Source organism: Gottfriedia luciferensis (assembly GCF_002156865.1).
GTDB lineage: Bacteria > Bacillota > Bacilli > Bacillales > Bacillaceae_G > Gottfriedia > Gottfriedia luciferensis.
Genome location: NZ_NCTA01000019.1, coordinates 1 through 55,045 on the forward strand (window position 1 = coordinate 1; position 55,045 = coordinate 55,045).

Genomic DNA, 55,045 nt, shown 5'->3' on the forward strand with positions numbered 1-55,045 from the left:
GACCCCGCAGGCTTGCCGAGGAGGCTCAGGTTTCGCCCCATGGAAAGCGAGAATCCAGTAGTGGAAATGAACATCACTCAACATCCTTTACGTAAATTTAGTTATCATTTGACAAGATTATTTTCACAGATTATTTTTCAACAACTAAAAAAGTAGCACTTATATAGTGCTACTTTTTAATAAATCGATCTCATTATTAAAATGGCATTGAGGTTTTAAACTTAGCAAAAAGTGTAAAGAAGGCATATACTAATCCACTTCCGATTAGTCCCCAAATGATTAATTGGAACATGATTACACCTATAAGACCTAATAACGTGTAATTAGCAGATTGCTTTATCAAAAATAAAATCAAAAATGCAATGACTGTTAATAGAAAAATAATTGCAATATACAATAATGAACTATTTAAAAATACAGCTATTAACCCACCAATTAAAAAGACAAAAGAATATTTCTTAGTTGCTAAATAGTCTACACCTTCTTTATCTTTCGAAAAGAACAGTAGAGCAAATTGCCAAATCATATCAGAAATTAATTTCAATCCACTTAAAACCAAATAAAAAAGAAAGGCAATACCTAAAAATGTTAGGATTCTAATTTCTTTCTCTGGAATCATATCTGTAAGTGGTTGTAAAATACCAGATACTGATAAAAAGTTTATAGCCAATTGAAAGATATTAAGTGTAATAGCGACTGTAAACAAGATGATTGTTAAAAATGCGTAAAAACTCGTGTAATATATATTTTTCATCGAATGTCTCCTTCCCTTTCTATTTAAGGAATTTTATGTATATTCATTTAAACCTTAAACAGAGGATGTTTCGCGTACCATCAAAATTTTATCTACACAACTTAATTATTTTACCATAAGTTTTAAATAAAAATGACGTGTTTCTACTTTTTCTTTTACTAAGTCACTTAAAAACTAGGCTCCGATTAAACTGTATGTAGATTCCCGTTTGATGATGCCTTTTGTAAAATATCAACAGTGTCATTAATAGATTCTAGAACAAAAAAAGGAGCTGCCAAAATACATTAAGTATTTTAACAGTTCCTTTTACTTAATTCCTTTTGTCTTTAATAGCAACTGTACATCTTGAGATACAAATTAGTTGTTCGTCCTCAGAATAGATTTTAATATCCCAAACCATCGTTGTTTTACCTGTATGTACTGCTGTTCCGATTGCAGTTACAACACCATCTCGTACCGAACGTAAATGGTTTGCATTTATTTCAAGTCCAAAAGCTAATTGATTCTCTTGATCAATCATTGAAAATGTCCCAACACTTGCTACTGTTTCAGCTAAAGCAACTGAAGCACCACCGTGTAAATACCCAAATGGTTGATGAACTTTTTCAGTAACTTCCATTTTCATCACTACTTTACCTTCTTCAACAGATTCTATTGACATGCCTAACGCATGCATCAATGTCATTTTTTCTTCCATTTCTCCTCCGCCTCTCACTTAAAGCTAGTTTACAAAGTCCATTATATAAAATTTTCTACTTAATTTTAATTTCGAGATTTTTAATAGAAATTCCTCTAATCATAACATTTTCCACTTATTACAGTATGAATCCCCTTGCTTATTCATTGCAAGGGGATTCATTTTAAAGTACACCGTCAAATCGATCTTCTGCATATTTTTTTAGACTACTCATTTGTTTTATTAACTCTCGTTTTGTAAACCAGTTGATAAATATACTCGTCATTTTAGTAACTAATGAATGCATTTCTAATTTACACTCATAATCTAAACGTGTTTGATTTGTACCTTCTAAAAAAAAGCGATAATAAACGTCTACTGTAAAAGAAGAATGTTTTAAACGAATGCCTATTTCTTTTGGCCGCTTATATGAAATAATTTCTCCTTCAAATTCTTGAATCTCATCGCCTTCTTTTAATTTTTGCTTAAATTTATGTCCTACTGGATTTTCTGGATCAAAGTTTTCTTCATATTTATTTTCGATAAATCCATCTAACCACTTTTTAATATGCTTATCAGAATCTACTACTTCAAATACGGCTTCGATTGGTGCATTAATAATCAAGCTATAATCACTATAATCAGTTTTTGACATAATTACACTCCATCTTAATTTCTTGATTGTTGTCTAAAAACTTGTAATGAATTTTGTTCGTTTAAGTCCCTTAGATCTGTTTCAGTAAATTTCCCTGTTCCCTGTTTAATGATATAAACAGCTAATTTCTTTTTTCCCCAATGCTCAAATACATCTCCAACAGTTTGAAAATATAAATCCAAATGATTTCCTTTTACTGCTGCTCCTTTATCTGCTACGACACCATAACCGTAACCAGGAATAAACAATATTGTACCAATAGGAAAAACATTTAAATCAGCCGCAATGGTTGAAAATAAATCTCTTTTTACCTCTACACCAGAATAAGTAATACCATATGAATGATCTTTAGGGCTTTTACCCGTTGATTCTTTGCCAGCTGTATAGCCAGTTGCTGTAACAGTAACTTTTTCGTAGTTACTCCAATTTGTATTGTTTTCGATATTTTTTGCAATTGTAACCATTATTCTTTCATTCGTTATTCCTGTTTTATTCTCTTCAGCGTAGACTTGATTTATTAACAGGGCATCGCTAAACCATTCCTTAATAGTTGCCAATTGAACATTCGCTATTATCTTAAAAGATGAAAATAAAGCAAGAATGAATAAAATTGAAAAAACAACTCGACTAAATATTTTTTTATTTATACCCAATGAATCATTTCACTCCTTTTCATCTTTTCATCATTCCCTAAAACAAAAAAATTATAAAAAAAAACTTTCTCATGCAAGAGAAAGTTAGAACATTTGATATCCATTTTTTCTTAAAGAAAGTATAACAACACCTGACATAATTGCTCCAACTAGACCAGCTGTTAATATAATTACATCACCCGTACCTACTGCCAATAAATTTGTTTTTAATGTATGTAAAGCTGCAGCAGTATGAGTAAAATAATTAACTGTACTAATCTTGTCCACAATCATAACGATTAATAGTGGATAAATTACGACCATAAACCAAGTTGTTCGAAAAAGCATATTTGCAAGAAAACCAATTCCAAATGCTAAAACAAAAAATAACAATATTGAAATTAGTAAAACCGGTATACTCATTGCCATATAAAACACACCACACCCCATATTTTTTCTATATACAGTGTAAAACCTTCTTGACTTAACGTCAATTTTTAAAAATTTCTGAATCATCTAAAAACTAATGTATAGTTACATTTCGATTTCTAAATTACGGACTGACTAGATACGCTTAACTCTAGAACCCTTAAAGCCTGGATCAGAGCTACCATACAATAATCAGTTACTTAATAAAATGATAAGTTGTATATTGAAACTGGTCTCCCGGGTTTAAACCTTTCACTACAGACATCGGTTCATTTGGCGGATTTTGAATTAAATATTTAATTAGTAACGAAGATGTAGGATCCTTCAATAACTCTTCTTCAGAGATAAAGCGTGCATCTGATAATTCTTCTTCTTGGATGGAAATCGTTGTATCTTCCGCTTGTAATAAGAAAATTATCATATTATCGCTTATTTCTTCACGAATAACACCTGTTCTTACTCCAATTAATCCAATTAAGTTAGCTTGCACCCCTGTTTCTTCATTGATTTCTCTTAACACTGCTTGATCAACAGTTTCGTCTTGTTTTACAAAACCTGCTGGTAGAGACCATAAGCCTTTTAAACCACTATACTTTTTCTTTACAACTAACCATCTACCAGTTGAGTCTTTTACTAAACCTGCTACTCCAAGCCATACATTGCTTCTTTTACTCATTTATTTCGACCACCTTTTTTGGCAAAGAAAAAGCCCGACATCAGTCGAGCTTTTTATGCTTATAGAAAGTTTAATTTACCTTTTTTAAGAACTAACATTGGTCCACCAAGTACGAATAGGTAACGGTTATCGATTACTTTTTTCATAAATGAAGCTTTCCAACCAGTTAATTTTTTACCAAATACTACACCAATTGCATCATCATGGCCTAAAGAACATACAGTACCTTTAATATCTGGTACGAATTCTTCTAATTCACCTTTACCACGAACTAATACTGCTAAGTTGTGTGAAACATTAAATCCTTGTTGAATTGCAATTTGTGCTGTTGGTGGATATGGACGGTTATTTACTTCATCGATTAATAAAGCAGAGTCACCAACGATGAATACATCATCATATCCTGGAACACGCATATCTTTTGTAACTTTTACACGTCCACGCATTGCTTCGAAACCAGCTTGCTCTACTAATGCATTTCCACGTACACCTGCAGCCCAAACAACTGTTGCAGAGTTAATTTTTTCTTCTACGTCACCTTTAGCAACAATGATTCCATCTTCAGTACATTCTTTAATAGCTGTACCAATTTTAAATTCTACGCCTTTTTTCTCTAATTGAGAAACTGCATAGTCAACTAATTCAGGATCAAAGCCAGGTAATACCATTGGAGCAGCTTCTACACAAATAATACGAACTAAATCGCGATCGATATCATATTCTTTGCATAATTCTGGCACACGGTTTGCAAGTTCACCAACAAATTCGATACCAGTGAATCCTGCACCACCAACGATAATTGTTAATAACTCGTCGCGTTTTTCAGCTGGAGTGTTGTGGTATTTAGAAAAGCTGTAATCAATATGCTCACGAATTTGACGAGCAGCATTAATGCTAGCAATTGAGAAAGCATGTTCTTTTAATCCTTTAATTCCAAATGTTTCAGACTCAAATCCAAGTCCAATTACTAAATAATCATAGTTTAATTCACCATTATTAAGAATAACTTTCTTTTCTTCTGGTTTGATTTGAGTAACAGTATCTTGTATAAAATTAATTTTACTTGGGTTAATCACGTCTTTAATATCAAGGCGTGTACGGTCATGATGTAATGTACCTGCTGCATTTTCATGTAACCAAGTCGTTTGGTAGTGGTAGCTATTTTTATTTACTAGAGTAATTTCTGCTTCATTTGCAGATAATGTTTTTTGAAGTCGAGTTGCAGTAATAATACCACCGTACCCAGCTCCAAGGATTACAATCTTAGGCTTATTCATGATACTTACCATCCTTTTAAATTATATTAAGTACTTTCCTTACCTGTTATAATTACTATCTCCAAATTATAACTTTGTAAATGTACAATAGTGAGCAATCTAAATTATTATAACTTAGTATAATAGTGAGCAAACTATTATACGGGAATATTGTCTAAATATTTCGTAATAATTGTCACAAAATGTTAACAATTTGCCTATAACAATATTAAAGTTTTTTGGTCAAGATTTCAAGCATTATCTAAACGGTAGAATACTCTAAAAATTAAGTACCTTCAAAAATTTTAACCTTTAAAATTTTCTAATGTAATTAATTCGCTTTTTTTATTTTAACTGTGCAAAATATGATATTATTCTATTATAGATGACAAGCATTTATACAAGGGGGATATTCCGTTTATGAAAGACGAAAAAGTATATGACATTACAATTATTGGTGGAGGACCAATTGGTTTATTCACTGCTTTTTATGGTGGAATGAGACAAGCTAGTGTAAAAATTATTGAAAGCTTACCACAACTTGGTGGTCAATTATCTGCACTTTACCCTGAGAAATACATTTACGATGTTGCTGGCTTTCCAAAAGTTCGCGCACAAGAATTAGTTGATAACTTAAAAGAACAAATGAAAAAATTTGAGCCTACTGTTTGTTTAGAGCAATCTGTTCAAACAATTACGAAAGGTGAAGATGGTGTATTCCATTTAGGTTGTAATGATGGACATGAGCATTTTACAAAAGCTATTATCATCACTGCAGGAAATGGTGCATTCCAACCTCGTAAACTTGAAATCGAAGGTTCAGAACGATTTGAAAAAGCAAACTTACACTACTTTGTAGATGATATGAATAAATTTGCTGGTAAACGCGTTGTTGTATTCGGTGGCGGAGACTCTGCTGTAGACTGGTCATTAATGCTTGAACCAATCGCTGAAAAAGTAACGTTAGTTCACCGTCGTGATAAATTTAGAGCTCATGAGCATAGTGTAGAAAACTTAATGAACTCTAAGGTTGAAGTAAAAACTCCTTGGGTACCTGTTGCAATTGTTGGTGACGAGCGTATTGAGAAAGTTGTTCTTCAAAATGCGAAAACAGAAGAACGTGAAGAAATCGAAGTAGATGATGTAATCATTAACTATGGTTTCGTTTCTTCTTTAGGACCAATTAAAAATTGGGGCTTAGCAATTGAAAAGAATAACATTGTTGTAAACTCTCGCATGGAAACGAATGTTCCTGGTATTTATGCTGCAGGTGATATTTGTACTTATGATGGAAAAGTTAAACTGATTGCTTCAGGTTTTGGTGAAGCACCAACAGCGATTAACCATGCTAAAGCTTATATTGATCCAACAGCGAAAGTACAACCAGGTCATAGCTCTTCAATGTTCTAATCGAAATTTCTCAACACAAGACTGTCTGATACAGACAGTCTTTTTTTCGTTGAAAATTGTGATACTTTGAACAAAATAAATTACACTTCGTGAATCATTTCACAACTAACCACTGAATAAACCAATTCATTTTCTTATCTACACTATATAATAATACGCTACCTCAAAAAAGATTCTATAATTTATCCTAAATTTGTAAAAATATTAACAAATAATAAATCAGCCTAGTCTGTCTAATAGAAAATCTTGTCAAAATAATAACAAAACATATCATTTACATTCAAAAAAATAGGATACCTTTTTGGTATCCTACTTTTCATTTTTAGCACTCTTCCGGCGTACCAGCATTCGTAGCTGTTCTAAAGCTTGAACCACAACCACATGATGCAATTGCATTTGGATTTTCGATTGTAAAACCGCCACCTAATAATGACTCTTTAAAATCAATCACAACTCCTTTTAAAATCGGAGCACTCTCATTATCAATTAAAAACTTGATTCCATGATACTCTAATTCAGTATCATCCTCATTTTTTTGAGGGTCAAAACCTAGACCATATGAAAGACCAGAACATCCTCCACCTTTTACACCTAAACGAACAAATGTATTTTGATCCTCTTCATTCTCAATCATTTCTTTGATTTTTAAACCTGCTTGTTCAGTAACTGTAATCATTTATTTCACTCCTCTTTGAGTATAGAATATGCCTTCTGTTATTGTAACTGCTGGGCCTTTCATCCATACATCTCCATCAGTAGACCAAGTAATTTGTAAATCTCCACCTTGAAGGTGTACAGTTATTGGTTCGTCCCGTTTATATTTTCCTTCTTGTATCATTGCAACTGCTGCAGCGCAAGCTCCTGTTCCACAAGCTTGAGTAACTCCAGAACCTCGCTCCCAAACAACGAAATTTATCTCATTATGAGGTAAGCATTCAATAAATTCAACATTTACGCTTTCTGGAAATAATTCGTGTTTCTCAACGAATGGCCCTAAAGTTGTTAACGGAGCTTCCTTAATATCTTCTACTTTAAAAACTGCGTGTGGATTCCCCATTGAAACGCCGATAAATTCATGGTTTTCATCTTCAAATAAAATTTTGTCCTTTGCAAACTCTTGCTCATTACCTGTCATTGGAATTAATGAACGCTTAAATATAGGTTTCCCCATATTAACGGTTACTTGATTTACAATATCATTTTCAACATGTACTGTTGCATTAACTTTTGTGCTAATCGTTTCAATCGCAAATGATTCATTATTCACAATTCCATGTTCAAACGCATATTTTGCAACACATCTTAAACCATTCCCGCAATTTTTCGCTTCAGAACCATCACTATTAAACACTCGCATTTTTACATCTGCTATTTCTGATGGGCAGATTAAGATCATTCCATCGCTACCTATACCTGTATTGATATTTGAAACTTCGATTGCAAGATTAGAAAGTTCTTCTTCTCTTAATTTTTCTTCAAACATATTTACATATATATAATTATTCCCTAATCCATGCATTTTTGTATAACGAAAAGAATCCATTTACATGACTCCTTACTTTTTTTATTAATACAAGTATAAATAGTAATTGATTTGAGCACAATAAGAACATCCCCCGTTTCTCGATATAGAAACATTTTGGAGCATTCACTTTATGTGAATGCTCATTTTTTTGTCTTTAAGAACAGGATCAAGTAAAAGATATAAAAAGACCAGTACTTTATCAAATCCTAATTTCCCTTGCTCTTCCTACTCTTAGTTCTTTTGACCTATTTTAATAAATTTTTATCAAATTTTAGACATTCTAACTACTCATTGCCGATATATAATATAGAACATTTAAATCAGATAATAATGGAGCTAGAGGAATTTATGACTATATCCCCAACTTTTAACCGTACATTCAAGTGCCCTTGTTGTTCAAACTCATTTACAACAGTCAACGTAAGAATTTCATATCCAAAAACTGCTGAGATAAGCTCTGATTATTGTGTAACTTATAAAGATGAAGCAAACTCACCTTATTTATATTATGTTAATGTATGCGATTCTTGTGGTTATGCTTATACAAAAAATAGTGTTCCATTAACTAGTTTAACAAAAGAAACGATTATAAAAGAAATATCTGTTAAGTGGAAACCTCGTTCTTATGGAAATATTCGTTCAATCGAAGAAGCAATTATTTGTTATAAATTAGCTATTTATTGCTCAACTCTAAAAAAAGAGAAATACTATCTACTTGCTGGCCTTTTATTAAGAGTTGGATGGCTATATCGGAAGATGAATGATTTAAAAGAAGAGGAACGATTTTTATTACAAGCTTTGGAATACTATAAAAAGAGCTACGATATTGCTGACTATGCGGGTACTGATATGTCTGAGATCAGAATCTTATATTTAATAGGTGAACTTTCAAGAAGATGTAATTTTTATGAACAGGCAGTGACTTATTTTTCTAAAATAGTCTCGCATCCAAATGCCCATTTTGAAAAAGGGGTTGTCGACAAGGCCCGTGAACAATGGCGTCTTACTAGGGAGAATAATAAAACACTGGAAAAAGCAATATAAAAAGCACCGTTTCTAAGGTACGGTGCTTTTTATATTAACATATTCTCTTCTAGGAAAATATATATATTATCGACTAGCTCAGTAGCTGTTTCTCCAGTAATGACTTCCCCTTCAACTAGTGCAAAAAGTGATAGACTACATTTTCCACAATATCCAAGGCAGCCATATTCTAGTACATCTATATTTGGATCACGTTCAAGCTGTTCTAAAGCTTTTTGTGCACCGTCTGCTAGGTTTTTTATACAAAATTCGATTAATGGTCTCACTATTTTTCACTCCTTGCTCCTCATAAAGTTACTCTTTTTTTTTTAAAACGTCAATCTTTTTGAGAATTAATGGAATGAGCTTTTTTTACCAAGTAAAGCGTTGTTATTTTAACATAAAATATATATAATATAATTGTCGAAAAATAGAAAAATTTTTTTATTTAACTCTAATAAAACAAAAGGGGAACAGCAACTATGAAAAACCTCGTATTACTAGGTGCCGGATATGGAAATATTCGTGTTTTATTGCGTCTATTAACACCCGAACTGCCTGAGGATGTTCATATCACTTTGATTGATCGAAATTCTTATCACTGCTTTAAAACGGAGTATTATGCATTAGTTGCAGGTACGGTTCCAGAACAGCACATTAGAATTCCATTACCAACTCATGAAAAATTAAGTGTTGTATATGGGGATATTACAACAATTGATATGGCAAACAAGAAAGTAGAATTAAGCAATGGAAAATCAGTTTCTTATGATGATTTAATTATCGGCTTAGGCTGTGAAGATAAATATCATAATGTACCTGGTGCAAAAGAACATACTTACAGTATTCAAACAATTGAAAAAACTAGAAATGCATACGAAAATGTTAACAGTCTTCCACCTAATTCGGTAGTCGGTGTTGTAGGTGCTGGTTTAAGTGGTGTAGAAGTTGCCAGCGAACTACGTGAAAGTAGAAGTGATTTGCAAATTCTACTTTTCGACCGTGGAAATCGAATCTTATCAATGTTTCCAGAAAAACTTAGTTATTATGTACAAAACTGGTTTATTGAGCATGATGTTAAAATTATTAGTAATTCTAATATTACAAAGGTTGAAGAAAATACTTTGTTTAATCATGACGATGAAATACACTGTGATGCTGTTATTTGGACAGCAGGTATTCAACCAGTTGAAGTTGTCCGAAATTTAGATGTAGAAAAAGATAATACTGGAAGAGTCGTAGTTACTAAATATCATCATATTCCAGAAGATGAGCACGTTTATGTTGTTGGTGACTGTGCTTCATTACCATATGCACCTTCAGCACAATTAGCTGAAGCTCAAGCAGAACAAATTGTAATGGTTTTACAAAAGAAATGGTCTAATGAAGAACTTCCAGAGGTAATGCCTCAAATTAAATTAAAAGGAATCATGGGTTCTTTAGGTAAAAAACATGGTTTTGGACTTTTTAATGAACGCCCATTGATCGGTAGAGTACCTAGACTTATTAAGTCTGGAATCTTATGGTTATACAAATATCATAATGGTTGATAAAAAAGCCCCTAAGCAAATAGCTTAGGGGCTACTTTTTTATTCTGTTTTATCTGGTCTAATAACTTCTTTTACACTTTCAACCATACCTAAAAGCTTTGTAGCATCTGTTGGAATTACTAGTTTTGACGCGTTGCCGTTTGCTACTTTTTCTAAAGCTTCCATAGAGCGTAATTGAACCATTTCTTTTGTTGGCTGAGCAGTTCTCCACACGTCCAACACAAGTTGTTCTCCTCGCGCTTTTGCTTCTGCAAGTTTAATGATTGCTTCTGCTTCCCCTTCAGCACGTAAAACTTGTGATTCTTTATCTCCGCGTGCTTTTTCAACCTGACTTAAACGTTCTCCTTCCGCCTCAAGGATTTTTGATTGCTTTTCACCTTCAGATTTTAGGATTTTTGATTCTTTTTCACCCTGTGCATTTAAAACTTTTTCACGACGTGTACGCTCAGCTTGCATTTGTCGTTCCATCGCATTTTGAATATCAACAGGAGGAATAATATTACGAATCTCTACACGATTGACCTTCATACCCCATTTATCAGTGGCTTGGTCAAGAATTGCACGAAGTTTATTATTAACTGTATCACGACTTGTCAAAGTTTCATCTAAATCTAATTCACCAATTAAATTACGTAAAGTTGTAGCAGTTAAATTTGAAATAGCCGACAACGGATTTGCGATTTCATATTCATGACGAACAACATCAGTTACTTGATAAAAGACAACTGAATCCACTTGAATACTTACATTATCTTTTGTAATCATTGATTGTGGAGGGAAATCTACCACTGTCTCACGCAATGTTTTTTTACTAGCTACTCGCTCAATAAAAGGAATAACGATATGAATACCACTTTCTAATTTACGGTGGAACTTTCCTAATCGCTCCACTAAATATACTTCAGATTGTCTAACAATACGAATACTTGATAACAAAAGTAGTACGATGAATAAAACAACAATACCAATAATGATTGGACCAACTAAAGAATTTACATCAGACATAGCACTTCTCCTTAATTAATTATTTCTCACATATAATGTTGCGCCTTCTATTTTTTCAACGATTACCTTTTCGTGTAAAGTTAATGGTTCTTTAGAACGGATCGTCCATTCATCACCATACACTTTAGTCGTACCTACTGTTTTCTCTTCTACTTCAACAGAGGCGACGACAACTTCTTTTCCTATCAATGAATAAACACCATTTTTAATTGTTTTTTGTTGATGAACTCGTTTCGCAAAATTCTTAGTACTAAGCCATAAAATTAATGCGCTAATAACAAAGACAATAAAAGTTAAGGTGTTTGATTCTGTAAAATAACTTACAATTGCCGCTAATATGCTTGCTAAGCCAATCCATAAGAAAACAAATGTTAATGAAAACATTTCGATAATGATTAATATAACGCCAATTACAAATAAACTTATAGCAACCATTGCACCCCTCCTCCCAGTACTATGTATATGCCATATATTGTAAAATATTTTACACTTCTATCTTATCATGTAAATTAGCACCTTTTACATATAAATAATGAAAATTATTAAAACTCTTTAATTTTTAGACAATTTATTCCAATAAAAAACCCTTACATTTTTTTGTAAGGGTTTAAATCACTATTGTTCAATTGCCTGATAAACGTCTTTTAGCTTAGGGTTACCTTCACCAACTACAATTCCATTAACTAAAACGACTGGATAGAAAAATTCATCGTTTCTTACTCGTTCAGCAAAATCTTCTTTTTCTTTATTCTCTACATTAAAAATATCAATGTACTGAAAATCAAACGCTAAGTCAGGATACTTTCTTTGTAATGCAGCTTGAAGCCATTCATATGTTTCAATCGATGATGGCATCCCTACACAACTAGCACAAATTACTTCAGCCCCAAAAACTTCCACTAAAATTTTATTACTCATTTTCTCCTCCTAGCATACACTAACTATGTGTCCAAAATAATCAAACACACTGAGACTATGTAATAGATTTTTTCCTCTTAACTGATTATAATAAAATTAGTGAAAGGAGTCGATATGAATGGACATGAAAGAACAAGTACAAGAAGTATTAGATAAATTAAGACCGTTTTTACTACGTGATGGTGGAGACGTTGATTTAGTTGACATTGAGGATGGCATTGTTAAACTTCGCCTTTTAGGTGCATGTGGTAGCTGCCCAAGTTCAACGATTACTTTAAAAGCAGGTATTGAACGCGCATTATTAGAAGAAGTACCTGGTGTAATTGAAGTAGAGCAAGTTTTCTAATTTAAAAAAGATAAAAAGAGAAGGGTATCTCCCTTCTCTTTTTATTTTAACCAATTAATTTCACGAATCCCTAACTTGGCAGTTGGCAGTCCAATTAAATCGTAAAATCCGCCTAAAAACGATTCGAATTCATTCGTATTTTCAAGATAATAAACTAGTTTTCGTTCATACCTCTTTCTTTCAGCTTCACTTTTTGATAAGTAATAGCCTTCAATCGTTTCAAAATAATGAACTGGAAACAGCAGTCTTGCAAATAATAAACGCCAAGCAAATGTCGATAATGGACTTTTCTTTTCATAGCCGTAAAAAAATGAAAGTATTTTCTTTTGATAATTTTCACTATTCTCTAGATACTCTTCCCTAACCCACTCAGCAAGATCTCGACTTGGATGATCATAAATCCATTCAATAGGAATTTTCGCAAAATGAATTTCTTTTAGTCTGCGTTCCGTCATTTTTTGATGACAAATTGTTGCCGAATCTACGATCTGAGGTGTATCATCAAGCTCAGTATCTACAACGTATTGAATTGCATTTTCAGTCATACCAAGATAGTAAGGAAACGATTCGATAAATATTTGTTCAAAGAAATTTTCAGGATGATTATTCACTTTACTTTGCCAAAATCTTTCTAATTGCTCCAAGCGTTTCTCCCATAAACTCTTCCATTGTCCTATCCTATTTAATCTCTTCAGTTCATCTGAAAACTTTTTTCCTCTTAAATGAAAAACAGCCAATTCTTCACCATAATTATTACTACGTTCATTTTGTCTATTGCTTTTAAATAAAGAATAATTACTGCCATCAATTTTACTCACATAATACCCTTGAACATTTTGAACGAAAGTTGCAATTGACTGATCACCAGTTGAACTCATAAAATCACTTAAACTTTTCATTTCCTGCAAATCGTCTTCCTTTAAATTTCCAATAGGTGCAAGAAAATACACCCTATTCCGCTGCCAAAACATGTAATATGACTGGACTTGTATTAGTTCAGCTGGTTGAATTTGATAATGATGAAACATGTCTTGAATGATGTTTTGGTTGCGAATAAACATCACCACTCACATCCTTCTATACCTACTTATTATTTATATATATGTCACAACTCCAAAAACCTGTACCGACTTTTTACTTTCAGCACATAAACCGAATGGCCATACACAAAATAGGAAAAAATGACGTAGTATATTAAGAAAAGTGGAGGAGAGTTGATCAGACCCGACAAGCATAAGACGAAGGCCAAGGTAGGTTGCTTTTTAACCTTCATTGGACTTTGGCTTATGACCTCGAGGGGCTACTCGCCGGAACTAGACATCCAGAAAAGTGGAGGCGAGTTGATCAGACCCGACAAGCATAAGACGAAGGCCAAGGAAGCTCGCTTTTTAACCTTCATTGGACTTTGGCTTATGACCTCGAGGGGCTAACAAGGCAAACTTAAGCCTCATTTTTTCTATAAACTTTTTTTATTTTTTGATTAGAATTCATTCTTTTTAAATAAAGGGGAATTATGTTTGATATCGAATCATATATAATTAATCCTCTTATTTCCATAAAAAATTAATTGAAGAAATGGTGCTTACTTATTTTTGAATTTCTCCATTTAATATTTTTACAGTAAATAAAACAATCGATAAGGAAAAGGTGATGTAATGGATTATTTAAATCACGATTTAGAAAAGACTGCATTGTCATTATTAGAAAAAAGAGGTGTAACACTTGATGATATTGCCGATCTAGTTTATTTTTTACAGAATAAATATCACGAAAATTTATCGAAAGAAGAGTGTAAACACAATGTTCAGAGGGTCTTGACGAAACGTGAGATACAAAATGCCATCATTACTGGTATTGAACTAGATATCTTAGCAGAGCAGGATAAACTACAAGAGCCATTATTAGCTATTATAAAAAAAGATGAAGGCCTTTACGGAATTGATGAAATAATTGCCTTGTCCATCGTAAATGTTTACGGCTCAATTGGATTTACAAATTATGGGTATATCGATAAATTAAAACCAGGCATATTAGAAAGATTAAATGATAAATCAACTGGCTTAGTAAACACATTTTTAGACGATATTGTTGGAGCAATCGCAGCTGCAGCATCTAGCCGTCTCGCACACCGTGCAGCGCATAAAAAAGCAGATCAAATTAAAGCAGAAGATGAGTAATAAAAAAAAGCACTCTGTTTACCGAGTGCTTCAAACTGTCCGCCAAACGCTCGCTTTCTTCGTTGCTTCGCCTGACTGTGGTGCTCATTACCGTCTAATGGTAACTCCGCTTCTCGCCAGGCTTCGCACCTCGAAAAACAAGCGTTTTCAATCAGTCTGAAAATCAGATAAATAGACTCAGTCTACACACTGAAGTACCGGTTTAACGATTGCTTTTTACGTCTGCTTCCCCCTGCCTTTCAATCCGTAGTGGAAATCAGCTGTTCATATCTTGTATATATGAAAAAGCACTCAATTTACTGAGTGCTTTTCTTATTAAATATATTTAATCCATTCTTCTAATGAATCAATTGAATAGGTTGGTTGCTTATCATAATTTGATAACATTTCTTTTGTTGTAACGCCAGTATGTACAAGTAAAGTATCTATACCAGTGTTAATCCCTGCCATGATATCTGTATCATAATAATCACCGATCATTAAAGTTTCTTCTTTAGGAACACCTAGAACTTTTAATGCTTGCTCCATAATGATTGATTCTGGCTTTCCAATAAAAATTGGCTTTACTGTAGTTGATACTGCAATAACAGAAGTTAAAGAGCCATTCCCTGGCAATAATCCTCTTTCGGTAGGAATTGCTATATCGCCATTCGTTGAAATAAATATAGCACCATTTCTTACTGCGATACATGCTTTAGCCAATTTTTCGTAGTTAATGCTACGATCTAAACCGCTTATAACAAAATCTGGATTATCATCTGTAATTTTTAAACCAACTTCTTCTAATGCAAATTCTAATCCTTCTTCGCCAATCATATAAACAGTAGCATTTTCTTTTTTCTCTTTTATGTAATTTGCTGTTGCATTACTTGTCGTAAAAACTTGTTCTTTAGTAGTTGGTATATTAAATGAATTTAGTTTTTCAGCTACTTGTTCAGGTCTACGAGTTGAATTATTCGTTACAAAAAGATAAGGTATATTTTTTTCTTTGAGAGCCTTTATAAAAAGGCTAGCTTCTTCTATTTGTTCCTCACCACGATACATTGTTCCATCTAAATCAATTAAGTATCCTTTATATTGTTTCAATCTTGCCACTCCTTACATTCAGACTTCTCCAACGTGCTTTTTCTCAAATCATCTAATGATTACTTTTCTTTATCGCTAAAAGCATTGATTACTCCAAGTTCCTTATCTAAATAAGATTGAACTGCAACTGGAAATTCTTTATATGCTTTTATATTTTCGCTCAATGTTATGACTAATTTTTCCGTAATCGATGATGTATAGTCTTGAAATAAATGTTTGCGAATTGGAATTAATTTTTTAATTGATTCTCCAACTGAAGCTGTGATTACTTTTTCATCCATTAAGATGTCGACTATATCATCATAACTTCCTGGATCTCTCATAATAAATCCATCAATCATTGTATTTCCAATATCTAACATACTATCAATTAACAGATGCGTCATTCTTTCTAAAGCTAACTCTTCTGTTAGGTTCTTTGGATGGTTGTTTGACTCATAAAATTCTAGCATTGAATTAATTACTTCAATTCGATCTAATATGTTTTGACGGTTTACAAAGTACATAAGTACACTTCCTTCTCAATTCTATCTTCTACATTTTATGGACTTATATTTATTTTATAGCTAAATTCGAAAAAAATCGACAAATGAAAGCGTTTCTTACCGATTTTTGTTATATTATATAGGTGAATATTTTTTGGAGGTTGGACGATGGAGCGCGAATTGGCACTTGAGATTGTACGGGTTACTGAAGCTGCAGCTCTTGCATCTGCACATTGGATGGGACGCGGTAAAAAAAATGAAGCTGATGATGCAGCTACTTCCGCAATGCGCTCAATGTTTGATTCAGTTAACATGGCTGGAACAGTTGTGATAGGTGAAGGCGAACTTGATGAAGCACCAATGCTTTATATTGGAGAAAAATTAGGAACTGGTAATGGACCAGAAGTAGACATTGCAGTCGATCCTCTTGAAGGAACAAATATACTAGCTAAAGGGCATGCAAATGCAATGGCAGTTATTGCGATTGCGGATAAAGGAAATTTACTACATGCACCTGATATGTATATGGAAAAGATAGCTGTGGGACCACTTGCTGCGGGTAAAATTTCTCTCGACGATCCAATTGAGAAAACGATAGATATCATTGCAGAAGCAAACAATAAACGTGTTCGCGATTTAACGGTAATTGTCCAAGAACGTCCTCGTCATGACGATATTATTGAACGTATTCGAGAAAAAGGTGCTCGTGTTAAATTATTTGGGGATGGAGATGTTGGCGCTGTTATCGCCACTGCCTTACCTCAAACGGGTATAGATCTTTTTATAGGTACTGGAGGTGCTCCAGAAGGTGTTATTGCCGCGGCAGCTATAAAAGCGCTTGGTGGTGACATGCAGGCCCGTTTAGTACCAATGACTATTGAAGAAGAACAACGCTGTATCGATATGGGCCTTAAAAACCCTAGACAATTATTAACTTTAAATGATTTAGTAAAAGGTGACGATGCAATATTTGCTGCTACTGGAGTTACTTCAGGTGAACTGCTAGAAGGAGTTACTTTTCTTGGTGGAGACTTAGTTGAAACCCATTCAATTGTAATGAGAAGTAAAACAAAAACAGTACGTCATATTAAAGCTCATCACCATTTAGGTTTTAAACCAAATCTTATTTTAGACTAATGGAGGAATAAAAAATGTCAGATCGTTTTTTCTTATATGATGACACTATTCAAGCAAAAACTCGTTTTGTAAGCTTTATGGGAGAAGAACAAAGACATGACCTTGCTTTAATTTATTCTGACCGTCATTACGGAAAAGTAATCATATTAGATATCCAAACAAATCGATTTGCGATAATCGGATCAGATGATTTAAAAGAAGAAGGTTATTTAGAATTTGCTTTTGGCATTTCTGAAGAAAAAGCTGCTGAATTATTAGATTTCTTAAGTGAAATTATTTTCTAATTTATCGATCATTTTAGCTGTGGATAAATAATTTTACATCAAAAACAATTAGTAAAGAGTGGATAACCTTAAAGTTGTCCACTCTTTTTTGTGATTAACTCTTTACTTATGCACATTTTTGTTTAAAAATTCTAACTTATCCACAAGGTTCTTATTGTTTCAAAAAATCAAAAAATAGATTATCCACAAATTTCAAGTTCAATATTAGGAAAACAAAAGAAAAAATGATGGGTGATCCCATCATTTATTTTTTACTTTTTTAACGACAAAATATTTACATCCAAAATTACAGTATTCATAAATATATTCGCGCAATGTACTAATTTTTGAATCGTAAGGTACATTTTTTTGAGTATCATCAAAAAATCCTCTTAGTCTTAATTGTTCATAACCCCAATCCCCTACAATATAATCGTACTTTGAAAGGATTTCGGCATATCTCGCTTTGAAGGCTTCTTCATTAAACCCTTCACGGTAATCTTCAACTACTTCATAACAAATATTCTGTATGCAAACCAAATTGTATTCTCCTTCCTTTTACTCCCATAAATATGTAATCAATATTTTTGGCATACTAAGTTTACATTGATTATTAAAAGGTGGTATTTAATATGCGTAAATATTTAGTTTGTTTATTAGCTATATTTTTATTAACTGGATGTTCATTCGGTCCGAGCCATTCAAGACAGTTAGATTATAAAAATGTAACTTATCAAAATAATCATCGCACAAATCCTACACCAAAACAATTAAATACAAAACCAATGGATTTAGGCGATGTAAATGCAAAAATGACAAATAACTCTTACAAAGATTATGGCTTTTCTAGGCTACAAAAGCAAGATGTTTTAGGGAAAGATGGCAATTATACTTTAGCAATTGACAAAGCTGAAGTCGCAAATTTTATTTCTTACTTAGTTGTAAAGCTTCCAGATGTAGATGATGCGGCAACATTAGTAACCGATCAAGAAGTTTTAATCGGTTATCGATCAGACGGTAATAAAAAACTAGTTAGAAAACAAGTTGAAATAACAGCTCGAGCTGCTCTTCCTAGTTACTATCATATCTATACCTCAAATTCACTAAAAAATATCAATAGTATTGAAAATCTTAATAAATACGGACAGCTAAATGATGGGCAATTAGAGCAACAAATACAAGAATTAGCTAAAGGCTTTGATGTAGATAAAGTAAGTATGCATTATGATAAAATGATAAAAAAATAATCAATCGTAAAGAAAGTTCTCATTTGGTTTGAGAACTTTCTTTTTTAATTGTACAATTTGTTTACTGTATTGATTAAGTTGTGAATTTTGTTGATAAACGCTCTATTTATATTTATAAACTTTAGCATTTTGTTGATATCTTGATAAAATTAGTGGATATCCCATCTAAAGAGTAATAAAAAAGCACAAGAAAATTAATTTCCTTGTGCTTCTTCTTATTTAAGCTTGTTTAGCTGCAGCTACTTGCTCGTCTGCATGATATGATGAACGAACTAGAGGACCAGCCTCACAGTGTGAGAAGCCTTTTCCTAAAGCTATTTCTTTTAAAGCCGCAAACTCATCAGGCGTATAATATTTTTTTACAGGTAAATGTGTTTTAGTTGGTTGTAAATATTGACCCAATGTAATAATGTTTACACCTGCTGCACGTAAATCATCCATTGCTTCATAAATTTGCTCATTTGTTTCTCCTAAACCAAGCATAATGCTAGATTTAGTAGGAATATCTGGATTAATTTCTTTTGCTCTACGTAAAAATTCAAGTGATCTTTCATAAGTAGCTCTGGCACGAACACGTGGTGTTAACTCTCGAACTGTTTCAATATTGTGATTCATAATATCTGGCTTTGCATCCATTAACATTTTAAGATTTTCAAATTTCCCACCCATATCTGATGGTAAAACTTCAATCGTTGTAAATGGATTTGCTTTTCTTACTTCTCTTACTGTTTCTGCAAATACAGCAGCCCCACCATCTCTTAAATCATCACGAGCAACCGCTGTAATTACTACGTGCTTTAAGTTCATTTGAGTTACTGATTCTGCCACACGTACTGGCTCTTGTAAATCAAGCTCCGTCGGTAAACCAGTTTTTACTGCACAGAATCGACAAGCACGGGTACAAACCGCACCTAAAATCATAAAAGTAGCTGTCTTTCTTACTGCCCAGCATTCATGGATGTTTGGACAACGAGCTTCTTCACAAACAGTGTGAAGATTTTTTGATCGCATCATCTTTTTTAAATCAGTGTAAGATTCATTCGTGTTTAACTTTATTTTTAGCCATTCAGGCTTTCTCAAATATTCTTCTTTTTTCGATGCCATTTGAAATTCCTCCAACGCTTATTCGTTTACGACTTATTTCATTTTTTATTTTTTTCTTCCAATAGTTTATATATTACTACATTTTTCACCGATATGAAAAACTTTCGTTTCATTATCCCTATAATTTCCATTTATGAAAGTTGCTCCTTTAACCAAACTAAAGAAGAAAATCGAATTTAAGGGTGATGGTTATGAAAAAAATAATTGTACTTCTTTGTATGGTGGTCATGTTCATTACACCATCATTTGCAAATGGAGAAGAGATTAATCAAGAACAATTAAATAAAGATCGAATGGCTTTATATAAAAAAGGAGAAACTCTAACCTTCATACCATGGTACTATTTTGCTGCTATCGATACATATGAAAGAAATGTAAGAAGTGTAAGAAGAGACATCCCAAAACGCGAAAACGGTGTCCTTTCAATTTATATTAAGCCAGAAGATTGGAGTGGTATGTCAAATCCTGTTAAGGAAGATACGTATTCACCAACAATCCATTTATTTGGTGGAATTGGTATGGATGGGAATAATGATGGCAAAGCATCAATCCAGGATGATGAGGACCTATTATACACTTTTATTCACCGTTTAAATTTTTATGGACAGTCTAGAAAATATATTCGCATGATGCTATGGGACTATTATCAAAGAGCAATTACAGTTGATATCATTGATGAATATGCTCGTTTGTATCAATACTTTGGAAAATTAAATATTGAAGGTAATGCCTTCCCATTACCGATTCACAGTACACATAGCTATCGAAGTACTTGGGGTGCACCAAGAAGTTTTGGCGGACGAAGAGTTCATGAAGGGACAGATATCTTTGCAAATTATGGAACACCAGTAAGATCTACGTGCTATGGCATTATTGAGACGAAAGGGTGGAATCGAATTGGTGGATGGAGAATCGGGATTAGAGATTTAAATAATAACTATCATTACTATGCTCATCTAGGTGGTTTTAATAAAGATATACAACAAGGACAAGTTGTAGAGCCTGGTACACTCATTGGATACGTTGGAAGTACTGGATACGGGCCTCCAGGTACATCTGGAAAATTCCCTCCACATCTTCATTACGGTATTTATAAAGATAATGGCTATGCCGAATGGTCATACGATCCATATCCAAGACTACGCCTATGGGAACGCCAGGATCGAATCGCTTTAAATAAAAAATAATAGGTGATACTTCGGCTTAGTACCACTAATAATTAATACTAAGACGATTCTTCTTCTTCGTTAATTTATACTTTCTTAAAGGATAAAAAGGAAAGCAGACTAATTCGTGATAAATAAATTAGTCTGCTTTCTTTTTAGAACCTATTTTGAAGTCGAAGGAATTTGTTGGTTGTTCGGAGTAAATGGAATATAACTTGGGACTTCTCCATCTATAATTTCAGTAGCAATTGGGACTTCCACTTTCACTTTTGTTGATTTTGTACTAAAAGGGATTATGACATTCATATTTACTTCAACATGCATAATGATTTCAACTACTGAGTTATCAAATCCAAATGGTTTTACTTCTTGCGAAACATTTGCGACAGCATCACCTACTACAGAAAATCGAACAGGTATAGTAGGTCCTAATTTACCTAATAGTACTGTATTTGTAACAACACCTATTGGTACTTTCAAATAAAGCCCTTCTTTATCAGCATGCATTTTCTTCATTTCAGATTTCGATAGAGATAAAAAGGTTATATCACCATTTTCAACTCTCCGTATATCTTCTTCGACATGTTGAGTAGTAGAAGCAATTATCTTATTTATTAAATATGTATTCGTACTAATTACAGCTTTTCCATTTTCATCAACGTCTCGAAGGATAATATTTTGCCCTTTCAGCTCCTTTGAAGCTGATTCATATGCTTCATTAATGACTAAAGAAGCAATTCTTCTAGTTTGCTTCTCTGAATATTTTAAGATCGTCGGAGAGAAGATTTTATCAACCTGCCAAAATGCATAAACTGAAAAAACCAGAATACAAATCGCAATTAGAATGAATTTATTAGGGAGCTTTTTTCGAATTGATTGGAAAACTTGATTTGAACCAGTCTTAAAAACTCCAAATGTTTTTTTCTTAGAAACAAATTTACTTTTTGGAACACGTCTGTGTTTGAATCTTTTCATTGGATCCATGCCCCCTTACTAATGGGTATGCATGTCTTCGCTTGTTCATTCTAACAGTGTGTTTTAAAAACTTTGAACAATTTTTATGCTGATATATAAAAAAGATGCTCCAATTCTGGAACATCAAATTTATTGAAAAACCCTTTGTTTTAATGCAGTATCACATTCCGTTATGACTAAATTTAACTCATTATAAAGATTTACTTCATATGGAGTACTTAACTCAATACCCTGTTCTTCTATAATACGTATAATCGGACGATCAGTAGAAGCTGCATTTTGTCTTGCAACGATTCCACGTCTACCATCGTTTAATTGTACTGTTAATCCAGTAGGATAAATGGATAAAGAATCCCTGAATATTTGGACTAGCCTAGCGTCAAATAGTTTATCACTTCCGCAATATAATAATTCTAGCCCTTCATGTGGAAGCATCGCCTGTCTATAAACTCGATTAGAAGTTACCGCATCAAATACATCAGAAATGGCAATTATCTTTGAAAACAAATGCATATCCTTACCAAAAATACCTTTCGGATAACCACTTCCATTAATCCTTTCATGATGCTGTAATGCACAAACTGCAACAACAGAATGAATATTAGGAACTTCCCGTAATATTTCGTAACCAGCAGTTGTATGCTGTTTAATTACTTCATACTCATATTCAGTCAAACGATCTTTTTTATCTAATATTTGATTAGGTACGGCCATCTTACCAACGTCATGTAAAAGAGCACCTAGACCTAGTAAATCTAGCTGACTTTTATTTAAACCCAAATTCGTTCCAATTGCTAAAGAATACATTGTCACATTCAAAGAATGGGTAAAAATATACTCGTCATACGAGAATACGTCAGTAAGTAATGATAATACGTCATTATTTCCTCTTAGCTCTTTTAGTAGTGATTCAATAATTCCTTTAAGCTTTGGGGCAGACTTTTCTAATGATAACCATCTTAAGTGCAGTTCTTCGTTTTTAAATTTAACAAAGGCATCTTCAATTTTTTGGGTACTCTCAATTCGGAGTTCGTCTGAAATGGTCGCCTCTAATTCCAAACCTTCAGATAGAGGATCGTGTATAAATACATATGATATACCTAATTTATGTAGACGACTAATCATCATCTCTGTTAGTGGAACATTGGCATTTACTAATATTTTTCCCTTTTCATTTAAAATCGGTTTTCCTAAAATGGTACCCGGAACAAGAGCTGATGTCACGACAATTCTCATAGTTTTCTCCCTGATATACTTTTTAATTAAATATATGGTCCTTCAGATGAGCAAATTCGTGATGTCCTCTTATAATTGTCGTGTTGTTTTAGCACCTGAATACAAATTTAGATTATTTTTTACATTATACTATTTATAACGGTTAAATCGTGAAAAAATAAAGCCACTAAATAAAATTTAGCGGCTCTGGTTAAATCATTTTTAATAATGCGTCTCTTCCAATCATGCCTTTATGAATCCCTAATTTCTCAGCTTCAACCGTAATTGATTCCAAGGGCGCATTTAATAATTCTTCGATTGTTTTCACACCAACTGCACGGCCAGCAATGATTTGTCGATCACGCAATCTTTCGTTCAATAATCCTACATCCAATGCTCCACACATAATATACCCGTTATCGTTCATTACAACTAATAATGTAGTTTTTGGGAGTAAAACAGTAACCGCATTAAATGTATGATTATCTATTTTAATTGGGCTTAAATTGATCAAGTTCAACGCTCCTTTCTCATTCTAAAATATGAGAAAAAAACCAAATGTGAACCAGTTTCAGCTTGATTATTTTACACTGTTTTTAACGCCAAATATAACACATCTCGAATAAATTCAGGCATAAAAAACCTTTTATGTTGAGAATCACGGATTGTAGGAAATAAATGTCCAAACGTAAATAAATCTAACGTTCCAACTTCATAAATGCGATTTAGATCTAGCATTTGACCATTAACAAATAGATCCTCTTGATAAAAATGTCTCCTTTTCTCTCTATCAAGAATCGTTAAACCATCATAGACCATTTTTCCAATAACTTTTCCTCTAAAGCCAAAACCTTTCATTTTTAAATGCGTTAATTCTTTATCCTCGCCACGATTAATGACATCTAATAATTCCGAACCAGACAAATAAACAATACAAGGGTTGATAGGATGTGGACAAATTCGATGAATATGTCCTTTGTTAACAAGTCCCCTATTGAGGCCTTCAAGTAAAATACCTGAATTGATCATACTTATCTCTGATTTCGTCCATTGTCGTAATGCATTTGCTAATAATTTCGGTAAAGGAGACTCTTTAAACCAATTTACAGCTAGATTATTTGAAAGTAGTGTCACTGGCTCACTTAAAATTTCTTCGCTTAGTCGCATTAAATTAGACAAATTCATTTTTGTCATTTCATCTTGATAATATCTAGGCAATTTATGTACTTCTGTAACTGAGGCTTCAGCGTTAATTAAACGTTTTGTTTGCTTGTTCACTGACATTAAAACCTCTCCTAGATAGTTCCCATGCTTTCCAGTACCACACAATAAAGTTCCACCAGCATACTCTCCATTTGGAAACAAATGATGCGTATGCGCTCCTAGAATTATATCAATCCCAGAAAACTGCTCAGCAATTCTCTGATCGTCTTTCATCCCTAAATGCGAAAGAATAATAACAATATCCGACTGTGCTTTTACAATTGGAAGAATTTCTTTTAACATTTCAAATGGATCCTTAATACTCCATCCTAATGTTTCATAAAATACAGGATACGCAACTGTCAGTCCTATAACTCCAAGTTTTACACCTTGTCTCTCGTATATCTCAAATGGCTTACTTAAGCACTTTGTTCCTTCTGAAATCGTTAAATTTCCAATTAACACATCGAATTTCGCATCTTCATATAGATTTAATAACTCATCTTTAGATAAAGTAATCCCCTCATTATTCCCAATTGTTACCGCATCAAAAAACGCATCATTTAATAGTTTAACATTGCCTTTTCCTAATGTTGCCTCTGAAATAGGATGAAATCGATCAACAAAATCTCCAACATCAAAAGTAAGTGTTTCTTCCCCTTTCATCCTAGCTAGCTCTCTTTTAGACTTCAATAAACCTACAATTGATGGCCACGTTTCAAAGTGACTGTGAATGTCATTTGTATGGAACAACCGAATATTTAAAGTTTGATTTGTCTCCATTGTTCCACCACTCCTTCGTTAAATTTTCTCTATAATTATTTTTATGCTATATAATAGAACGACTAACCTTAAAATTAATGCAATTGTTTCAGTTTTTAATTTTTGATTAATATATGCCCCAATCTTCCCACCAAACCACGCGCCCGGGATTAGCAAGAGGATGTAATAGAAATTTACTTCTCCTAATGCAATATATGAAATTGAACTTCCAAGAGTAGTAAACATAACGACAAACATTGAAGTCGCTACAGCCAATTGAGGCGGAAAACCAAATAAAAATGCCATCATTGGTACTAACAAAATCCCTCCACCAATTCCAAACAAACCAGAGATAAAACCGACACAAATAGATAATAAAATTGCCAATGGAAGACTATAGCTATATGTACATGCTTCACCTTCATCATTTGTAAATGTTCGTATAATACCTTTATGTACTGCCTTTGGCTTTTTATTTAACTTAGAAGAAACAAATAAAAAAATTGAGATACAGAATAAAAATATACCAAAAATTAACGTAAAGCGCTCTGTATCTAAAAGTGTGTTTATATATGTACCTAATAAGCTTCCAGGAACACTACCTATTAAAAATAAAATTCCACTCCTATAATCAATCCGTTTTTGCTTATGATAAGTAAGTGTAGATGAAAGCGAAGAAAATACAATTGTTATCAATGACGTCCCAACTGCAACATGTATTGGTACAGTAGAAAAAGCATCTAAAAATCGATCAATATTAAGTAGCATTGGAACGATAATAATTCCTCCACCTAATCCAACTAATGAACCAAATGTTCCTGCAGCTAGCCCTATACTAACCAGTATAAGAATTTGTAGTATGATATCCAACCTAAATTTCTCTCCTTTATAAATACACTAATCCCATTTTTCTGTATGTTTTTAAATAATAGTTTAGCATAAAAAAGGACGTTACCTTAACGGTTAAACAAACTTTCTTCCTAACAATTTTCTTTACTTCACCTATCCCTTATCATTACTAGAACAACAATGGATGGCACAAAGGAGCTAAATAAATCAAAGAATCATTACAAAGAAAACAAGCCAATAGGAATTTTAACAATCCTACGGGCTTGTCTTTTTTACAATTAATCATGCTTATAATTTATTAAATGCCATTATTTTTTTAAAATACTTAAATTTACTTTCCAAGGTCCTACATCCGTTCTATATCTCTCAGCCATTACTCGTACAATTTGACTTATGTGAGTTAGATCATGCACGACATAAGTAGACAGTAATTCTCTTAACTTAACAGTTCCTAAATCGGGGTGGATCCCCTCAAAATCAAGATGCACTTCAGGGTCTATTAATGTTTGTAGTTTACGTATATTTTCCGTTCTTAAACTCTTGAATTCAAGTAATCTCTCTTCTATTGATCTCTCACTTTTTTCTTTTAAATGTGAAAAACGATCAAATGGAGGAAATTGCTTGCTCTCACCTTCGTTTAGTATGCAATTCAACCTTGGGATCCAATTCTTTTTTTCGCACTCAATGAGGTGATCAATCACTTCAGAAGCATTCCATGTTCCTTCACCTTCATTGCATTGTAACCAAGATTCAGACAAACCTGATAAAAATTGTTCTAATGTTCTAGGTGTTCTCTCTAAAACTTCAATTGCTTCCTTTAGGTTAAAATTCATAAAAATTCCTCCCACACTTAGATAAAAATTCTAAGACAACTTCCCATGAACTTACAAGTTAAATTTTACCATACTAATGGATTTTAACTAATATAAATACAAAATTTATATTACCTTTAAACGTTTACGGTCGATCTCATGACGATTAACAACATTAAAGATAAAATCAAAAAAAATAAGCCTGTTACCAAATGGAAACAGGGCTTATTTATATTTGATGGATTAACCAATTGAACCTTCCATCTCGAATTTAATCAGACGGTTCATTTCAACTGCATATTCCATTGGTAATTCTTTTGTAAATGGCTCAATGAAGCCCATTACGATCATTTCTGTAGCTTCTTGCTCAGAAATACCACGGCTCATTAAGTAGAATAATTGCTCTTCAGATACTTTTGAAACTTTCGCTTCGTGCTCAAGTGAGATATTATCGTTTAAGATTTCGTTATATGGAATTGTATCAGATGTTGATGCATTATCCATAATTAACGTATCACACTCAATGTTAGAACGTGAGCCAGCTGCTTTACGTCCGAAGTGTACAATACCACGGTACGTTACTTTACCACCATGCTTCGAAATTGATTTCGAAACGATTGTAGAAGAAGTATTTGGAGCTAAATGAATCATTTTAGCACCAGCATCTTGGTGTTGACCTTTACCAGCAATTGCAATAGAAAGTGTAAGACCACGAGCGCCTTCACCTTTTAAGATAACTGCAGGGTATTTCATCGTTAATTTTGAACCAATGTTTCCATCGATCCATTCCATTGTTGCGTTCGCTTCACATACAGCACGTTTCGTAACTAAGTTGAATACGTTATTCGCCCAGTTTTGAATTGTTGTATAACGGCAGTAAGCATCTTTCTTAATGATGATTTCTACTACTGCTGAGTGAAGAGAGTTTGTTGTATAAACAGGAGCTGTACATCCTTCAACGTAATGAACGTGTGCACCTTCGTCAGCGATAATTAATGTACGCTCAAATTGTCCCATATTTTCAGAGTTAATACGGAAATAAGCTTGTAATGGCGTATCTACTTTAACACCTTTTGGTACGTAGATGAATGATCCACCAGACCAAACAGCTGAGTTTAATGCAGCGAATTTGTTATCTGTTGGCGGAATTACTTTTCCAAAGTGCTCTTTGAAAATTTCTTCATGCTCACGTAAAGCTGTATCTGTATCAGTGAATAAGATTCCAAGATCAGTTAAATCTTGTTTCATACTGTGGTAAACTACCTCAGATTCATACTGTGCAGATACACCCGCTAAATACTTTTGCTCTGCTTCAGGAATACCTAATTTATCAAAAGTATTTTTAATTTCTTCAGGAACTTCATCCCAAGATTTTTCTGTTTTCTCTGACGGTTTTACATAGTAAGTAATTTCGTCAAAGCGTAGATCTGCTAAATCTCCACCCCATTGAGGCATTGGCATATCATAGAATAGTTGTAAAGATTTTAAACGAAAATCTAACATCCATTGCGGTTCGTTTTTCATGCGAGAAATTTCTTCTACGATTTCCTGTGTTAATCCACGTTCTGAACGGAAAATCGATACGTCACGGTCATGAAAACCATATTTATAATCACTAATATCTGGCAAATTAGTAGACATTATTCATACTCCCTTCTAATAGAAGAGGAGGATTAAATCTCAGAGGATTACTCCTCTGATTTTAAGCCCTTCTCCATCGCTTTCCATGCAAGTGTTGCACATTTAATTCGTGCTGGAAATTTAGAAACACCTTGTAGTGCTTCAATATCGTCTAAATCAATTGATTCATCATATTCTTTTCCAAGCATCATATCTGAAAATATTTGAGCAAGACTTAATGCTTCCTCTATTTTTTTACCTTTAATAGCGTGTGTCATCATTGAAGCCGATGCCATTGAAATAGAACAGCCTTCTCCGTCAAAACGAGCATCAGAGACAATTCCATCATCAACTTTCAAACGAAGCTCAATTCGATCACCACAAGTTGGGTTATTCATATTCACTGTTAAATCGTTTTCTGATATTGCACCTACACCTTTATTACGAGGGTTTTTATAATGGTCCATTATCACTCGACGATATAATGCATCTAAATCTATATTTCGATTAATAGACATCGCTAAAATACTCCTTCGTTTTTACTAGTCCTCTTACAAAAGCATCTACATCTTCTTTTGTATTATACAGATAAAAACTTGCACGAGCTGTAGCAGATACCTTTAACCATCTCATTAAAGGTTGAGCACAATGATGGCCTGCTCGAACAGCAATTCCCTCTACATCAAGTACAGTAGCAACATCATGTGGATGTACATCTTCCACATTAAAAGTAACTAAGCCTGCACGATGTTTTGGACCATAGATTGTAACGCCTTCAACAGTAGATAACTGCTCAAGAGCATAGTTAGCAATCTCATGTTCATGCTTTTCAATGTTATCCATACCGATTTCAGATAGGAAATCAATAGCAGCACCTAAACCGACTGCGCCTGCAATAATCGGTGTTCCACCTTCAAATTTCCAAGGTAGCTCTTTCCAAGTAGAATCTTGTAAGTCAACGAAATCAATCATTTCCCCACCAAATTCAATTGGTTCCATATTTTCAAGAAGATGTTTTTTACCGTAAAGTACACCGATTCCAGTTGGTGCGCACATTTTATGACCTGAGAATGCGTAAAAATCGCAATCTAAGTCTTGAACGTCAACCTTCATATGTGGAGTACTTTGTGCTCCATCAACTAGCATGATTGCACCATTTTGATGCGCAATCGCAGCAATTTCTTTTACAGGATTAATTGAGCCAAGTACATTTGAAACGTACATGATTGCAACTATTTTTGTATTTGAATTAATTGTAGCTCTTGCTTGCTCAACGCTAATTGAACCATCTTCTTCTAATGGTAAATATTTTAATGTTGCTCCAGTAGCTTTTGCAACCTGTTGCCAAGGAATGATATTGCTGTGATGTTCCATATAAGAAATCACAATTTCATCTCCAGCTTTTAGGTTAGTTCTTCCGTAACTTGCAGCAACTGTATTGATTGCAGTAGTTGTACCTCTAGTAAAAATAATCTCTTCAATTGATGATGCATTGATAAATTTACGAACTTTATCACGAGCTCCCTCGTATGCATCAGTAGCTTTAGTTCCTAGAGTGTGTACACCTCTATGAACATTTGAATTATATTCTCGATAATAGTTTGCAACAGCTTCAATAACTTGAACAGGTTTTTGTGAAGTTGCAGCGCTATCCAGATATACTAAAGGATGTCCATTTACTTCTTGATTTAATATCGGAAAGGCTTCACGGATTGATTTAACATCCATTACTTAACCTTCCTCTCAATAACATCAACAAGCATTTGTTTAACTTCTTCAATTGGTAATTCCGAAACTACAGGTGCTAAGAATCCGTGAATAACTAAGCGCTCTGCTTCTTTCTTCGGAATACCGCGACTCATTAAGTAGTAAAGTTGAGTTGGATCTACTTTACCTACTGATGCAGCGTGACCTGCCATTACATCATTCTCGTCAATTAATAGAATTGGATTTGCATCACCACGAGCTTTTTCACTAAGCATTAATACACGTGAAGTTTGTTGTGCATTAGACTTAGAAGCACCGTGTTCGATTTTACCAATACCATTAAAGATTGATGTAGCCGCATCTTTAGAAACACCATGTTTTAAGATCCAACCTTCAGATCCTTTACCAAAGTGAATGATGCTTGTAGTAAAGTTTTGAGTTTGCTCACCACGGCCAACAGTAACCATTTTCATGTCACCGAAAGAACCGTCTCCAATTAAGTTTGTTACATTTTCGAAAATTGAGTTTCCGTCGTTCATAAGTCCAAGCGCCCACTCAATTTTGCTATCGCGACCAGCGTGACCACGACGAACAACGTAAGCAGTAACACCTTTTGCTAAAGTATCTACTGCACCGTAACGAACTTTTGCATTGTCTAAAGTAATTACTTCTGTAACAACGTTTACAACTGCTTCATTTAAATCAGCAGATGTAGAAACATAGTTTTCTACATAAGTAACTTCACTGTTTGCATCTGCAACAACAAGAACGTGGTTATATGCAGGTACTTCTTCACCATCTACAACGAAAATTGATTGGATTGGTTTTTCTAATACAACATTTTTAGGAATGTATAAGAAAGCTCCCCCGTTAACTAGCGCTGCGTGTAAAGCAACTAATTTATTTTCATCGACTTTAACAGCCTCTGTCATAAAATATTTTTTCACAAGATCTTCATGATCTTTAATAGCAGTGTGTAAATCTACAAATAGTACGCCTTTTTCTTTCGCTTCAGAAGAAAGAGAGTGATATACAGCAGAACCATTGTATTGTACGTATACTGATTGATCAGCGTCTTCATTCATTAATGATGTTACTGACTCTGGTAATTGATCTTTTGTAGGAACATTTCCAGTTGTAACATTGAATTCTTTTCCAAAGAAATCCCATTTAGAGATATTCGTTTTATCTGGCTTTGGAAGAGAAAGTGATTCAGCTTTTGCAAGTGCATTTAAACGGAACTCTGTAAAATATGCAGGTTCATTTAGCAGTGCAGAAAGCTGCTTAACTGTTTCTTGACTAAATGGAATTGTAGTACCAGTTGTCATGAGAATCCCTCCTATCCGATTAAGCTTCTTGCCCAACAGTCTCGTCTTCGATACCTAATTCTTGTTTAATCCAGTCATATCCTTCAGCTTCTAAACGAGCAGCTAATTCAGGACCACCTGATTTAACAATACGACCTTGCATCATTACGTGAACGAAGTCAGGAGTAATGTAGTTTAATAAACGTTGGTAGTGAGTGATGATTAAGCAACCAAACTCTTCTCCACGCATTTCGTTAACACCTTTAGAAACAACTTTTAAAGCATCGATATCTAAACCTGAGTCAATTTCGTCAAGGATAGCAATTTTAGGTTGGATCATCATCATTTGAAGAATCTCATTACGTTTTTTCTCTCCACCAGAGAATCCTTCATTTAAATAACGTTGAGCCATTTCTGGATCCATTTCTAAGAATTCCATGTTTTTATCTAAAGTACGGATAAATTTCATTAAAGAAATTTCATCGCCTTCTTCACGTCGTGCATTCATAGCAGAACGTAAGAAATCTGCGTTTGTAACTCCACTAATTTCACTTGGATATTGCATTGCAAGGAAAAGACCCGCTTGAGCGCGCTCGTCAACTTCCATCTCTAAAACATCGTTGCCATCAAGTTCGATGCTACCACCGATTACTTCATATTTAGGATGACCCATAATAGCAGAAGATAAAGTTGATTTACCTGTACCATTTGGTCCCATGATTGCGTGAATTTCTCCACCTTTTACTTCAAGGTTTACACCTTTTAAAATTTGCTTTCCTTCAATCGCTACTTGAAGGTCTTTTATTTTTAATGTAGAAGCTCCCATTTTACACCCTCCATAATCTTACAAATAAAATTCTATAAAATAGAAAATGGCTATTTTAGTTCATTCTCATTTTATTCTCATTCTAATCTTAAAGCAATTAAAAAGTATTTTCAAGCTGTGCACTATTTTACCAAAAAAGTTTTTAATCAAGTAACTATTTTTGCAAAATAAGAATGAACAACGATACTATATAAATAGGAAATAATATAATCTTATATCACAAATGAAAAGAGGAGAATTTATGTCTAAATCAACTAAACTTTCATCCGAACAGCAAAAATTTGCTATTCACCAACTTCAAAAATATTTCATGCAAGAAAAAGATGAAGAATTAAGTGAATTAAGTTCAATGCTGCTATTGGACTTTATTACAGAAAAACTTGGTCCAATGTTCTACAATAAGGGGATAGAAGACTCGCAAAGATTTATGTCCGAACGCGTCGAAGATCTTTACGCATTATTGTTGAAAGAGCAGATTGAAGATTAAATTCAAACTATTTTTTCTTGTACATACTCAATTTAGATTATTCAATATTTAATTAGTTGTTCAACTTATTCTTCTATTGTTAAAACAAAACAATATTCTAATATAGACTCTACCATTATTTGCGAAAATGTCTCATTTCATTAATCAAATTATTAATTATCTTAACGCTCAAATAACAAGCGATCTTCAATACGTGTTGAAAGCAATTTAAAAAACGCATCAGCTGTTGCTAATGCGTTTTTAAGTCACTCTTCTATTATTGATAGACCTGAAGTGGGATAAATGCTTCAGGCATACCCGCTGCATATGCAGCTACTTCATATTCTTTAAATAATAGTTTGATTCCCGCGTGGTCAAATTGCCATAATCGATTTTTATCATCTAAGTTAATCTCATTTGGTGATTTAATTAAAACATATCCTTTATATTTCTTTTGTAATTGTTGATAAGCATACTCTTGAACTGCTTTTGTATTTCCATTTATTAAATCAGAAAGCTGAACAATATTCCCTGTTTTAACATCAAAGTTAGTTGTCGTTCCTACTGTCATTCCGTGGGCCCCACCAGTATATAAATACTCTTTATAAATGACACTTAATTTATCAAGATTATTATATGGCACTTTATAAGTAAATACATATTCATACGGTCTCCATGGTCCTTGACTAGCATTCCATTTATTTTTAGCTTCCTTTTCATCTTCAATCAGCTTAAGTCGATTATTATTGGCTAATTCAGCACCTTGTTTTAAGGTAAGATTAATTTTCTGCTCTGCGTTTGAATTAGAAGCACCACTTATTTTGGGGTACCTAATAGGTGAATTTTCTATTTTTTGTTCACTGATTTTAATGTGTCTAATTAAAGAATCCTGCTTGTTAAGGTCTCTTGTTTCCGCCTCAACATATTTCGTAGAACTTAAATGTATACTATTAATCAACATACCTAATAAAAAATAATATATTAATTTTTTCATTAAACTCCTCCTACTATCTTTATCAAAAATAGTATGAGTATCTTTAACCGTAATTATGATTGTTATTACCATTCAAACTAGGTTTAAAAAGAACTAATATACTTTGAATACCGAACTTAAACGGAATCAATTTTAATTATTTACTGTTTTTAATAGCTTCATTGCAATATCAAATGTAGTTGGTTGCATTTTTTGACTATTAGTAAAAACAACAACGTACGTTTTTGAAACTGGATCGAAGACGTTCATACAATCGATTCCTGGTACTACTCCATGATTATATAAATACTTCCCTTCGTTATAAAATCCATATGCATAATGGTGCTGATATGGCTTCGCGAATTGTGAAAAACTTGTTTTAGAAAATAGCTTATTAGAAATGATTGCCTCGTCCATTTTTTGAATCCCGGTAACAGTACTATAAATATCACCACATCCTAGTAAGTAACTAAAATTTGGGATGCGTAACGGATTTGTTGCGATTGTATATTGAATAAGGTGATATCCTTTTGCTATGTTTTCATTTTTATAAAAATTATTACCTTGTCCAATTTCATTAATATTTCCATGTTCAAAAATATGTTTATTAACATATTCTCCGTAAGACATTCCAGATACTTTTTCAACAACATAAGCAAGTATCATGTAGTTTGTGTCATTGTAATCCCATTTAAAAACTGGTTTATAATGACGATTCGTCTTCACTATTTTATTCATTAAATCTGTAGATGAAACTGTTTTATTTAACTCTTTTTGAGCTTTAATTCCCGAAGTATGTGAAATTAAATGAAATAATGTTAGCTTTGATCCATTAGGAAAATTCGGTATATATTTCGAAATTGGATCGTTAAAAGAAATTAATCCTCGTTCATGTAATTGCATTAATGAAGTTGATACAAAAAATTTAGAAATCGAGCCTATTGGATAATATGTACCTGTTGTATTAGGTAAATTATTTTCTAAGTCTCGATAACCATAACCTTTCATTAGAATAGTAGTCCCTCTTTTCTTTACGAGAACCACACCATTAAAATGAATTTGTTGGAGATATTGATCAACTTCGTCAGAATTTTTATTTCCTATTTTATTATTGATACTAACGGAATCCGATTTATTAGCATTCGTTTGCTCTGAAGAATAATTATTCCTTTCATTACTAAACGCACGATGAATCGAACTCAAACTACTAAGAGGAAAATAAATAATCGCTGTTATGATACTAAGAACTAATAATAAATAAATTTTTTTCATCAATTCACCTGATCCCCTTATATGTAATCTTATTGTATTAAAATTTATTATTCATTCAACCCTTTAATATTGTCTTTTCTGTAAAATATTTTCAGATAATATCTGTCTGCTTTTTAATAAAAAACATAAATTTGCCTATTTACTTTATTTGTATTTATATTAGAACGTTTAAATACTTAAATTTTGATTAAAAAAATTTTATCCTTTTTTAAACAATTTATTATCTAAACATAATTTAAAAACGGCTTCAGTTAATCTTTCATCTATTTTTCGGTGTTATAATACCTCTAACTAAAAATTAAGAAAGGTGAAAACAAATGGATAAGTTCCATATTTTTCATTCAAAAACCTTAAGATTTATTTTTTATACAGCCTTTTATTTCTCAATCTTACTAGCGTTACTTTATTTATACGGATTCAAAGATTCCTATACAGGCACTTTTATCTATAATGATTTTTAGGAAGTGAAAAAAGATGAAATCAATTATTGAACAAATAGATCAATGGGCAATTCATACCCCTGAAACGATTGCATTTCAAAACAGTGAAAGTTCATTAACTTATAAAAACTTAAAACAACAATCAGATGCACTTGCAAACTGGATAGTAAACAACAACTACTCGAATAATCCGATTATCGTTTATGGCCACATGCAGATTGAAATGATTTCAATTTTCTTAGGAAGCGTCAAGGCAGGTTGTGCATATATTCCAGTTGATGAGTCGATTCCATTTGAGAGGCTCAAAAAAATGATTGCTAATTCAGGTGCTACCTTACTAATCACTCCTAGTGAGAAGTTGGAAATAGAGATAGATTCTATCACAGTCATAAAGCCTGATGAGCTAAAAAGTATTCTTAGCTCGACTACATTAAACAGTCCTTTAACTGAGACTTTCGTTAAAGATGATGAATCATTTTACATTATCTATACTTCAGGTAGTACAGGAGATCCAAAAGGAGTACAAATTACGGAAAGAAACTTACGTAGTTTTTCTGATTGGATTTTGAAGGATTTTCATTTACAAGAAGGTCAACGATTTTTAAATCAGGCTCCATTCTCATTTGACTTATCAGTAATGGATATATATCCATCATTATTATCAGGTGGGACACTTATTGCTGTAGAGAAATCGTTCATTGAGCGTCCAAAAGTATTATTTGAATTTTTAATGGAAAATGAAATTGAAGTGTGGACATCTACACCTTCCTTTGTTGAAATGTGTATGATGAATCCTAACTATAACGAAGAATTATTACCTAATATAAAGACATTTCTTTTCTGTGGGGAAGTACTTTCAAATAATAGTGCAAAGCAGCTTTTAAATCGTTTTCCAAACGCATCAATTTACAATACTTATGGACCGACAGAAGCAACAGTTGCAGTAACATTTGTCAAAATTACTGAAGAAATTATCAACCAGTATTCTCCATTACCAATTGGTGTCCCAAAAGAAGATACTAAGATTTATATTATGGACGAAGATGGAAATGTACTTCCTGATGGAACAGCAGGAGAAATCGTTATAGTAGGCCCAAGCGTTAGTAAGGGATATTTAAATAACCTAGCAAAAACTGATGCTGCATATATGCAAATTAATGGAATGCGTGCATACAAAACTGGTGATTCAGGCTACTTTGAGAATGGGCAATTATTCTATAAAGGGAGAATCGATTTTCAAGTTAAGCTGCACGGTTATCGAATTGAGATTGAAGATATAGAAAATAATATTCGAAAATTACCGATCGTTCATTCTGCAGTAGTATTACCGGAAATGAAGGACGGGAAATGTATCGATTTACATTGCTTAGTAGTTGTTAAAGAGCATGATTTTGAAAAGGAATTTCATTTAACGCGTTATTTAAAACAACAATTAAGTAACTTTATGCCGTCATACATGATTCCAAGAAAATTTAGTTACTTAACAAGTTTACCGATGACAACAAATGGAAAAGTTGACCGTAAAAATTTAATGGAGCAGATCTATTAATGATTCCGTATAGTACTTTTACATTTTTTGGTATTTTGATTATTCTACTTATCCCTACTGTCATAATGGGCTTTTTAGGAAAAAAACTAGCAAACTATACAACTTTTTTATCGTTTGTATTTTTGTTAATTGTCTTTTCCTCAAGTAAACAACAAGCACTTTATTTAGTAGCCTATATACTCTGGGTATCAATTTTAATAAAATGCTATAGTGCATATCGAAAGAAAGCAAATCATTCATTTGTTTATTTTTTGTGTGTCTTTTTATCAATCTTGCCGTTAATAATTGTTAAGCTATCACCTTTTTTTGAAAGCACAACACTTGTTGGATTTTTAGGAATTTCTTATTTAACTTTTAAAACAACTCAAGTGATTGTCGAAATTCGAGACAAAAGTTTAAAAGAAATAAGAATGATAGATTTCTTAAGATTTTTATTGTTTTTTCCTACAATATCTTCGGGTCCGATCGATCGCTTTAGAAGATTTCAACAAGATTATACAAAAGGCTTAACAAGAACAGAGTATCAAGAGTATTTTCAAATTGGAGTTCATAAAATTTTCATTGGGTTTCTTTATAAATATATAATCGGATATTTGATAAACAAATATTTTTTAGAAACACCTTTCGTTTTGGAGCATACATTTGTATCGAATCTAGCTTATATGTATGCATATAGTTTGTACCTGTTTTTTGATTTTGCTGGTTACAGTGCATTTGCCATAGGAGTTAGTTATTTAGTAGGTATTAAAACGCCAGAGAACTTTAATATGCCGTTTATTAGTAAAAATATAAAAGATTTCTGGAATCGCTGGCACATGAGTTTATCATTTTGGTTCCGAGATTATGTGTATATGAGGATTGTATTCTTTCTGACTAAGAAAAAAACAATAAAAAGTAGAAGAACAATTTCATATATTGGATACTTTTCATTATTTCTTTTAATGGGCGCATGGCATGGCATCCAATTAAATTATCTACTTTACGGCTTATATCAGGCTATATTAATGTGTAGTTTTGATTGGTTTGAACAGTACAACAAGAAACGAAAAATTTGGAAGAATAATAAACTAACACACGTTTTATCCATTATTATTACGTTCCATTTTATTTGTTTCGGATTTTTAATATTTTCAGGACATTTAGTTAATTAAAGGAGTTTTATTATGAATATTACAATGGAAAATTTAAGAGAAGAAGTTTTAAAAATTTTAGCTGAATTATGTGATACTGAAGAGGTAATCGAAAATCCAGATATTCATATTTTTGAAGAAGGATTATTAGATTCTTTTGGAACAGTAAATTTATTAGTAGAAATCGAAGAGCAACTAGGTATCGATATTACAATTTCTGATTTTGATCGTGAAGAATGGGCTACACCAAATATGATTATCTCTATTTTAGAGGCTAGAAAATGAAAAAAGCGCAATTTTTTGGGATGATAACAGCTATTTTTATTTTCTGTCTAGCTTTGTATCTTCCAAATTCTTTTTACGAACTATTTATTTCAAAAGATCGATTAAATAATACGGCTGCATCATTAAACCCTAAAACATTTCAAGGTGTGTTACTTCAAGATAAAATGCTAAAAGACCCTAAATTTTTACCAATTTTCGGGTCTTCCGAGCTTGCCAGAAGAGATCCCTTTCATCCATCTAGATTTTTTATGGGAGAAAAGGATGAATTTACTCCTTATCTAATTGGAAGAGGAGGCTCACAAAGTCTCGTTCATTTTCTTGATTTAGCTTCTTTAGGAGATAGCATAAAAAATAGAAAAATTGTATTTGTATTATCTCCACAATGGTTTATCCCACGTGGAATTGATGATACTCATTTTTCACCTAACTATTCAGCGCTTCAAACTTATTCTTTCGTTCTTAATAACACAATAAATAGTTCTATAAAGAAAGAAATTGCAAATAGACTTTTACAACGTTCTATTGTTAAAAAAGATCCTTTACTTGTTACACAACTGCAGGCTCTAACATTAAATAACAAAAAAATTAAACTAGAGGCAATGGCTGAAAAGCCCCTTGTTTACACATACTTTAAAATACTCGAAAAGAAGGATCTTTTTGAGACCGTCATACTCGATCCAGATAAAAATTTCCGTTTAAAAAAATCTAAATATGAAGATTTATCTTGGGACCAGGTTACGAAAGCCGCCGATAAGATCGGACAACGTGAATCAACATCAAATCAATTCGGTATTATTAACAAATACTATAAAAAACATATTCAAAGTCGCCTTTTGGCACTAAAAGATTACAAGCGAAATAGTAACTATGGGGTATCACCTGAATACGATGACCTTCAAATGGTATTAGACCTATTAAAGAAGGAACATACAAAAGCTTTATTTATCTCTGTTCCTGTAAACGGTCAATGGTATGACTACGCTGGATTCCCTAGAGAAGGTAGAGAAGTTTATTACACTAAGGTCAAAAAGCAAATTGAAGACGCTGGTTTTCAAGTAGCTGACTTTTCTTCACATGAGTATGATGAGTTTTTCTTAAAAGACACAATTCATTTAGGTTGGAAAGGCTGGGTATATGTTGATCAATCTTTGAATAAATTTTATTCGGTAGATCAACGCCCTCACCCACCGGCAAGTTTAAATCATAGATATCAATAACATTGGAAAATAGGAAGGGCAGGATTGAGGGTAGAATGAAAAGATTATTTTTTCTATTCCTTTATTCCTGCTCTTAATCTTTTCCTATCTGCTGCTTTTCCTCTCTTTTCCTTAAACCTGTATTTAAAATCTCAAACTTACCTCCTCCCCATCAAAACAAATATAAATATATTCTCTAAACTGCCAAATACTAAATAAACAAATACTTCCACATAATTTATAATGAAAAAGTAAACACACTACTATTTAAATTGTTGAAAGAAGGTATTAATCTTGGCTCGAATTTTAGTTACTGGAAAAATTCCAGAAATAGCTGAACAATTATTAAAAAATCATGATGTTACCGTTTATGATAATGAGAAATTAATTACTGAAGATGAATTATGTGAACTGGTCGGCGAAGTAGATGCGATTTTAAGTTTACTATCAACACCGATTAGTAAAAAGGTCATTGATGCAGCTAAAAATGTGAAAATTATTGCGAATTATGGTGCTGGATTTAATAATATCGATGTAAGCTATGCAACAAGTAAAGGGATACATGTAACAAACACTCCTTTTGTTTCTACCGATGCAACAGCTGAATTAACATTCGCAATTCTTCTAGCGGTTTCTAGACGAATCGTTGAAGGAGATGAGCTGTGCCGAAAGAGAGGATTTGATGGATGGGCTCCATTGTTCTTCAGGGGAACGGAAGTATCAGGAAAGACGCTTGGTATTTTTGGTTTTGGTAACATCGGTCAAGCTGTTGCTAAGCGTGCTAGAGCGTTTAACATGAAGATTATTTACCATCAGCCAAGACAGTTAAGCAAAGAATTTGAGCAAGAATTGAATGCAAACTATGTTTCTTTTGAAGAACTAATAAAAGCTTCGGATTATATTACACTTCATTGCCCATACAAACCTGAGCTTCATCATTTATTTGGAAAAGATGAGTTTTCAAAAATGAAGGATACCGCTTATTTTATCAATGCTGCTAGAGGTCCTTTAGTTAACGAACAGGAATTGGTCAATGCATTGAAAAATGGGGCAATATCGGGTGCAGCCTTAGATGTATTTGAATTTGAACCAGAAATAACAGAAGAATTAAAGTCACTTTCGAATGTAGTCTTAACGCCTCATATTGGAAACGCTACATACGAAACGCGAGATGCTATGTCAGAAGTAGCTGCTAAAAATATTATTGAAATTGTAGCTGGACGACCACCGATTTCACCTGTAAATCAAGTATATGTAAAGAATTAAAAAGAAAAACTCTTAGTTAGACACTAAGAGTTTTTTTACCATATTATTCACTTACAGGTACGACAGCACCTTTATACTTTTTAATGATGAAATCTTGGATTTGTTTTGAGTGTAATACTTTAACAAGTTCTTTGATTTCTTTTTTATCTTTGTCACCTTTACGAACTGCAACGATGTTTACATATGGAGATTGTTTACCTTCTAATGCAATAGCATCTTTCATTGGATTTAAACCAGCATCAATTGCATAGTTTGTGTTGATTAATACTGCGTCACCTTGATTGTTTTGGTAAACTTTTGGAAGCATTCCAGCATCAACATTCGCTTCAAATTTTAAGTTCTTTGGATTTTCAACAATGTCTTTAATTTGAGCAGAAGTAGGATCTACCCCAGCTTTAAGCTTAATTAAACCTTCTTGTTGTAATAGACTTAACATACGACCGTGATCTGCTACAGAGCTACTCATGATAATTTTAGCTCCTTTTGGTAGATCCTCTAGGCTCTTATATTTTTTAGAGTATACACCGATTGGCTCAATGTGGATTTTACCTGCAATTTCAAATTTATATCCATTTTCTTTCATTTGTCCTTCTAAATAAGGAATGTGCTGGAAGTAGTTTGCATCTAATTCTTTAGATGCTAATGCTTTATTTGGTAACACATAGTCTTGGAATTTAACGATTTTTAAATTAATTCCTTCTTTTTTAAGAATAGGTTTAGCCTGTTCTAAAATAACTGCATGAGGTACATTTGATGCACCAACAACTAATTCTTTACTAGATGAGTCTCCACCTTTGCAAGCAGCTAAAGATAATGCTAAAACGCCTGCTCCTACTATTCCTGCAATTCTTTTGAAATTCATTTTCTTTTCCTCCCTAATATAAGTTAAGCTCTTTTATCTATTTTTGATGTTGCTATGTCACCAATAAATTGAAGAATAAATACGATTAGTAGAATGATAACCGTAGCAACAAAAGTTACTTGGTTATTCGATCTTTGGTAACCTTCCATAAATGCTAAGTTACCAAGTCCGCCTCCACCAACTACACCAGCCATTGCCGTATAACCAACAATTGCAATTGTAGTAACTGTTAATCCTGAAATAATTGCTGGTAATGCTTCTGGGATTAAAACTTTTACGATAATTGTAAATGTACTTGCACCCATTGCTCTTGCTGCTTCAATTACCCCTTTATCAATTTCACGTAATCCGATTTCTACCATTCTTGCATAGAATGGTGCAGCACCAATTATTAATGCTGGCAATGCAGCTTTTGCTCCAAGCATTGAGTTAAGCAAAAATAAAGTAAATGGAATTAATAAAATAATTAATATGATAAACGGTATTGAACGAAAAATATTTACGAACGCAGATAGGATTGTATTAAAAAATTTATTTTCTAGAAGTTGATCTTTACTAGTTAAAAATAAGAATAATCCAATGATTAATCCAAACACGAACGTAGCAAGTGCAGCTATTATTGTCATAAATAATGTTTCTTGAGTTGCTAAAAGCATTGTATCCCAATCAACATTCGGAAAAAGTTGTGTCATGTTATGCTACCTCCACTTCAACTTGTTTTGATTCTAAATAAGTAATTGCTTCTTTGATTTTATTTAATTCTCCTACAAGTTGAATCTTCATTGTTCCATAAGAACCTTCAGCAGTTTGAACAATTTTCCCTTGCAAAATGTTAATTTCAATATCAAAGTGCTTTACTACATCTGATATATGTGGCTGATCTGCCTGGCCATTTTTAAATGTAAGCTTGTAAGTATTATCATTTTCCACCTTTTTGTAAAATACTTCAGCTTCTAACTCCTCATCGGTACCTTTAATTTGTGTTACAAATTTCTTTGTAATCGATTGTTGCGGATGAGTAAATACATCAACTACATTTCCTTCTTCTACTACTTTTCCATTTTCCATTACCGCAACACGTTGACATATTTTTTGGATAACATGCATTTCGTGGGTAATTAAAATGATTGTAATGCCAAGTTCCTTATTAATATTCGTTAATAACGAAAGTATTGAATCAGTTGTTTCTGGGTCTAATGCAGATGTTGCCTCGTCACATAAAAGGACATCAGGGTTATTTGCAAGTGCTCTGGCGATACCTACACGTTGTTTTTGTCCTCCACTAAGTTCTGATGGATAAGCATTTTCTCTGCCCTCAAGACCTACTAGTTTAATTAATTCTTTAGCACGATTAATGCTTTCATTCTTTGGTATTTTTGCAATTTCAAGAGGGAAAAGTATATTCTCTAAAACAGTTCTAGACCACAATAAGTTAAAGTGTTGAAAGATCATCCCTATTTTCTGTCTAGCTTTTCTTAATTGGCTAGATGAACATTTCGAAATTGATTGACCATTAATAATAACTTCACCTGATGTAGGCGTTTCAAGTCCATTCAGCATTCGTAATAGCGTACTTTTCCCTGCACCGCTATATCCGATCATGCCAAAAATTTCTCCAGCTGCAATCGATAACGAAACATCTTGTACCGCGGTAACTGTGCCTTTTTTACCTTTGTATGTTTTACTTACATTATTTATTTGAATCATACACTTGTTCTCCTTTCAAAACATTCTAACAACTCACTTTTCAATTTTTTGTAAGAAAGTACTTTTTTAGTCACATAAAACAAAAAAACCTTTCAACTCGCATGAGCAGAAAGGTTTAACATACAAAAAGTATTCCTTTCTCTCATCTCTCAAAGCAATTGCTTTGCAGGAATTAGCACCATTTCAATGACGAACATTGACGGTTGCTGGGTTTCATAGGGCACAGTCCCTCCACCTCTCTCGATAAGAGTTAACATATCGTTTATATTAAGTTGTAATTATTGTTTTTAATCATTATTTAGTTAACGTAATTTCGCCTTAACGTAATCGCCTTAACGTAATTCTCATTCTACAAAGATAGACATAAGTTGTCAACAATTTTCTAAAAGTTTTTTTTCATTTTCAACGCTCGTATATTGAAAAATCGTTTCGATTAGTAGTAATAATCGATAATTGCCTTCAAAGGACGCGTCATTTAATTTTAATAATAGCCCTAATCTTTGTGTACCTAAATATAATGATTGCCATCCATCTTTTGTAAAATTAATCCGAAGCTGTGGAATCGATCGCTCTAATGTTTCGATATATGGTGCCTTTTTGCTAAATTTAATAAAAACTTTTTCATTTTTGCAATTGAATTCAACAATCCGATCCTCTATTGGTAAAATTATTTGTAAATATTCCTTTTTGATAAATAAGTTTCTTGCTTGTCCAACCCACTCCTTAATTTCCATATCGTACACCTCTTCTGATTTTATTAAACCTATTTTCTCATAGTTACTCGGAGTGTTCTTTAAAATTCGCTCGACATTTACTTTAATGAAATTGTATTTTCTACACGTTTCAACTTATTTCCTGAGAAATATGTCAAATGTTAGGAGTTGGTGTGATGATAAAAATGCTCAAAAAAATTTAATGTTAATTGTTGATTTTTTTACAGAACACACATTCTTTTTTAACAGAGTCAAAAATAAAAAAAGAGTGCAACATTTGCACTCATCTTTTAATATATAAATTATATTTTTTTAATAACTCATGTAAATATGGAACCGACTGAAAAGCATACACTTTTTGCTTAATTTCCCCATTCTCAAATATGAGTAAACAAGGTACACTTTCGACCTTCCAATTTTGAGCTTCATCCACGATTTCATTAATATTTGTTTTGCATAGAGGTAAATTAGGTAGAATCTCGTTTACTACTTCTAGCATTTTAGATGCTACTTGGCATGTACCACACATTGCAGTAAAAATATAAATAATAGTGGTCTCTCTTGATTGAATTCGTTGCATTAGTTCATTCTTTGTCCATTGCTGCATTCTATTTAATCCTTTTTAATTTGTTCGTAAATAATCGGTAAAGACTAATATATCCGCCCCTAATAATACGCTCGCTAAATGTTGACTTGGAGCTGTCGCTACTTCTCGGTAACTTCTATCAATGTACAGATGTTCTGCTTGTGGAAATTCTCTTTTTAACAATCTTCTAAGTTTTTCACCAGCTTCATCTGCATCTACCAACACATAAATTTCTCTAAAATCTAACATTTCAGCAAGCTCATCTAGCTTTGAAGTACCAACTGTACCATTCGTACAAATAATATCGACAGGCTCTTTAATAATAGTCTGTATTTTTTTCTTATCAGTAGTACCTTCGACAATGATAACTTTTCTTTGATCTTCAATATTCACTGGGCATCACCTAATGTATAGGACTCAAAAACTTTTGACTAAAAAATCTTTGTATTTAGTATATTCTATTTTCCTTTGTTGTTTCCTTTTTTTCACAAAAGTAAATTATCGCTTTGATTAATCTATTATGTAAATAAGTTAAGCTTTATTACTTTTATTATACACAAAAAATATAAAAAACAGGTATTAATCAGTCTGATACTTTAATTTTTAAAATTTAGGCTCTGTAAAAAAGAATGTTGGTGATTTCCGTTAAAGGATGCCATTAAGAGCAGGAACAAGGAAGGGCAGGATCTAGGGGAGAGCAAAGATATTAAAAGACTTTTAAAAATTTTAATGATTATCACTACTAAATTTACGTCCTATATTCTTTTCCTGCCTTCCCTGCTTCTCCTGCTCTTTTCTGTCTCCCACCTTCCACTCAAAAATCTTTTTCAAATATTTTTTTTGTAAAAAATCAACAATTAACATTAACAGAGCCAAAATTTAAAAAGCGCCCAAAATGGGCGCTTAAGATCTGATAATTAATCTTGGTTAATCATTTCTTCGTATTGACTTGCTGTCATTAACTCATCAAGTTCTGAAGCATTTGTAGCTTCAACAACTACCATCCATGCTTTTTCGTAAGGAGATTCATTTACGAATTCAGGATTGTCATCTAAATCAGAGTTTACTTCAATTACTTTACCACTGATTGGAGCATATAGTTCAGATACAGTTTTTACTGATTCTACGCTACCGAATGGCTCGTTAATTGTTAGTTCATCTCCTACTTCTGGTAACTCAACAAATACGATATCTCCAAGCTCTGATTGAGCAAAATGAGTAATACCGATATAGTATTTATTACCTTCAACTTTTACCCACTCATGTTCTTCTGAATAACGTAGTTCATTTGGAATTGACATTGTGAAATCCTCCTCTGATTAATTACCTTAATTTATATTGATATTTTATAACCAAACCTTTTCAAATACTTCCTCATTAAAACCAACTGTCGCTTTGTCTCCATTAAAAAGTAGAGGCCTTTTAATTAACTTCCCATCAGAACTTAAAAGTTCTAATAGCTCGTCCTCAGTTTTTGTTGGGATAACATCCTTCAAACCAAGCTCGCGATACTTAACGCCACTAGTGTTAAATAATTTATTGATTGAAAGTCCACTTGCTTTAAATACTTCGGCAAGAATTTCTTTTGAAGGTGGATTTAAAGTAATATCAATTGCTTCTACTGGAACGTTATGTTCTTTAAGCCATGAAGCCGCTTTTCGACAAGTTCCACATTTTGGATATGTATAAAAAATGATACTCATTTAGCAACTCCTCCCATTTTCTATTTTATCACAGGGATTAAGTGAGTTAAAATAGTTGAGTTCGAAAATTCTGTAATAAATTGTCATTTAACATCATTATAGCAATATTAATCATACTAAACTAGCATAACGTTCGTGTTTTCTATTCATTTCGAGCAGAATTTTATAATTTTAAATTTAATCAAAGTAATTTCCTGAAAATTAGATTACAACTGTTTAAATTCAACTCAACTTCTACTATTATTTCACAACTCGTGGGAAATTTATCCTTTTATTCCATAAAAAGATTTCAGCATTTACAATACCTGATTATTTTAATACCAGATTCACTTTATGAACAAAAAACATACTTTTATGAACAGATTTCACTTCTTTATCAACAAAGTAGACAGCTATATCAACAAAGTTCATAACTTTATCAACAAAATACACGGCTATATCAACAAAGTTCACAACTTTATCAACAATATACACAGTATGTTCGTGTTTCCCTCCATAGCCTATACCATCCAACGAAAAAAACTGCCAATCAACAAATTGGCAGTTTTTCTGAAATTAAACAGTATAACGTTCTTCAGCTAATACGTTAGCTGCGATTTCACGTTTCTTCGCAATTACATTAATTGGTGTATGACGCGTAAACTTACGAAGTGCTGACGTCATCATTCTTAATGTATCACCTGATTCAACTGCTACAAGTGTTTCTTTCGCATGTGCTTCGATTTCGTTAAATGCTTCTTGGCAGAATACTTGAGTATAAAGTAATTTTTGGTTTGATTTTTCTAAACCAACTTTGTTGATCGCTTTTTCAGTACGTAGAACTGTTGATTCCATTGCATAAATATTGCTTACGATATCAGCAATATTTACTAGAATTTCTTGTTCATTACTTAATGCTTTACCGAATTTTTGAACTGCTAATCCAGCAATCATGATCGCAATCTTTTTCGCATTACGTACTAAATGTTTTTCTTGCTCTAATGGAGCATCTCCAACTTCAGAAGGCATTAACATCATTAATTCTTCTTGAATTTGTTGTGCTTGTTGAAGTAATGGAAGCTCTCCGCTCATTGCTTTACGAAGGTAAGTGCTAGGCACGATTAAGCGGTTGATTTCGTTCGTTCCCTCAAAGATTCGATTAATACGAGAATCACGGTAGATACGCTCAATTTCATATTCAGCCATGAAACCATATCCACCATGGATTTGTACGCCTTCATCTGCAACATAATCTAATACTTCAGAACAGAAGAATTTATTTAATGAACATTCAATCGCATATTCTGCTACCGCAGCTGCTACAGCTTTTGGATCTTTTGCTTGCTCTTCAGTTAATTGACTGAAGCGATCTTCAAAAAGACCTACAGTACGATAAGCTGAACTTTCACTAGCATAAATTTTTGTAGCCATGCTTGCTAATTTTTCTTGAATCAAACTAAATTTAGCAATTGGCGTTTTGAATTGTTGACGTTGGTTAGCATAAGTTGCTGATAATTCTAAAGCTCGTTTCGAACCACCAACTGTACCAACAGCTAATTTATAACGACCAATATTTAAGATGTTAAATGCAATAACATGCCCTTTCCCTTTTTCTCCTAAAAGGTTCTCAACTGGTACTTTTACATCCTCTAAAATTAATGTACGAGTAGAAGAAGATTTAATCCCCATTTTCTTTTCTTCTGGGCCTGTAGATACACCTTCGTAACCTCTTTCAACGATAAATGTTGAGAAGTGTTCGCCATCAATTTTTGCATAAACGATGAATACGTCAGCAAATGCAGAGTTTGTGATCCATTGTTTTTCACCATTTAAGATATAGTGAGTCCCTTCAGCATTTAGCTTAGCAGTAGTTTTAGCTCCTAATGCATCTGATCCAGAACCTGGTTCCGTTAATGCATAAGCGGCAAATTTTCCACCCGTTGCTAAAGCTGGTAAATAACGTTGTTTTTGATCATGATTTCCGAATAAAACGATTGGAAGTGAGCCAATTCCTACGTGAGCACCTTGAGAAAGTGAAAAACCACCTGCTCTAGAAATTTTCTCTGTAATTAAAGCAGAGCTAATTTTGTCTAATGCAATTCCACCATACTCCTCAGGAACATCAGCTGCTAATAATCCTAATTCGCCAGCTTGTTTTAATAATCTTACTGTACGGTCAAATTCATGCTTCTCTAGATACTCTAATTCTGGTAATACTTCATTAACAACAAATTCTTCAGTTGTTTTCGCAATTAATTTATGCTCATCTGAGAAATCCTCAGGTGTAAATACTTTATCAAAAGTTACTTCTTCCGTTAAAAAGCTTCCGCCTTTAAGTAAATTACCAATTGTTTTTTCCATCGAAAGTTCCTCCTATTTAAATTTCATTTTTTTTGATAGAATCTTGTTTTCTAGCAAAGAATCTATCAATCTATTCATACGACTTATTAAACTAATTCAAATACTCCAGCAGCACCCATACCGCCACCTACACACATTGTTACGATACCAAATTGCTCACCGCGACGCTTCATCTCATGTAATAAAGATAAAGTTAATTTAGTACCTGTACAGCCAAGTGGATGACCTAATGCAATAGCTCCACCGTTTACATTTACACGATCTTCATCCAGTCCTAAGTGACGGATAATTTGAATTGATTGAGAAGCAAAAGCTTCATTTAATTCAAATAATCCAATATCAGATAAGCTTAATCCAGCTAATTTAAGAGCTTTTGGAATTGCTTCAACTGGTCCAATTCCCATTACTTCTGGAGCTACTCCTGCTACTGCAAAAGAACGGAATTTTAATAATGGGCTTAATCCTTCAGCTTCCGCTTTCTCACGGTCCATAACTAAAACTGCTGCTGCTCCATCACTTGTTTGTGATGAGTTACCTGCAGTTACAGAACCTTTTACATTGAATGCCGGTCTTAATTTTGCTAATACTTCAGAAGATGTACCTTCACGAACTCCCTCATCTTGAGCGAAAGTGAATTTCTTTTCTTCTAATTTGTTATTTGAGTTAACTGAACGTAACGTTACATCAACAGGAACGATTTCATCTACAAAACGCCCTTCTTTAATAGCTGCTGCTGCACGCTGATGACTGCGTACTGCAAATGCATCTTGATCTTCTCTAGAAATACCATAGCGATTAGCAACCTGCTCTGCAGTATGTCCCATACCCATATAGTATTCTGGAGCCGTTTCTACTAATCTACTATTTAAACGAGCAACATGCCCTCCCATTGGAAGTAGACTCATTGACTCTGCTCCACCTGCAATAATTGCTTCAGAGTGACCTAACATAATTCTTTCACTTGCATAAGCGATACTTTGTAGACCTGAAGAACAATAACGGTTAACCGTTATTCCTGGAACTGAATGAGGTAATCCTGCAAGTGCTCCAATATTACGGGCCATATTATAACCTTGTTCGGCTTCAGGTGATGAACAACCAAAAATGACATCATCAATTGGACCATCATAATTACCTGCGCGTTTTAATGTTTCCTTTACAACTAATGCTCCTAAATCATCTGGTCGAACTGTTGCAAGTGATCCTTTTTTCGATTTACCTACAGGTGTTCTAGCACCCGCTACAATGACAGCTTCTCTCATGTTCTTCCCTCCATCTCCCATTAATTACGTAACGGTTTTCCTTTAACAAGCATATGTTGCATACGTGCTTGAGATTTCATTTCTGTAATTAAACTTAAAAACGCTTCACGTTCGATATTTAATAAATACTCTTCATCTACATATGTGCCGTATGGTACTTTTCCACCAGCAATTACATAGGCTAATTTTTTAGCAATCGTTAAATCATGCTCACTAATGTACCCTGAATAGAACATTGAGTTTGCTCCAGCCAATAATGTTGCATAACCAGATTCACCCACAACAGGTACTTTTTCACGAATTGGCGCACTATATCCAGCCTCATATAACTCAAGTACACGTTGTTTTGCTTCATAAATTAAGTGATCCGCATTAAATACTTTACGATCTCCTTGATTTAAGAATCCATTTTCAAATGCCTCTTGTGCTGAAGTTGATACTTTTGCCATAGCAACCGTTTCGAACACACGATTTGCAAGACCTTGAAGATCGAATGCAACTCCTTCAGGGAATTGTTTTAATTGTTTAATGTAAAGCTCTTTACTACCGCCTCCGCCAGGAATTAAGCCAACCCCAACTTCTACTAAGCCCATATAAGTTTCAGAAGAAGCAACTACACTAGCAGCTGGTAAACAAATTTCAGCACCACCACCAAGTGTCATTCCATAAGGAGCTACTACTACCGGTTTATCAGAGTATTTAATTTTCATCATTGCTTGTTGGAAGCCCTTAACAACCATTTCAATTTCAAAATAGTTATCGTCTTGTGCTTCCATTAAAATCATTGCTAAGTTCGCACCTACGCAGAAGTTTTTAGCTTGGTTTCCAATAACTAAACCTTTATAATTTTTCGAAACTTCATCGACTGCGAAATTAATCATTTGTGTAATATCCATTCCAATTGCATTGCTCTTTGTATGGAATTCTAAACATGCTACGCCGTCACCAAGGTCAATCAAAGTAGCACCAGAGTTTTTCTTAATAATACGACCTTGTTCTTTTAATACACTTAATTTAACTTCTTTTTCATTTCTAACAAGCTCTTCGTATTGGCCGTTATGATAGAAGCTAGTAACTCCATTATCTTGTTTATAGAAAGTTTCATTACCGTTATCGATCATATCTTTAACCCAATTAGGAACTACTAAGCCTTCGCTTTCCATACGGGCAACTGATTTAGACACTCCAATTGCATCCCAAATTTCAAAAGGACCTAAATCCCAGCCAAATCCCCATTTCATCGCCTGATCAATTCCAACGATGTTATCAGAAATTTCACCGTTTAATTCAGCAGAGTATACTAATACCGGGCTAATAATACTCCATAAGAAATTACCAGCACGATCATCAGCATATACAAGCGCTTTCAACTTATTCGCTAAACCTTTAACTTGTTTAACGTTTTCAGTTGAAGCTGTACGCAAGCTTTTTCTTTCTCCATATTCAAATGTGCTTGGATCTAATTCTAGAATTTCTTTCCCTTGTTTTAAGAAAAATCCTTGACCAGATTTACTTCCTAACCAATTACGATTAGCCATTTCTTTCATAAACTCTGGAACCTTAAATACTTCTTTTTCTTCTCCTTCAACTAACTCATAAACATTGTTAGCAACATGAATGAATGTATCTAATCCAACGACATCCAATGTACGGAATGTAGCGCTAGAAGGACGTCCGATCATTGGACCAGTAATTGAATCAACTTCTCCAACACTGTATCCGCCTTTAAGCATTTCTTGTACAGTTACAAGTAATCCGTAAGTTCCGATTCGATTTCCGATAAAGTTAGGCGTATCCTTTGCTAAAACAACCCCTTTACCTAAAACGTCTTCGCCAAATTTTTTCATAAATGTAAGTACTTCTTCAGATGTATGTTTAGTAGGAATAACTTCTAATAATTTTAAATAACGTGGTGGGTTAAAAAAGTGAGTGCCTAAGAAATGTTTTTTGAAGTCATCTGAACAATCTTCAGACATTGCTTCAATTGAGATACCAGATGTATTTGAGCTTACAATTGAGCCAGGTTTGCGAACCGCATCGACCTTTGCCAATACTTGTTTTTTAATTGCTAAATTTTCAACGACTACTTCAATAATCCAGTCAACTTCACTTAAACGACCCATGTCATCATCAAAGTTTCCAGGTTGAATCAAAGCTAAGTTTTTCTTAGATGCAAGAGGAGCTGGCTTTTGTTTCAATAATTTCTGAATAGCCGTTTGACTAAAACGATTACGAAATTCTTTAGAGTCAGTAGTAAGACCTTTTGCAGCATCTTCCTCAGATAGTTCTCTTGGTACAATATCAAGAAGTAATGTTGGAATACCTATATTTGCCAAGTGTGCAGCGATACCAGATCCCATCACACCAGAGCCGAGTACAGCGGCCTTTTTAATTCTTTGGATCATATGCATTTCTCCTCCTCGTTTCTTGAATGAATACTCATTCACTTTCAAGATAGACCATTCCATTGCAAATGAGCACCTCTACTTTCACTATATGATAAATTCTCATTTTTCGCAATAAACAAAAAGTTCAAATTAATAAAATTTTATTTTTTATTCTAAAGTCTTTTCTCTTTCACATTTCTTACTAATCTGCTTTTTTAATCTTGTATAGTTTTTTACTAATAAGTTTATTTAAATAGGTTAGTATAAGAAATGGAGGTGATAAGAATGAAACGTGAAAGAAATCCATCAAAGGGCGGAGTCAGTGCGGCAAGTGTTCAAGGTAATGCAAGTCACGGAGATCAACGACAAGAAAAAGGAAAACAAAGTAATAATCAGCAGTACGGTAAAAAAAATATGGGTCAGTAAACTTTTTTCACTCGAAGTTAATAACAAAACTAGGACAAATAATGTTGTTTTACTACTAACTTACTTATCACAATTAATCCTGTAATAGAGAAAAAAAGGCTGACTAAAAAGGATTCTCACTCAATCCTTTTTAGTCAGCCTCTTCATTTTTAAAATTATTTACTAAACATACCTTTTAATACGAATGCAACGTTTGCAGGGCGTTCAGCTAGGCGACGCATGAAGTATCCATACCAGTCAGTTCCATAAGGTACATAAACTCGCATGTTATATCCTTCTTTTACAAGCTCTAATTGACGCTCTGTACGAATTCCGTATAACATTTGGAATTCGAATTGATCATTCGGTATATTGTGTTCTTTTACTAATTGTTTTGTGTACTCAATCATCGCTTCATCATGTGATGCAATCGCAGTGAAGTTACCATTTAATAAGTGCATTTTAATAATTTTTTTGAAGTTTTCATCCACATCTTTTTTATCTGGGAAAGCTACTTCTGCAGGCTCTTTATATGCACCTTTTACTAAACGTAAGTTAGGTTTTAAGCTATTTAAATCTGTGATATCGTTTTCAGTTCTGTATAAATAAGCTTGAATAACTGTACCGATATTATCGTATTCTGACTTTAATTGTTTAAAGATACGGATTGTTTTTTCACAACGAGAAAAATCTTCCATATCGATTGTAACGAATACTCCACTTTTCTTAGCAGCTTCTAAAATGCGACGCATATTTGCTAATACTAACTCATCTGAAATATCCAGACCCATAGAAGTCATTTTAAGTGAACATTGAGAATTTAATTTCTCTTTACCGATTGCTTCAATAGCCTCGATACAGTGGTCTGCCATTTCGTTTGCTTCTTCTACAGTATCAACGAATTCTCCCAAGTAGTCGATTGTTACTTTTAAATTCTTTTTATTTAAATCCTTAATAACTTTTGTAGCTAAATCGATTGTTTCGCCTGCAACAAAACGAGCTGCACCAAATCTTAGACCATATTTCTTGGCCATTTTAGTTAAAAACTTATTTTTAGACATAAATAAAAAAGCATTTTTCATAACTTGTTCCATTACTTTACCCCCAAATTAATCTTTCTTTTCTCTCTCTCTAATACTAATGTATCATTTAATTATTTTTGTTAAAACAATTATTTAATAATTTGTCGAATTTTGTTTATTAAGAAATGTATGCCCTTACTAAATATTATACTATCATAATTTTTAGATTCAGTCATCTTTGAAAAATATGGATAAAATATTATGACTTATTTCTCTTTGCCATAGCTTCTCGATGTTGATCATTTAATGTTTTTATTTCCTTTATTAGATTGATAACTTCATCTTTCGCTTGCGGATATGTATCATTCCAATGTTTTGTTAATGCAGGCATTGATTTTGATATATAGGTATACATAACCCATTTTTCTACTTTTCCTTGTTTTTCTTCTGACCAATCACCTAATAACAATTCCGTATATTTTTTTAATAACGCATCAAACTTAGCTTCAAACTCATTTGTCATTTTAATCACCTCTCCAATAAATTTTAGGTTTTGTTTAATAAAGATGATTGATTTCCATTTCAGGATGCTCGCTTTTCTAAGAGCGGGAACAAGGAAAGGCGGGATCAAGGAGAAAGATATAAAGACTTTAGTCTCTAAGCCTGCTCTTCCAGTCTCCCACCT

At 33.1% G+C, this 55,045-nt stretch carries 62 protein-coding genes and 1 riboswitch; of the genes, 17 read left to right on the forward strand and 45 right to left on the reverse strand.

All coding sequences use genetic code 11. The features are described from left to right. Positions 1 to 196: 196 nt before the first annotated feature. The 7 genes from B7R67_RS13690 to B7R67_RS13720 form a co-directional block, all read right to left on the reverse strand. Positions 197 to 754, reverse strand: a complete 558-nt coding sequence (locus B7R67_RS13690; protein WP_088071310.1) for a DUF5366 family protein — start codon at positions 752 to 754, stop codon at positions 197 to 199. Between the two features lie 310 nt (positions 755 to 1,064). Beyond that, positions 1,065 to 1,451 carry a PaaI family thioesterase gene (locus B7R67_RS13695; protein ID WP_328587375.1) on the reverse strand — a complete coding sequence of 129 codons (387 nt, stop codon included), beginning with the start codon at positions 1,449 to 1,451 and terminating at the stop codon, positions 1,065 to 1,067. 163 nt (positions 1,452 to 1,614) lie between these two features. Next, a complete protein-coding gene (locus B7R67_RS13700) occupies positions 1,615 to 2,085 on the reverse strand; it encodes an SRPBCC family protein (RefSeq protein ID WP_088071312.1) in 471 nt (156 codons plus the stop codon). 14 nt (positions 2,086 to 2,099) lie between these two features. Continuing rightward, complete coding sequence (locus B7R67_RS13705) at positions 2,100 to 2,738, reverse strand: 3D domain-containing protein (protein ID WP_235822166.1); 639 nt, start codon at positions 2,736 to 2,738, stop codon at positions 2,100 to 2,102. Positions 2,739 to 2,822: 84 nt separating this feature from the next. Further along, entirely contained in the window at positions 2,823 to 3,140 is a 318-nt protein-coding gene (locus B7R67_RS13710; RefSeq protein WP_088071412.1) for a YuiB family protein, read from the reverse strand. A gap of 202 nt (positions 3,141 to 3,342) precedes the next feature. After that, positions 3,343 to 3,822: an NUDIX domain-containing protein gene (locus B7R67_RS13715; protein ID WP_088071314.1), complete on the reverse strand. Its 480-nt coding sequence runs from the start codon at positions 3,820 to 3,822 to the stop codon at positions 3,343 to 3,345. A 59-nt stretch (positions 3,823 to 3,881) separates the two neighbouring features. Then, a complete protein-coding gene (locus B7R67_RS13720; protein WP_142289561.1) occupies positions 3,882 to 5,099 on the reverse strand; it encodes an NAD(P)/FAD-dependent oxidoreductase in 1,218 nt (405 codons plus the stop codon). A gap of 399 nt (positions 5,100 to 5,498) precedes the next feature. On the opposite strand from B7R67_RS13720, the gene B7R67_RS13725 reads away from it, so the two are divergent. After that, a complete protein-coding gene (locus B7R67_RS13725; RefSeq protein WP_142289562.1) occupies positions 5,499 to 6,488 on the forward strand; it encodes an NAD(P)/FAD-dependent oxidoreductase in 990 nt (329 codons plus the stop codon). 322 nt (positions 6,489 to 6,810) lie between these two features. Here the strand turns inward: B7R67_RS13725 and B7R67_RS22390 are convergent, their stop codons facing one another. Both B7R67_RS22390 and dapF read right to left on the reverse strand, forming a co-directional pair. After that, positions 6,811 to 7,164 (reverse strand): HesB/IscA family protein, encoded by a 354-nt coding sequence (locus tag B7R67_RS22390; RefSeq protein ID WP_088071317.1) that lies wholly within the window; start codon positions 7,162 to 7,164, stop codon positions 6,811 to 6,813. Next, complete coding sequence (dapF, locus tag B7R67_RS13735) at positions 7,165 to 8,031, reverse strand: diaminopimelate epimerase (protein WP_088071319.1); 867 nt, start codon at positions 8,029 to 8,031, stop codon at positions 7,165 to 7,167. A 330-nt stretch (positions 8,032 to 8,361) separates the two neighbouring features. Between dapF and B7R67_RS13740 the strand changes: the two genes are divergently transcribed. Then, on the forward strand, positions 8,362 to 9,057 hold the full coding sequence (locus tag B7R67_RS13740; protein ID WP_158095110.1) for a DUF2225 domain-containing protein: 696 nt from the start codon (positions 8,362 to 8,364) through the stop codon (positions 9,055 to 9,057). Positions 9,058 to 9,086: 29 nt separating this feature from the next. On the opposite strand, the gene B7R67_RS13745 is transcribed toward B7R67_RS13740, so the two are convergent. Further along, positions 9,087 to 9,323, reverse strand: a complete 237-nt coding sequence (locus B7R67_RS13745; RefSeq protein ID WP_088071323.1) for a YuzB family protein — start codon at positions 9,321 to 9,323, stop codon at positions 9,087 to 9,089. Positions 9,324 to 9,518: 195 nt separating this feature from the next. Between B7R67_RS13745 and B7R67_RS13750 the strand changes: the two genes are divergently transcribed. Next, complete coding sequence (locus B7R67_RS13750) at positions 9,519 to 10,586, forward strand: NAD(P)/FAD-dependent oxidoreductase (RefSeq protein WP_088071324.1); 1,068 nt, start codon at positions 9,519 to 9,521, stop codon at positions 10,584 to 10,586. Positions 10,587 to 10,625: 39 nt separating this feature from the next. Here the strand turns inward: B7R67_RS13750 and B7R67_RS13755 are convergent, their stop codons facing one another. The 3 genes from B7R67_RS13755 to B7R67_RS13765 all read right to left on the reverse strand — a co-directional run bounded on the left by B7R67_RS13755 (position 10,626) and on the right by B7R67_RS13765 (position 12,509). After that, the gene (locus B7R67_RS13755) at positions 10,626 to 11,591 is read right to left on the reverse strand and encodes an SPFH domain-containing protein (RefSeq protein ID WP_088071325.1); all 966 of its coding nucleotides are present in this window, start codon (positions 11,589 to 11,591) and stop codon (positions 10,626 to 10,628) included. Between the two features lie 15 nt (positions 11,592 to 11,606). Continuing rightward, positions 11,607 to 12,026 (reverse strand): NfeD family protein, encoded by a 420-nt coding sequence (locus tag B7R67_RS13760; RefSeq protein ID WP_088071327.1) that lies wholly within the window; start codon positions 12,024 to 12,026, stop codon positions 11,607 to 11,609. 180 nt (positions 12,027 to 12,206) lie between these two features. After that, the gene (locus B7R67_RS13765) at positions 12,207 to 12,509 is read right to left on the reverse strand and encodes a YuzD family protein (RefSeq protein WP_088071329.1); all 303 of its coding nucleotides are present in this window, start codon (positions 12,507 to 12,509) and stop codon (positions 12,207 to 12,209) included. A 118-nt stretch (positions 12,510 to 12,627) separates the two neighbouring features. On the opposite strand from B7R67_RS13765, the gene B7R67_RS13770 reads away from it, so the two are divergent. Continuing rightward, positions 12,628 to 12,855 (forward strand): NifU family protein, encoded by a 228-nt coding sequence (locus B7R67_RS13770; protein ID WP_025671774.1) that lies wholly within the window; start codon positions 12,628 to 12,630, stop codon positions 12,853 to 12,855. A gap of 41 nt (positions 12,856 to 12,896) precedes the next feature. Here B7R67_RS13770 and yutH read toward each other — a convergent pair whose 3' ends face one another. Continuing rightward, entirely contained in the window at positions 12,897 to 13,895 is a 999-nt protein-coding gene (gene yutH / locus B7R67_RS13775) for a spore coat putative kinase YutH (protein ID WP_088071416.1), read from the reverse strand. A 615-nt stretch (positions 13,896 to 14,510) separates the two neighbouring features. On the opposite strand from yutH, the gene B7R67_RS13785 reads away from it, so the two are divergent. Next, positions 14,511 to 15,032, forward strand: coding sequence for a phosphatidylglycerophosphatase A family protein (locus B7R67_RS13785; protein ID WP_088071333.1), 522 nt, complete (start codon positions 14,511 to 14,513; stop codon positions 15,030 to 15,032). 315 nt (positions 15,033 to 15,347) lie between these two features. Here B7R67_RS13785 and B7R67_RS13790 read toward each other — a convergent pair whose 3' ends face one another. Beyond that, on the reverse strand, positions 15,348 to 16,118 hold the full coding sequence (locus B7R67_RS13790; RefSeq protein WP_088071335.1) for a TIGR01457 family HAD-type hydrolase: 771 nt from the start codon (positions 16,116 to 16,118) through the stop codon (positions 15,348 to 15,350). 59 nt (positions 16,119 to 16,177) lie between these two features. Beyond that, positions 16,178 to 16,624 carry a DUF86 domain-containing protein gene (locus B7R67_RS13795; protein ID WP_088071337.1) on the reverse strand — a complete coding sequence of 149 codons (447 nt, stop codon included), beginning with the start codon at positions 16,622 to 16,624 and terminating at the stop codon, positions 16,178 to 16,180. Positions 16,625 to 16,771: 147 nt separating this feature from the next. Between B7R67_RS13795 and glpX the strand changes: the two genes are divergently transcribed. Then, entirely contained in the window at positions 16,772 to 17,740 is a 969-nt protein-coding gene (glpX, locus tag B7R67_RS13800; RefSeq protein WP_088071339.1) for a class II fructose-bisphosphatase, read from the forward strand. Positions 17,741 to 17,754: 14 nt separating this feature from the next. Then, positions 17,755 to 18,024, forward strand: a complete 270-nt coding sequence (locus B7R67_RS13805) for a DUF3055 domain-containing protein (protein WP_088071341.1) — start codon at positions 17,755 to 17,757, stop codon at positions 18,022 to 18,024. Positions 18,025 to 18,264: 240 nt separating this feature from the next. Here the strand turns inward: B7R67_RS13805 and B7R67_RS13810 are convergent, their stop codons facing one another. After that, complete coding sequence (locus B7R67_RS13810; protein WP_088071343.1) at positions 18,265 to 18,543, reverse strand: YutD family protein; 279 nt, start codon at positions 18,541 to 18,543, stop codon at positions 18,265 to 18,267. Between the two features lie 92 nt (positions 18,544 to 18,635). Between B7R67_RS13810 and B7R67_RS13815 the strand changes: the two genes are divergently transcribed. Beyond that, positions 18,636 to 19,250 (forward strand): YhcN/YlaJ family sporulation lipoprotein, encoded by a 615-nt coding sequence (locus tag B7R67_RS13815; protein ID WP_088071345.1) that lies wholly within the window; start codon positions 18,636 to 18,638, stop codon positions 19,248 to 19,250. A 219-nt stretch (positions 19,251 to 19,469) separates the two neighbouring features. Here B7R67_RS13815 and lipA read toward each other — a convergent pair whose 3' ends face one another. Next, complete coding sequence (lipA, locus tag B7R67_RS13820) at positions 19,470 to 20,354, reverse strand: lipoyl synthase (protein ID WP_088071348.1); 885 nt, start codon at positions 20,352 to 20,354, stop codon at positions 19,470 to 19,472. Between the two features lie 191 nt (positions 20,355 to 20,545). Between lipA and B7R67_RS13825 the strand changes: the two genes are divergently transcribed. Then, positions 20,546 to 21,541: a M23 family metallopeptidase gene (locus B7R67_RS13825; RefSeq protein WP_088071349.1), complete on the forward strand. Its 996-nt coding sequence runs from the start codon at positions 20,546 to 20,548 to the stop codon at positions 21,539 to 21,541. Positions 21,542 to 21,682: 141 nt separating this feature from the next. Here B7R67_RS13825 and yunB read toward each other — a convergent pair whose 3' ends face one another. The 11 genes from yunB to sufC all read right to left on the reverse strand — a co-directional run bounded on the left by yunB (position 21,683) and on the right by sufC (position 32,796). Continuing rightward, positions 21,683 to 22,495, reverse strand: coding sequence for a sporulation protein YunB (gene yunB, locus B7R67_RS13830; protein ID WP_158095111.1), 813 nt, complete (start codon positions 22,493 to 22,495; stop codon positions 21,683 to 21,685). A 129-nt stretch (positions 22,496 to 22,624) separates the two neighbouring features. Then, positions 22,625 to 23,731 carry an HD-GYP domain-containing protein gene (locus B7R67_RS13835; protein WP_088071353.1) on the reverse strand — a complete coding sequence of 369 codons (1,107 nt, stop codon included), beginning with the start codon at positions 23,729 to 23,731 and terminating at the stop codon, positions 22,625 to 22,627. Between the two features lie 190 nt (positions 23,732 to 23,921). After that, entirely contained in the window at positions 23,922 to 24,224 is a 303-nt protein-coding gene (locus B7R67_RS13840; protein WP_088071355.1) for a YunC family protein, read from the reverse strand. A 71-nt stretch (positions 24,225 to 24,295) separates the two neighbouring features. Continuing rightward, positions 24,296 to 25,696, reverse strand: a complete 1,401-nt coding sequence (locus B7R67_RS13845) for a bifunctional metallophosphatase/5'-nucleotidase (protein WP_088071357.1) — start codon at positions 25,694 to 25,696, stop codon at positions 24,296 to 24,298. A gap of 18 nt (positions 25,697 to 25,714) precedes the next feature. Further along, complete coding sequence (locus tag B7R67_RS13850; RefSeq protein WP_088071418.1) at positions 25,715 to 26,536, reverse strand: sulfite exporter TauE/SafE family protein; 822 nt, start codon at positions 26,534 to 26,536, stop codon at positions 25,715 to 25,717. 296 nt (positions 26,537 to 26,832) lie between these two features. Further along, positions 26,833 to 27,357 (reverse strand): DinB family protein, encoded by a 525-nt coding sequence (locus tag B7R67_RS13855; RefSeq protein ID WP_088071361.1) that lies wholly within the window; start codon positions 27,355 to 27,357, stop codon positions 26,833 to 26,835. Positions 27,358 to 27,579: 222 nt separating this feature from the next. Further along, positions 27,580 to 28,977, reverse strand: a complete 1,398-nt coding sequence (gene sufB, locus B7R67_RS13860; protein ID WP_088071363.1) for a Fe-S cluster assembly protein SufB — start codon at positions 28,975 to 28,977, stop codon at positions 27,580 to 27,582. A 47-nt stretch (positions 28,978 to 29,024) separates the two neighbouring features. Then, entirely contained in the window at positions 29,025 to 29,474 is a 450-nt protein-coding gene (gene sufU, locus B7R67_RS13865; protein ID WP_088071365.1) for a Fe-S cluster assembly sulfur transfer protein SufU, read from the reverse strand. Next, positions 29,464 to 30,684, reverse strand: a complete 1,221-nt coding sequence (locus B7R67_RS13870; RefSeq protein WP_088071367.1) for a cysteine desulfurase — start codon at positions 30,682 to 30,684, stop codon at positions 29,464 to 29,466. Before B7R67_RS13870 ends, sufU begins: the two co-directional genes overlap by 11 nt. Next, entirely contained in the window at positions 30,684 to 31,991 is a 1,308-nt protein-coding gene (gene sufD, locus B7R67_RS13875) for a Fe-S cluster assembly protein SufD (RefSeq protein ID WP_088071369.1), read from the reverse strand. Before sufD ends, B7R67_RS13870 begins: the two co-directional genes overlap by 1 nt. Positions 31,992 to 32,010: 19 nt before the next feature. After that, positions 32,011 to 32,796 (reverse strand): Fe-S cluster assembly ATPase SufC, encoded by a 786-nt coding sequence (gene sufC, locus B7R67_RS13880; protein WP_056468759.1) that lies wholly within the window; start codon positions 32,794 to 32,796, stop codon positions 32,011 to 32,013. Between the two features lie 241 nt (positions 32,797 to 33,037). Between sufC and B7R67_RS13885 the strand changes: the two genes are divergently transcribed. Beyond that, a complete protein-coding gene (locus B7R67_RS13885; protein ID WP_088071371.1) occupies positions 33,038 to 33,283 on the forward strand; it encodes a DUF2164 family protein in 246 nt (81 codons plus the stop codon). A gap of 256 nt (positions 33,284 to 33,539) precedes the next feature. Here the strand turns inward: B7R67_RS13885 and B7R67_RS13890 are convergent, their stop codons facing one another. Next, entirely contained in the window at positions 33,540 to 34,256 is a 717-nt protein-coding gene (locus B7R67_RS13890) for a DUF3298 and DUF4163 domain-containing protein (protein WP_158095112.1), read from the reverse strand. Positions 34,257 to 34,388: 132 nt separating this feature from the next. Beyond that, the gene (locus B7R67_RS13895; RefSeq protein ID WP_235822168.1) at positions 34,389 to 35,507 is read right to left on the reverse strand and encodes a serine hydrolase domain-containing protein; all 1,119 of its coding nucleotides are present in this window, start codon (positions 35,505 to 35,507) and stop codon (positions 34,389 to 34,391) included. A gap of 317 nt (positions 35,508 to 35,824) precedes the next feature. On the opposite strand from B7R67_RS13895, the gene B7R67_RS13900 reads away from it, so the two are divergent. The 6 genes from B7R67_RS13900 to B7R67_RS13925 all read left to right on the forward strand — a co-directional run bounded on the left by B7R67_RS13900 (position 35,825) and on the right by B7R67_RS13925 (position 41,373). Continuing rightward, on the forward strand, positions 35,825 to 35,968 hold the full coding sequence (locus B7R67_RS13900; RefSeq protein WP_088071375.1) for a teichoic acid D-Ala incorporation-associated protein DltX: 144 nt from the start codon (positions 35,825 to 35,827) through the stop codon (positions 35,966 to 35,968). A 13-nt stretch (positions 35,969 to 35,981) separates the two neighbouring features. Continuing rightward, positions 35,982 to 37,496, forward strand: a complete 1,515-nt coding sequence (dltA, locus tag B7R67_RS13905; RefSeq protein WP_088071377.1) for a D-alanine--poly(phosphoribitol) ligase subunit DltA — start codon at positions 35,982 to 35,984, stop codon at positions 37,494 to 37,496. After that, entirely contained in the window at positions 37,496 to 38,647 is a 1,152-nt protein-coding gene (gene dltB / locus B7R67_RS13910; protein WP_088071379.1) for a D-alanyl-lipoteichoic acid biosynthesis protein DltB, read from the forward strand. The genes dltA and dltB overlap by 1 nt, the downstream gene beginning before the upstream one ends. 24 nt (positions 38,648 to 38,671) lie before the next feature. Beyond that, complete coding sequence (gene dltC, locus B7R67_RS13915; RefSeq protein WP_088071420.1) at positions 38,672 to 38,911, forward strand: D-alanine--poly(phosphoribitol) ligase subunit 2; 240 nt, start codon at positions 38,672 to 38,674, stop codon at positions 38,909 to 38,911. Further along, positions 38,908 to 40,128 carry a D-alanyl-lipoteichoic acid biosynthesis protein DltD gene (gene dltD, locus B7R67_RS13920; protein ID WP_088071381.1) on the forward strand — a complete coding sequence of 407 codons (1,221 nt, stop codon included), beginning with the start codon at positions 38,908 to 38,910 and terminating at the stop codon, positions 40,126 to 40,128. The genes dltC and dltD overlap by 4 nt, the downstream gene beginning before the upstream one ends. Before the next feature lie 273 nt (positions 40,129 to 40,401). Next, complete coding sequence (locus B7R67_RS13925) at positions 40,402 to 41,373, forward strand: 2-hydroxyacid dehydrogenase family protein (RefSeq protein WP_088071383.1); 972 nt, start codon at positions 40,402 to 40,404, stop codon at positions 41,371 to 41,373. A 43-nt stretch (positions 41,374 to 41,416) separates the two neighbouring features. On the opposite strand, the gene B7R67_RS13930 is transcribed toward B7R67_RS13925, so the two are convergent. The 12 genes from B7R67_RS13930 to B7R67_RS13980 all read right to left on the reverse strand — a co-directional run bounded on the left by B7R67_RS13930 (position 41,417) and on the right by B7R67_RS13980 (position 52,948). Next, positions 41,417 to 42,235 (reverse strand): MetQ/NlpA family ABC transporter substrate-binding protein, encoded by an 819-nt coding sequence (locus B7R67_RS13930; protein WP_088071385.1) that lies wholly within the window; start codon positions 42,233 to 42,235, stop codon positions 41,417 to 41,419. A 23-nt stretch (positions 42,236 to 42,258) separates the two neighbouring features. After that, positions 42,259 to 42,927 (reverse strand): methionine ABC transporter permease, encoded by a 669-nt coding sequence (locus B7R67_RS13935; RefSeq protein WP_088071387.1) that lies wholly within the window; start codon positions 42,925 to 42,927, stop codon positions 42,259 to 42,261. A gap of 1 nt (position 42,928) precedes the next feature. Continuing rightward, on the reverse strand, positions 42,929 to 43,942 hold the full coding sequence (locus tag B7R67_RS13940; protein ID WP_088071389.1) for a methionine ABC transporter ATP-binding protein: 1,014 nt from the start codon (positions 43,940 to 43,942) through the stop codon (positions 42,929 to 42,931). A gap of 139 nt (positions 43,943 to 44,081) precedes the next feature. Next, a riboswitch (SAM riboswitch) is annotated at positions 44,082 to 44,192 on the reverse strand. 121 nt (positions 44,193 to 44,313) lie between these two features. After that, positions 44,314 to 44,676 (reverse strand): hypothetical protein, encoded by a 363-nt coding sequence (locus B7R67_RS13945; RefSeq protein WP_088071391.1) that lies wholly within the window; start codon positions 44,674 to 44,676, stop codon positions 44,314 to 44,316. 262 nt (positions 44,677 to 44,938) lie between these two features. Beyond that, entirely contained in the window at positions 44,939 to 45,262 is a 324-nt protein-coding gene (locus B7R67_RS13950) for a thioredoxin family protein (RefSeq protein ID WP_088071393.1), read from the reverse strand. A gap of 15 nt (positions 45,263 to 45,277) precedes the next feature. Continuing rightward, complete coding sequence (locus tag B7R67_RS13955) at positions 45,278 to 45,628, reverse strand: toprim domain-containing protein (protein WP_088071422.1); 351 nt, start codon at positions 45,626 to 45,628, stop codon at positions 45,278 to 45,280. 530 nt (positions 45,629 to 46,158) lie between these two features. After that, entirely contained in the window at positions 46,159 to 46,542 is a 384-nt protein-coding gene (gcvH, locus tag B7R67_RS13960; RefSeq protein ID WP_088071395.1) for a glycine cleavage system protein GcvH, read from the reverse strand. 45 nt (positions 46,543 to 46,587) lie between these two features. Beyond that, positions 46,588 to 46,944: an arsenate reductase family protein gene (locus B7R67_RS13965; protein WP_088071397.1), complete on the reverse strand. Its 357-nt coding sequence runs from the start codon at positions 46,942 to 46,944 to the stop codon at positions 46,588 to 46,590. A 309-nt stretch (positions 46,945 to 47,253) separates the two neighbouring features. Continuing rightward, positions 47,254 to 47,457, reverse strand: a complete 204-nt coding sequence (locus tag B7R67_RS21915; RefSeq protein WP_142289563.1) for a hypothetical protein — start codon at positions 47,455 to 47,457, stop codon at positions 47,254 to 47,256. 42 nt (positions 47,458 to 47,499) lie between these two features. Then, on the reverse strand, positions 47,500 to 49,284 hold the full coding sequence (locus B7R67_RS13970; protein WP_088071399.1) for an acyl-CoA dehydrogenase family protein: 1,785 nt from the start codon (positions 49,282 to 49,284) through the stop codon (positions 47,500 to 47,502). A gap of 86 nt (positions 49,285 to 49,370) precedes the next feature. Continuing rightward, the gene (locus B7R67_RS13975; protein ID WP_088071401.1) at positions 49,371 to 50,546 is read right to left on the reverse strand and encodes an acetyl-CoA C-acetyltransferase; all 1,176 of its coding nucleotides are present in this window, start codon (positions 50,544 to 50,546) and stop codon (positions 49,371 to 49,373) included. A 20-nt stretch (positions 50,547 to 50,566) separates the two neighbouring features. Next, positions 50,567 to 52,948, reverse strand: a complete 2,382-nt coding sequence (locus B7R67_RS13980) for a 3-hydroxyacyl-CoA dehydrogenase/enoyl-CoA hydratase family protein (protein WP_088071423.1) — start codon at positions 52,946 to 52,948, stop codon at positions 50,567 to 50,569. Positions 52,949 to 53,218: 270 nt separating this feature from the next. Between B7R67_RS13980 and B7R67_RS13985 the strand changes: the two genes are divergently transcribed. Next, entirely contained in the window at positions 53,219 to 53,359 is a 141-nt protein-coding gene (locus B7R67_RS13985) for a YuzL family protein (protein WP_088071403.1), read from the forward strand. A 155-nt stretch (positions 53,360 to 53,514) separates the two neighbouring features. On the opposite strand, the gene B7R67_RS13990 is transcribed toward B7R67_RS13985, so the two are convergent. Then, entirely contained in the window at positions 53,515 to 54,432 is a 918-nt protein-coding gene (locus B7R67_RS13990) for a proline dehydrogenase family protein (protein ID WP_088071405.1), read from the reverse strand. A 187-nt stretch (positions 54,433 to 54,619) separates the two neighbouring features. Further along, positions 54,620 to 54,883, reverse strand: a complete 264-nt coding sequence (locus tag B7R67_RS13995) for a DUF2573 family protein (RefSeq protein WP_088071407.1) — start codon at positions 54,881 to 54,883, stop codon at positions 54,620 to 54,622. Positions 54,884 to 55,045: the final 162 nt, after the last annotated feature.

Excerpts from the sequence above, each read along its gene's own strand:
- B7R67_RS13855 (WP_088071361.1), bottom strand. The coding sequence starts at position 27,357 with ATGAATTTTAACCTAAAGGAAGCAATTGAAGTTTTAGAGAGAACACCT.
- B7R67_RS13785 (WP_088071333.1), top strand. The coding sequence starts at position 14,511 with ATGGATTATTTAAATCACGATTTAGAAAAGACTGCATTGTCATTATTA.
- B7R67_RS13985 (WP_088071403.1), top strand. The coding sequence starts at position 53,219 with ATGAAACGTGAAAGAAATCCATCAAAGGGCGGAGTCAGTGCGGCAAGT.
- B7R67_RS13845 (WP_088071357.1), bottom strand. The coding sequence starts at position 25,696 with ATGGAGACAAATCAAACTTTAAATATTCGGTTGTTCCATACAAATGAC.
- dapF (WP_088071319.1), bottom strand. The coding sequence starts at position 8,031 with ATGGATTCTTTTCGTTATACAAAAATGCATGGATTAGGGAATAATTAT.
- sufD (WP_088071369.1), bottom strand. The coding sequence starts at position 31,991 with ATGACAACTGGTACTACAATTCCATTTAGTCAAGAAACAGTTAAGCAG.
- B7R67_RS13995 (WP_088071407.1), bottom strand. The coding sequence starts at position 54,883 with ATGACAAATGAGTTTGAAGCTAAGTTTGATGCGTTATTAAAAAAATAT.
- B7R67_RS13760 (WP_088071327.1), bottom strand. The coding sequence starts at position 12,026 with ATGGTTGCTATAAGTTTATTTGTAATTGGCGTTATATTAATCATTATC.
- B7R67_RS13690 (WP_088071310.1), bottom strand. The coding sequence starts at position 754 with ATGAAAAATATATATTACACGAGTTTTTACGCATTTTTAACAATCATC.
- B7R67_RS13765 (WP_088071329.1), bottom strand. The coding sequence starts at position 12,509 with ATGAGTAATAAAATTTTAGTGGAAGTTTTTGGGGCTGAAGTAATTTGT.
- glpX (WP_088071339.1), top strand. The coding sequence starts at position 16,772 with ATGGAGCGCGAATTGGCACTTGAGATTGTACGGGTTACTGAAGCTGCA.
- B7R67_RS13950 (WP_088071393.1), bottom strand. The coding sequence starts at position 45,262 with ATGCAGCAATGGACAAAGAATGAACTAATGCAACGAATTCAATCAAGA.
- B7R67_RS22390 (WP_088071317.1), bottom strand. The coding sequence starts at position 7,164 with ATGATTACAGTTACTGAACAAGCAGGTTTAAAAATCAAAGAAATGATT.
- B7R67_RS13890 (WP_158095112.1), bottom strand. The coding sequence starts at position 34,256 with ATGAAAAAATTAATATATTATTTTTTATTAGGTATGTTGATTAATAGT.
- B7R67_RS13795 (WP_088071337.1), bottom strand. The coding sequence starts at position 16,624 with ATGTACTTTGTAAACCGTCAAAACATATTAGATCGAATTGAAGTAATT.
- B7R67_RS13750 (WP_088071324.1), top strand. The coding sequence starts at position 9,519 with ATGAAAAACCTCGTATTACTAGGTGCCGGATATGGAAATATTCGTGTT.
- B7R67_RS13885 (WP_088071371.1), top strand. The coding sequence starts at position 33,038 with ATGTCTAAATCAACTAAACTTTCATCCGAACAGCAAAAATTTGCTATT.
- sufU (WP_088071365.1), bottom strand. The coding sequence starts at position 29,474 with ATGTCTATTAATCGAAATATAGATTTAGATGCATTATATCGTCGAGTG.
- B7R67_RS13870 (WP_088071367.1), bottom strand. The coding sequence starts at position 30,684 with ATGGATGTTAAATCAATCCGTGAAGCCTTTCCGATATTAAATCAAGAA.
- B7R67_RS13755 (WP_088071325.1), bottom strand. The coding sequence starts at position 11,591 with ATGTCTGATGTAAATTCTTTAGTTGGTCCAATCATTATTGGTATTGTT.
- B7R67_RS13945 (WP_088071391.1), bottom strand. The coding sequence starts at position 44,676 with ATGGAAATTAAGGAGTGGGTTGGACAAGCAAGAAACTTATTTATCAAA.
- lipA (WP_088071348.1), bottom strand. The coding sequence starts at position 20,354 with ATGGCATCGAAAAAAGAAGAATATTTGAGAAAGCCTGAATGGCTAAAA.
- yunB (WP_158095111.1), bottom strand. The coding sequence starts at position 22,495 with ATGAAAAGATTCAAACACAGACGTGTTCCAAAAAGTAAATTTGTTTCT.
- B7R67_RS13720 (WP_142289561.1), bottom strand. The coding sequence starts at position 5,099 with ATGAATAAGCCTAAGATTGTAATCCTTGGAGCTGGGTACGGTGGTATT.
- B7R67_RS13700 (WP_088071312.1), bottom strand. The coding sequence starts at position 2,085 with ATGTCAAAAACTGATTATAGTGATTATAGCTTGATTATTAATGCACCA.
- B7R67_RS13770 (WP_025671774.1), top strand. The coding sequence starts at position 12,628 with ATGGACATGAAAGAACAAGTACAAGAAGTATTAGATAAATTAAGACCG.
- B7R67_RS13835 (WP_088071353.1), bottom strand. The coding sequence starts at position 23,731 with ATGAGAATTGTCGTGACATCAGCTCTTGTTCCGGGTACCATTTTAGGA.
- B7R67_RS13715 (WP_088071314.1), bottom strand. The coding sequence starts at position 3,822 with ATGAGTAAAAGAAGCAATGTATGGCTTGGAGTAGCAGGTTTAGTAAAA.
- B7R67_RS13695 (WP_328587375.1), bottom strand. The coding sequence starts at position 1,451 with ATGGAAGAAAAAATGACATTGATGCATGCGTTAGGCATGTCAATAGAA.
- sufB (WP_088071363.1), bottom strand. The coding sequence starts at position 28,977 with ATGTCTACTAATTTGCCAGATATTAGTGATTATAAATATGGTTTTCAT.
- B7R67_RS13710 (WP_088071412.1), bottom strand. The coding sequence starts at position 3,140 with ATGAGTATACCGGTTTTACTAATTTCAATATTGTTATTTTTTGTTTTA.
- B7R67_RS13895 (WP_235822168.1), bottom strand. The coding sequence starts at position 35,507 with ATGAAAAAAATTTATTTATTATTAGTTCTTAGTATCATAACAGCGATT.
- B7R67_RS13975 (WP_088071401.1), bottom strand. The coding sequence starts at position 50,546 with ATGAGAGAAGCTGTCATTGTAGCGGGTGCTAGAACACCTGTAGGTAAA.
- sufC (WP_056468759.1), bottom strand. The coding sequence starts at position 32,796 with ATGGGAGCTTCTACATTAAAAATAAAAGACCTTCAAGTAGCGATTGAA.
- B7R67_RS13740 (WP_158095110.1), top strand. The coding sequence starts at position 8,362 with ATGACTATATCCCCAACTTTTAACCGTACATTCAAGTGCCCTTGTTGT.
- B7R67_RS13930 (WP_088071385.1), bottom strand. The coding sequence starts at position 42,235 with ATGAATTTCAAAAGAATTGCAGGAATAGTAGGAGCAGGCGTTTTAGCA.
- B7R67_RS13825 (WP_088071349.1), top strand. The coding sequence starts at position 20,546 with ATGAAAAAAATAATTGTACTTCTTTGTATGGTGGTCATGTTCATTACA.
- B7R67_RS13940 (WP_088071389.1), bottom strand. The coding sequence starts at position 43,942 with ATGATTCAAATAAATAATGTAAGTAAAACATACAAAGGTAAAAAAGGC.
- B7R67_RS13935 (WP_088071387.1), bottom strand. The coding sequence starts at position 42,927 with ATGACACAACTTTTTCCGAATGTTGATTGGGATACAATGCTTTTAGCA.
- B7R67_RS13805 (WP_088071341.1), top strand. The coding sequence starts at position 17,755 with ATGTCAGATCGTTTTTTCTTATATGATGACACTATTCAAGCAAAAACT.
- dltA (WP_088071377.1), top strand. The coding sequence starts at position 35,982 with ATGAAATCAATTATTGAACAAATAGATCAATGGGCAATTCATACCCCT.
- B7R67_RS13990 (WP_088071405.1), bottom strand. The coding sequence starts at position 54,432 with ATGGAACAAGTTATGAAAAATGCTTTTTTATTTATGTCTAAAAATAAG.
- B7R67_RS13815 (WP_088071345.1), top strand. The coding sequence starts at position 18,636 with ATGCGTAAATATTTAGTTTGTTTATTAGCTATATTTTTATTAACTGGA.
- B7R67_RS13965 (WP_088071397.1), bottom strand. The coding sequence starts at position 46,944 with ATGAGTATCATTTTTTATACATATCCAAAATGTGGAACTTGTCGAAAA.
- B7R67_RS13970 (WP_088071399.1), bottom strand. The coding sequence starts at position 49,284 with ATGGAAAAAACAATTGGTAATTTACTTAAAGGCGGAAGCTTTTTAACG.
- B7R67_RS13725 (WP_142289562.1), top strand. The coding sequence starts at position 5,499 with ATGAAAGACGAAAAAGTATATGACATTACAATTATTGGTGGAGGACCA.
- dltB (WP_088071379.1), top strand. The coding sequence starts at position 37,496 with ATGATTCCGTATAGTACTTTTACATTTTTTGGTATTTTGATTATTCTA.
- dltC (WP_088071420.1), top strand. The coding sequence starts at position 38,672 with ATGGAAAATTTAAGAGAAGAAGTTTTAAAAATTTTAGCTGAATTATGT.
- dltD (WP_088071381.1), top strand. The coding sequence starts at position 38,908 with ATGAAAAAAGCGCAATTTTTTGGGATGATAACAGCTATTTTTATTTTC.
- B7R67_RS13900 (WP_088071375.1), top strand. The coding sequence starts at position 35,825 with ATGGATAAGTTCCATATTTTTCATTCAAAAACCTTAAGATTTATTTTT.
- gcvH (WP_088071395.1), bottom strand. The coding sequence starts at position 46,542 with ATGTCAATTCCAAATGAACTACGTTATTCAGAAGAACATGAGTGGGTA.